The organism is Gordonia phosphorivorans, from assembly GCF_042432625.1.
GTDB classification, from domain to species: Bacteria; Actinomycetota; Actinomycetes; order Mycobacteriales; family Mycobacteriaceae; genus Gordonia; species Gordonia phosphorivorans.
Window position 1 is genome coordinate 1 of record NZ_JBHLWV010000005.1, and the last position, 57671, is coordinate 57671.

Here is a 57671-nt window from a genome sequence, read left to right on the forward strand (position 1 = left end):
GCCTTGCGGCCGTACTCCCCAGGCGGGGTACTTAATGCGTTAGCTACGGCACAGATCTCGTGAAATGAGACCCACACCTAGTACCCACCGTTTACGGCGTGGACTACCAGGGTATCTAATCCTGTTTGCTCCCCACGCTTTCGCTCCTCAGCGTCAGTTACTACCCAGAGACCCGCCTTCGCCACCGGTGTTCCTCCTGATATCTGCGCATTTCACCGCTACACCAGGAATTCCAGTCTCCCCTGTAGTACTCAAGTCTGCCCGTATCGCCTGCACGCCTACAATTGAGTTGCAGGATTTCACAGACGACGTGACAAACCGCCTACGAGCTCTTTACGCCCAGTAATTCCGGACAACGCTCGCACCCTACGTATTACCGCGGCTGCTGGCACGTAGTTGGCCGGTGCTTCTTCTCCAGGTACCGTCACTTGCGCTTCGTCCCTGGCGAAAGGAGTTTACAACCCGAAGGCCGTCATCCCCCACGCGGCGTCGCTGCATCAGGCTTGCGCCCATTGTGCAATATTCCCCACTGCTGCCTCCCGTAGGAGTCTGGGCCGTGTCTCAGTCCCAGTGTGGCCGATCACCCTCTCAGGTCGGCTACCCGTCGTCGCCTTGGTGAGCCATTACCTCACCAACAAGCTGATAGGCCGCGGGCCCATCTCACACCGCAAAAGCTTTCCACCCCCAACCATGCAGTCAGAGGTCATATCCGGTATTAGACCCAGTTTCCCAGGCTTATCCCAGAGTGCAAGGCAGATCACCCACGTGTTACTCACCCGTTCGCCACNACTTCAAAAACAAAAACAAAATTCTTGTCCAAAAATCCTTGCTACCAGTCAAAACAAAACCGGCACAAGAAAATTTCTGTTACACACTATCGAGTTCTCAAAAAACACACACCCACCAACACCACACAACAAAAACATCGTGCGAACTTCAATGAGCAGAGCTTGTCGCCTGTCTCGCAGGCAACTGTTCCAGGCTACACCCGGAACTTCTTCTCGGTCAAGTCCGTGTGCTGCACCCCACACTGGGCGGGCTGCTGGCACTCGGGCCGAGCGACTGCAATGTTATCCATTATCAGTCTTGGTTGTCAACCTCTTGGCTCGAATTTCCGGGGAAATCTTTGCGTCTTGGCGACCTGGACTAAGTTACACAGGCGCCAACGGGAACACAACTCAGCAGGTCAGCGCGATTTCTACGGCGGCACCTGGCCGACCGGACAGTGACTGCACCTGATCGGCCAGTGCCCCGACGCCCGGTACCGGACGTAACGTCGCCCTATGAACGGACTGATCGGGCCGACCACGGATGATCTCCCAGCGGGCGCTTCCTCAGCGCGCACTTGCTCAGCGGGCGCCTGCTCGGAGGCGGGCGAGTCGCACAGCCGGGATGTGGCGCGTCCCTACGGCGGGGAGCGGGACCTGGCGGTCCGGGCCGGCGCGTCCGGTTTTCGGGCCCGGTCGACGCCGGAGTCGTTGCGGCTGGAACATCCGCTCACCGCCGACACCGTGAGCGACCAGGAGATCGTCGCCGGCCTCTGCGGGCTGGTCGAGGAGGGCCTGATCGTCGGGCAGCAGGAGTTCGAGCGGGCCTTCACCGAGGTGGTGCAGACCTGTGCGCCCGATCCGGACGCGGCGTGGCGGCACTTCTACCGCAACTCCGTGCGCGAGCTGCGCAGCGTGGACGCCGACTTCAGTCCGGTGCATCGACGCGCACGCTCACTCCTGGTGGGCACCTCGGTCCTCGAGGTGGGCTCGTGCTTCGGTCTGCTCGCACTGCAATGCGCCCAGGACGGGTACCGGGTCAGTGCCTGCGACATCTGCCCGGGCGCGTTGGAACTGCTCGACGCCGCGGCCGCCGATTTCGGCGTCGCGCTCTCGACCACGCTCGCCGACGCCCGGGCGCTCCCCTACCCCTCCGATTCGTCCGACACTGTGACGTTGATCCATCTCCTCGAGCACCTCGACGGCGCCGACGTGGACGCGGCCATCGGCGAAGCGCTGCGCGTGGCCCGCCGGCGCGTGGTGATCGCGGTCCCCTACGAACAGGTGCCGAACGAGCACTTCGGACACCGACTCTCGCTCTCGGAGGACGATCTGCGGCGCTGGGCCGCACGGTGGCCGGACTACTCCGCCGCGATCTTCGACGACCACGGCGGATGGCTGGTGCTCGAGCCGCTCAGATGAGACCCCGCTTGCTCGCCACGTAGACCGCGTCGGTGCGCTTGGAGACCCCGAGCTTGCGGATCAGGTTCCGGATGTGGAATTTGACCGTCGATTCGGAGATGTACAGGCGGCGCCCGATCGCCGGGTTCGACAGCCCGTCGGCCATCAGCCGCAACACCTCGCGCTCGCGATCGGTCAGCTCCGCGCTCACGTCACGCTCCCCCGACATGGCGCGCATGACGATCATTGAACTGCGCGGATCGAAGGCGCTGCCGCCGTCGGCCAGCGCCCGGATCGCGCGGACGAGTTCGGTGGTGTCGACGTCCTTGACCACGTAACCGCGCGCGCCGGCGCGGACGGCCCGCACCACCAGCTCGTCGTCGAGGAACGTGGTGAGCACCAGGATCGACAGGTCGGGATTCCACCGGTGCAGCTCAGCGATCAGCCGCATGCCCTCGTAGTCGGTACCCGCGGTGAGTTTGAGATCGACCACCACCACGTCCGGGCGCGCATGCGCGACCTCGGCCAATGCCCCCTCGTACGTCCCGGCCTCCCCCACGACGGCGATGCCCTCGTGCCGATCGAGCAGCGCCCGCAGACCCTCGCGCAGCACGGCGTGATCGTCGACCAACACGGTGCGGATCGTCGGTGGGTGGAGCTTGTCCTGGCTTGCCTCGGCGGTCATGCCGGTCCCCTTTCGTCGAGTGGGATCTCCACGGCGATGCGAATGCCACCGGCGCGCGATCGGCGGATCCGCAGCGAACCGCCGAGTTCGGTGGCGCGCGAGGCCATGTTGGCCAGTCCGCGGCGGCGGCCGCCCGCCGTGTCGCCTGCCGAGGCCGCGCGCAGCAGGCTGCGCAGCTGGCCCGGGTCACCGTGTCCGTCGTCGTCCACGGCCAGCAGGATCCGGTCGTCGGCGTATCCCAGGCTCACCGTGACGTGACTCGCCGCGGCGTGCACCGCGGCGTTGAACAGCGACTCACCGGCGATGCGCAGCACCGCGTGCTGGATCTCGCCGGGCAGTTCCCGGGGTCGGCCGCGCACCACCACCGTGGCCTCGGTCTGGGCCGGCATGTGCAGCTCGCACAGCCGATCGAGGGCTTCGGCGATGCTCGCCGACGGATCGCTGGCGTCGTTGAGCGTGTAGATCACGTTGCGCAGCTGTGCCACCGCCTCCCGCGACAGCAGCATGGCCTTGTCCAAGTGGTCGGCCACCTCCGCGTCGACGTGGCCGCGACACAGTTCGATCTGCAGGCCGGCCGACAGCACCGACTGCCCCACCGAGTCGTGCAGCTCGCGGGCGATGCGCGAACGTTCGGCATTGAGCAGCGCGGTGCGCTGCACCGCCGACAACTCACGCTGCGTGCGTTCGAGCTCGGCGTTGCGGTCGGCCAACTCGGTGGCCCGCCGCCGGGTCTCGAAGAAGAGTTCGGAGTTGACCATGGCGACCGCCGTCTGCCGCGCCAGGATCTGCAGGACCTGCAGATCGGACTGGTCGATGAGCCGATCGGCCGGGGTCCACGCCGACAGGCCGCCCACCAGCCGCCCCCGATACTCGATCGGCACGTGCACGTGGTGGTCGTCGACGATGGGCGCGGCCAGCACGGTGCGCTCCCCGCGCAGCAGGTCGATGAGACGGTTGAGCACCTCGGGCGGCAACTCGGTCGGCGAATGCGCGACGCTGACCCCCTCGAAGGCGAGGATCCCTCGATCGGGCGCGGCGATCAGATGGCGCGGCGCGGCCTGCTCCAACTGGCCGTCGGCCAGCGCGAAGACCACCCACTGCGCCGTGAGGTGTTCGCGTACCGTCTCCACCACCTCGACGACCAGTCGTTCCGGCCCCTGATCGGTCTGCGCCAGCGCCCCCGAGATCCCCTCCAGTGCCGCCATGACCCGGTGCAGGCGCGCTTCGCTGCCCCGGAACTGGGCGTAGTGCCCGCCCTTGACGCTGGTCAGCCCGACCAGACTCGCGAGATCGTCGCGCGGCGCGGGGGACGGCGTGTTCACGGCTACAGCGCTGCCCGGTAGACGTCCAGGATCCCGTCCGCCTCCGGGCGGCGCGGGTTGGTCAGCATGCAGGAGTCGGCCAGCGCGCGTTCGGTGAGCAGTTCCAGGTCACCCGCGCGCACGCCGAGCGGGGTCAACGTCGACGGCATGCCGACGCGCTCGGCGAGACCGGCGACCTCGTCGGCCAGCCGGTCGGCGACCAGTCGGGCCCCGCCGGCCGCGGAGATGCCGATCGCGTCGGCGAGCTCGGCGAAGTCGTCGGCGCAGACCTCGGCGTTGTACCGGATCACATGCGGCAGCAGCACCGAATTGACGGTCCCGTGCGGCGCATCGCAGTAGCCGCCCACCGGATGACTCATCGCGTGCGCGGCGCCGAGGATCGCATTGGTGAACGCCATCCCCGCGCGCATCGCCGCGAGGGACATCTCCGAACCCGCGTCGGCGTCGTCGGGCGCCTGCACCAGCCGTTCCAGGTTGGTCCACACCCCGGTCAACGCCTCCACCGCGAGCGCATCGGTGAGGCGGCCGCGCGCCAGGGAGACGAAGGCCTCGACGCAGTGGGTGAGGGCGTCCATCCCGGCCTGCGCGATCACCTCCGGCGGCGCGGTGGACACCAGCTCCGGATCGACCACCGCCACGTTCGGCACCAGGGTGCGCCCGACGATGGTCACCTTGGTGCGCCGCTCGGTGTCGTTGATGATGCAGAACTGCGAGACGTCGGCGCCGCTGCCCGCCGTCGACGGGATCGCCACCAGCGGCGGCAACGACACCGCGGCCTTGTCGATCCCCTCGTACTCCAGGATGTGTCCGCCGTTGGCGGCCAGCACCGCCACGCCCTTGGCCGTGTCGATGACCGACCCGCCGCCCAGGGCCACCAGACCGTCCGCGCGATGTTCGCCGTACGCCTCGCGCCCGGCGATCACCTCGCTGGAGCGCGGGTTGGGCGTCACGTCCAGGTAGGCCGCAGGCTGCAGACCGCGGCGGCGCAGGTCGGCGAGCAGTCGTTCGAACCACGGCGTTTGCGCCAGGTTGCGGTCGGCCACCACCAGCGGACGTTCCACGCCGAGCGCGGCGACGGCATTGGCCGCCTGCCCGAGGGCCCCCGGCCCGAACAGGATCTCCGGCGTCTGGAACTTGGTCAGCCGGTGCAGCCCCTGACCGCGCGGCGGGATCGACAACATCTGCCCGGCCACCTCCTCCTAGTCACGTACCCGATCGGTCCGGCCGCACTCTCAACGCAAGGCGGCGCCCAGTTCGTCGCACCGCTGCAGGACCTCGGCCCCGTCGCGTGCGCTCACCACTGCCGCACATTGTTCCGCGTAATCGGCCAGCGCACACCCGGTCTGGGACCAATAGCGTTCCGGTTCGGGCGTGAGCCAGGCGACCCGGTACGAGCGCCGGGCCACTTCGGCGAACAGGTCCACCCGCGGATCGAACGCGTTGTGCCGGGCGTCCCCGACCACCAGCACGCTGGTGCGGGAGGTGATCAGGTCCCCGTGCTCGTCGAGCAGCTCGTGCCACATGCGGCCGTAATCGCTCGTCGCGGACAGGTCCAGACCGTCGGCGGCCAGGACGGCGGCCAACGCGCCGTCGGGCGAGGCGCTGCGCAGGGCGGGGGTCACGCGGACGGGACGGTCGACGAAGGCCACCACCTCGCAGCGATCCCCGAACTTGTGCAGGGTCTGCGCCAACCGCAGGATGAAGCCGGTCACCGGGCGCACCGAGATCGACACGTCGACCAGGACCAGCAGCCGCACCGGACCGGGGGTGGTGCGCCGCCGCCACAACTCCAGCGGCACCCCGTCGGTGGCGACGGCCGCCCGCATGGTCCGCCGGAAGTCGAGCCGACCGGCGTTGGTCAAGCGGCTCACACGCCGCGGCGCGCCCCGCATCCGCTGCACCAACCGGTGACAGGCACGGTCGATGTCGGCTTGGTCGCGGTGCACGCGGGTGGGCGGATCCTCGACCGTGCTCAGCACCGGGGTGGCGGCGAGCCGATCGGTCAGCGCCTCGACGAAGCGGGTGAGCGCCTCCTCGAGTTCGGCGAGCGCCGCCGCATCCAGACCGGCGGCGCCGTCGACGCCGTAGGCGTGACGTCCGTCGGCGGCATCGAGGGCCCGCAGCAGGGCCGCCGCATCCGCGAGCTTCAGGGTGGTGCCCTCCACCCGGGTGGCCGCCGCGGTCAGTTCGCCCACCTGGGAGGCATCCGCGTGCTCGACCTCCACGGTGTAGGTGACGCCGCCGGAGACGCTGGAGTTCTCGGTGTCGACTTGGAGTTCCTCCGCGCCCCCGGAGACCGAGAAGTCGTTCTCCTCGCGGTGCGCGCTCTGCGCGTTCCGCTCGCGGGCGTCCGGATCGTCGGCCATCAGGTCGCCGATCTCCACGGTGTGTTCGTCCGCGCCGATCATGCGACCGCCGCCGGTGAAGTCCTCGTCCCAGTCGATGTCGTCGGGCAGGCCCGCCAGCAGACCCCGCACTCGCGGGATCGCGTCGCCCTCGTCGGCGGCGTGCCGACCGAGGAAGAAGAGGGCGAACGCCTCCTCGAATCCCTCGCGCTCGTAGCCGTACTTGACGGTGACCGCGCGCAGCGCCGTCCGCAGCGCCGCCGGGTCGCCGCCGCCCACCAGGTCCAGCACGCGGCAGATCTCGATGACCTCGGCCGGCGAGGCCTGCACCGAGAACAGGCGCAGGACCCGGCCGAACTCCACGGCCAGCCGGACCAGCAGCCGATCGGCCCCGGCCGCCGGCGACTGCACGTCGTCCGCGGCGCGCATGTCAGCGCCGAACGGAGCTGCGCGCACGACCGGCGCCGAATGCGCGTTCGGTGACGGTGCTGCCGGGGCTGCTGCCGTCCACGCCCACCGCGATCCGGTCGGGGTCGTCGGCGGCGAAGGCCCGGCGCACATGGTCGACGTCGGTGCCGAACTTGACCAGCAGCGACAGCAACGCGGGGTCCTGGCCGCCGACGGTCTCGCCGGTCGGCGGACCGTCCACCCGGGCCAGCCGCGAGGCCGCCCGCGCGGCGTCGATCACCTCGGCGATGGACGGGCTCTTGCGCAGGGGCAGCTCCCGCAGGCGTCGGGCCAGGTCCACGACGTCGGCGACCACCGACTCCTCCACTTCGGGGGCACGCACCGACACGATGCGGCGCTCGCGTTCGGCGTCGGGATAGTCCACCTGGAAGTGCAGGCAGCGTCGTTTGAGGGCGGGCGACAACTCGCGGGTGTCGTTGGAGGTGAGGATCACCCAGGGCGCCGAGCGCGCGGTGAAGGTACCCAGTTCCGGCACCGTCACCTGACGTTCGGCGAGCACCTCGAGCATCACCGCCTCCATCGCCTCGTCGGTGCGGTCCACCTCGTCGACCAGCAGCACCGTCGGCGTCTCGGCGACGATGGCGGCCATCAACGGCCGCGGGACGAGGAACTCTTCGCTGTAGACGCCGACCTCGGTCCGGGCCAGTGCCGACGAGGCCTCGGCCAGCGAGTCGTAGGTGGCCAGTTCGGCGCTGATCCGGTCGCGCAGCATCTGCACGTGCAGCAGTTGGCGGGCGTAGTCCCACTCGTACAGCGCCCGCGAGTCGTCGAGACCCTCGTAGCACTGCAGCCGAATCAGTTCCCGGCCGGCGGCCGCGGCCAGGGCCTTGGCCAGTTCGGTCTTGCCGACACCCGCCGGGCCCTCCAGCAGGAGCGGCCGGTCGAGCACCGTCGCCAGGTGGACCACCGTCGCCAGGTCCTCGGAAATCAGATAGCCCTGCTCGGCGAGGGCCGCGGACAGGTCCGTAGCGGTGGCGAAGTGGGTGTCGGTCATCGTGTCCTCATCTCGGTCGGGCGGACGCCCGTGCGGATCCTTGGCGGAAACGGCGAGGACCGCCGACCCCTGCGGGGGTCAGGGATCGGCGGTCCGCACCTGGCGTGCCTGGTCAGTAGCTGTCGACCATGGCGTGGCGAACCATCGGAATCATCGACTCGACGGTGCAGGTGCGCGGGTTGCCCGGCGTGCACCAGTCACCCATCATGTGCTCGGAGATCGCCCGGATCTGGGCCTCCGAGGTGTCGACGCCTTCGCCCTTGCCGGCGTACTTGCCGGTGTTCATCCGGTTCTTGTCGTAGCTGTTGACGTTCAGCTGACCGAAGTTGTCCGGGATACCGAGGTCCTTGGAGATCCGGATGGCCTCTTCGACGGCCGCGTCGGCGGCCTGGACCGTGCTCATGCGCGAGGTGTCCACGCCGAGCAGGGCGGCGATGTCGGCGAACCGCTCGTAGCGGGCGGGCAGGTTGTACTCCCACACGCGCGGCAGCGCGATCGCGTTGTTGAGACCGTGGTGGCTGTCGTAGAACGCGCTGAACGCGTGCGAAAGCGAGTGCACCAGACCCAGACCGCCGGAGTTGAACGCCTGCGCGGCGATGTACTGCGCATGCATCATGCCGGTGCGCGCCTCGAGGTTGTGCGGCTCGTAGACGGCGGTCCGCAGGTGCTTGGCGGTCAGTTCGATCGCGTACTTCGCGTTGCCGAGCGACGGGGCGAAGTCCAGCCGCGAGACGTACGGCTCACTGCAGTGCGCCAGCACGTCGAAACCGCAGAAGGCGGTGAAGTGCTCGGGGCACGAGTAGTACAGCAACGGGTCGTCGATGGCCAGATCCACCAGGCAGGTGTCGTCGAAGGCCACCCACTTGTGCGGGTTCTCCATGTCCGAGGTGTCGGTGATGACGTAGGCCCAGGAGGTCTCCGAGCCGGTGCCTGCGGTGGTGGAGACGGCGATGTGCTTGGGGTTCTCCTTGTTGGTGGCCTTGGAGAAGCCCTCGAACTCGTTGATGTTGCGGCCGTCGTGGGCGATCACCATGCGGGCGCCCTTGGCGGCGTCGTGGCTGGAGCCGCCGCCCACGGAGATGATGCCGTCGCACTTCTCGGACTGGTAGCGGGCCGCCGCGTCCATGCAGTTGTAGTCCTTGGGGTTGGACTCCACCTCGTCGAAGAGGACGACGTCCACGCCCTGCCACTCGATCTTGCCCTTGAGCTCGTCGATGATTCCCGAGCCGCGCAGGCCGGTGGTCATCAACAGCACGCGGGTCATGCCCAGTTCCTTGGCCTCCACGCCGATCATGTCGTGCGCACCGACCCCGAGCTTGGCCTTCGGGAAGGGGTGGAACTCCTTGATCGGGAAGTCCCAGATCTGATTCAGCTCAATTGCCATCGGATGTCTCCTTGTCGAACAGTCGTGGCAGATGTCTTTCTGACATCCCCAGACTGTCGCCCAGGTCACACCCGCGACAAGGGTCCCTGACCGGCCGACGCCGCGGACGGCCTCACCGGCCAGTGCCCGCCCTGTCCGGTCGGACAGGGCTCAGCTCGGGTCGACGACCCGCTCGATGGTGCCGCCGAGACGGCGCAGATGATCCTCGAAGTGCGGGTATCCGCGGTCGATGTGCTCGATGTCGTGCACCTCGGTGACCCCGTCGGCCACCAATCCGGCCAGCACCAGGCCGGCGCCGGCCCGGATGTCGCTGGACCACACCGGGGCGCTGGAGAGCTGCTCCACCCCGCGCACCACCGCGTGGTGCCCGTCGGTGCGCGCGTCCGCACCCAGTCGCACCATCTCCTCCACGAACCGGAAGCGCGCCTCGAAGACGTTCTCGGTGATCAGCGACAGACCCTCGGAGACCGTCGCCAATCCGATCGCCATCGGCTGCAGGTCGGTGGGATAACCGGGGAACGGCAGCGTGGCGGTGTCGACGGCGCGCGGCCGGCCCTCCTGGCGCACCCGGAATCCGTCGTCGAACTTGTCCACCTCGGCGCCGGCGTCCACGAGCTTCTTGAGCACCAGGCTCAGGTGCGCGGGATCGATGCCGCGCACCGTGACGTCGCCGCGGGTCATCGCCGCCGCGATCCCCCAGGTGCCGGCCACGATCCGATCCCCCACCACGTGATGGGTGGTCGGCGACAGCTCCGACACTCCGGTGACGGTGAGGGTGCCGCTCCCGATGCCCTCGACGCGCGCACCCATCTGGTTCAGCATGGTGCACAGGTCGACGATCTCCGGCTCCCGCGCGGCGTTGTCGATGGTGGTGACGCCGTCGGCCAGCACCGCGGCCATCAGAATGTTCTCGGTGGCCCCCACCGACGGGAACTCCAGGCTGATCGCGGCGCCGGTCAGCTTCTCGGCCTCGGCCACCACGCACCCGTGCTCGATCGCACTGTGCGCACCCAGCGCCCGCAGCCCCGACTGGTGCATGTCCAGCGGACGCGAACCAATCGCGTCGCCGCCGGGCAGCGCCACCACCGCGCGTTTGCAGCGCGCCATCAGCGGACCGAGCACACAGACCGAGGCCCGAAACTGCTTCACCGCGTCGAAGTCGGCGTGGTAACTGGGTTCGGCGGGCGAATCGATCACCACGGTCTCGCCGTCGATCTGCACCTGCGCGCCGAGTCCGCGCAGCACCTCGGCCATCAACGGGACGTCCGCGATCACCGGCACATTGGTCAGGATGGTCCGCCCCTCCGCCAGCAGGGCCGCGGCCATCAGCTTGAGAACACTGTTCTTCGCGCCGACCACGATCACCTCGCCCCGCAGGCGCGCACCACCGGTCACCAAATAGCGATCATTCACGGCGCTAGCTTAGGGCATCGGGCCGACGCGGACCCGCACCCGTGACGCACCTGACGCCGCCGAGGCGCCTGGCGTACCGTCGACGCATGGCTGTGCATCTGACGAAGATCTATACCCGCACCGGAGACGACGGCACCACCGGGCTCTCCGATTTCTCCCGTGTTCCCAAGACCGACGCCCGGGTGGTCGCCTATGCCGACTGCGATGAGGCCAACGCCGCGATCGGATTGGCCCTCACCCTCGGCGGCGACGTCCCCGCCGACATCGCCGAGGTCCTCGCGACGGTCCAGAACGACCTCTTCGACGCCGGAGCGGACCTGTCCACCCCAGTGGTGGAGAATCCCGAATACCCGCCCCTGCGTATCGAGCAGGGCTACATCGACGGCCTCGAGGCCTGGTGCGACGGCTTCGGCGCCGAACTCAAGCCGTTGGACTCGTTCATCCTGCCGGGCGGCACGCAGCTGTCGGCACTCCTGCACCAGGCGCGGGTCATCACCCGCCGCGCCGAGCGTTCGGCGTGGGCCGCGGTCGCCGCGTTCCCGGACGACACCGGGGTGCTGCCCGCCAAGTATCTGAATCGGCTCTCGGACCTGCTGTTCATCCTGGGCCGCGTGGCCAACGTCCGCGCCGGCCAGACCGACGTCAAGTGGGTTCCGGGCGCCAACCGCAATCGCTGACGCCCACACACGACTCGGGGATCGGTCGATTCGGGTATCGGTCAATCGCGTGCGCCGCGGCGACGAGAACGTCGCGGCGGACGCGATTCCAACCACGACGACAGTGCCGTCACCAGGATCGGCGCCATCGCGATCTCGTAGTCCCCGCCCGAGGGTCCCGCACCGCTCACGTGCACCTGGAGCACCACCACGTCCGGATCCATGATCTCGGCCTCGGTGCCCTCCGGCGAACGCCGCGACCGGACCTCCACGAGCCCGCGCGGGAGTGCCAGCGTCGGTCCCGGCAGCAACGCACTCAGCCGGTAGTAGACCAACGCGTACTCGGTGTAGTGCACCGAGCCGTGTCGCCACCCGCGGTCGCTCTCGGCCGGCAGGGCCCGCAGGATCACCGGGGTGCCCGCACGCCGCACCTCGCGCAGCCGGTAGAGCAGTCCGGCACCCAGCAGCAGCGCACCGACGACCAGCGCCAGGACCAACCAACCCCACCACGCCATACGGTGCACCCTTCAGGTAGACGAAAACGTCACCAGCCGCCCCGCCAAGCGGGACGGCTGGTGACGTGAATCATGTCAGACTCGGACCGTCAACTCACAGCTTCGACGGCACGAATCCGCGAACGGGCCTGCAGGTACGCTGCGGTCCCCTCCTCCGCCGCCTCGAGGGCGGCGCGTTCTGCGGCCAGATCGATCTCGTCAGCGAGCTGAGCCGACTCGGCCAGCACCTTGACGTCGGTACCGGTCACGTTCAGGAACCCGCCCTGGGCCGCGACGGCCAGCTTGGTGCCGTCGGCCATGGTGACCACGACGCAGCCGCCCGGCGCGAGCTCAGAGAAGAGAGGCGCGTGGCTGGCCAGGATCCCGACCTCACCGTCCGTCGTCTGCGCCCGCAGGAACGTCGCGTCCCCGGAGTACAGCATCTGGTCGGGTGAGACCACGTCCACTCGGAAGGTCTTGTCAGCCATGGTCCGCGACTACTTTCCGGCGATCTTCGCGGCGGCAGCCTCGACGTCGTCGAGTCCACCGCAGCTGTTGAAGGCCTGCTCCGGGTAGTGGTCGAACTCGCCCTTGCACACGCGATCGAAGGCGTCGATGGTATCCGCGAGCGGCACGACCGAACCGACCTGACCGGTGAACTTCTCGGCGACGAGGAAGTTCTGGCCGAGGAACTTCTGGATACGACGGGCGCGGCCGACGGTCACCTTGTCCTCTTCGGAGAGCTCGTCCATACCCAGGATGGCGATGATGTCCTGCAGTTCCTTGTACTTCTGCAGGATCCGCTTGACCTCGTTGGCGACGCGGAAGTGCTCGTCGCCCACGATCGAGGCCTCCAGGATGCGCGAGGTCGAGGTCAGCGGGTCCACGGCCGGGTAGATACCCAGCTGCGAGATCGGACGCGAGAGCTCGGTGGTGGCATCCAGGTGGGCGAAGGTGGTCGCCGGCGCCGGGTCGGTGTAGTCGTCGGCGGGGACGTAGATCGCCTGCAGCGAGGTGATCGAACGACCCTTGGTCGAGGTGATCCGCTCCTGGAGCTCACCCATCTCGTCGGCCAGCGTCGGCTGGTAACCCACGGCCGAAGGCATACGACCCAGCAGGGTCGAGACCTCGGAACCGGCCTGGGTGAACCGGAAGATGTTGTCGATGAACAGCAGCACGTCCTGGTGCTGCACGTCGCGGAAGTACTCGGCCATGGTCAGGGCCGACAGGGCGACGCGCATACGCGTGCCTGGGGGCTCATCCATCTGGCCGAAGACGAGGGCGGTGTCCTGAAGGACGCCCATCTCTTCCATCTCCAGGTGGAGGTCGGTGCCCTCACGGGTACGCTCACCGACGCCCGCGAACACCGAGGTGCCGGAGAACTCGCGAGCGATACGGGTGATCATCTCCTGGATCAGAACGGTCTTGCCGACACCGGCACCACCGAACAGACCGATCTTGCCGCCCTTGACGTACGGGGTCAGCAGGTCGATGACCTTGATGCCGGTTTCCAGGATCTCGGTCTTACCCTCGAGCTGGTCGAAGGCCGGCGGCTTGCGGTGGATGCCCCACTGCTCGCCGTCGCGGCCGGTGCCCGGCGCGTCCAGGCAGTCGCCCAGAGCGTTGAACACGTGGCCCTTGACGACGTCGCCGACGGGCACCGAGATCGGCTTGCCGGTGTCGGTGACGGCGGCACCGCGGACGAGTCCGTCGGTGGGCTGCATGGAGACGGTGCGCACCACGTTGTCGCCGAGGTGCTGGGCGACCTCGAGGGTCAGCACCTTGGCCACGGCCGGGAGGGTGACCTCGGCGTGGAGAGCGTTGAACAGGTCCGGAACGGCGCCGCGCGGGAACTCGACGTCGACGACCGGGCCGATGACCCGGGCGACGCGACCGGCGGTCGCCGAGGCGGCGGCGGTCGGGTCGGTGACTGCTGCAGTCATGGTTTTTTCTCTTTCCTCGATATGTCTTGTCAGTGCGCGAGCGCTTCGACGCCGCCGACGATCTCGCTGATTTCCTGGGTGATCTGCGCCTGGCGGGCCGCGTTGGCCTGCCGGCTCAGGTTCTTCTCCAGCTCCGTCGCGTTGTCGGTGGCCGCCTTCATGGCGGTACGACGTGCGGCGCTCTCCGAAGCGGCCGAGTCGAGCAGCGCGGCGAAGATCCGCGCGGCCACGTACTTCGGCAGCAGTGCGTCGAGCAGCGCATTCGCGTCGTCGCCACCGAACTCGATATCGGCCTGCACCCCTTCCGAGGGTGCCTCGTCGAGCATGTCGCGGCCCAGGTTCATCTGCTGCAGCTCGAAGTCGACGTCGATGGGCGCCATACGGCGGACCACCGGCTGCTGCGACAGCATGGACACGAAACGCGTGTAGACGATGTGCAACTCGTCGACGCCCTCGATCTCCCCGCTGCCGTCGGGCAGCGGCACGTTCTCGCCGTTACCGGCCAGGAACGAGTCGACCAGGTGCTTCACCGCGGCCGCGCCGTCGGCGAAGACCGGCTGCTGCGAGAAGCCCGACCAGCTGCCGGCGATCGGACGATCGCGGAAGGTGTAGTACCCGATGCCCTTGCGGCCCATCACGTACAGCACCGGCGTCTTGCCCTCGGAGCGGAGCAGCGAGAGCAGCTCCTCGGTCTCCTTGAGCACGTTCGAGTTGTAGCCACCGCACTGGCCGCTGTCGCTGGTGACCACCAGGACGGCCGAGCGCTTGGGATCGTGCCGTGCGTTGAGCAGCGGAATCTGATCCAAGTTGGCCCGGCTGGCCAGCGAGGTGACCACCTCGGTGATCTCCTCGGAGTAGGGACGAGCGGCGGCCACTCGTGCCTGAGCCTTGGTGATACGCGAGGTCGCGATCAGCTCCTGCGCCTTCGTGATCTTCTTGGTCGACTCGATCGACCGGATCCGCGAACGCAGTTCCCGAATGGAAGCCATGACTACTTCGTCTTCTTCGTCACTCGGATCGTCTCGGGCTCGACGTCCTCAGCGGCCAACGGGTCGGCGTCGACCTCGACCACTCGCGAGCCGTCCGAGGCGATGAAGCCGGCCTTGAAGTTGTCGGTGGCCGTGGCCAGTGCGGCCTTGTCCTCCGCGCTCAGCTTCTTGCCGCCCTCGATGTTGGCGTAGACGCCCTTGGCGCTGTGGTGCAGGTCGCCCAGCAGCTCGGCCTCGAAGCGACGGATGTCGGCGACGGGCACCGAGTCCATGAAGCCTTCGCCACACAGGTACAGCGAGACGATCTGGTCCTCGACGGCGGCCGGGGTGTACTGATCCTGCTTGAGCAGTTCCACCCAGCGGGCACCGCGCTCGAGCTGAGCCTTCGACGCGGCGTCCAGGTCCGAAGCGAAGGCCGAGAAGGCTTCCAGCTCACGGAACTGGGCCAGTTCCAGACGCAGCGAACCGGAGACGTCCTTCAGACCCTTGGTCTGGGCGGCGCCACCGACACGGGAGACCGAGATACCGACGTTGATGGCCGGACGGACGCCCTTGTTGAACAGGTCCGACTCCAGGAAGACCTGGCCGTCGGTGATCGAGATGACGTTGGTCGGAATGAACGCCGAGACGTCGTTGGCCTTGGTCTCGATGATCGGCAGACCGGTCATCGAACCACCGCCGAGCTCGTCGGACAGCTTGGCGCAACGCTCCAGCAGACGCGAGTGCAGGTAGAAGACGTCACCCGGGTACGCCTCGCGGCCCGGCGGGCGACGCAGCAGCAGCGAGATGGCGCGGTAGGCCTCAGCCTGCTTCGACAGGTCGTCGAACACGATGAGGACGTGCTTGCCCTGGTACATCCAGTGCTGGCCGAGGGCCGAGCCGGTGTACGGAGCCAGCCACTTGAAGCCGGCCGAGTCGGACGCGGGGGCGGCGACGATGGTGGTGTACTCCATCGCTCCGGCCTCTTCCAGCGCGGTCTTGACACCGGCGATGGTCGAACCCTTCTGGCCGATGGCGACGTAGATGCAGCGAACCTGCTGCTCCGGGTCGCCGGTCGCCCAGTTGTCCTTCTGGTTCAGGATCGCGTCGATGCAGACCGCGGTCTTACCGGTCTTACGGTCGCCGATGATCAGCTGACGCTGGCCGCGGCCGATGGCGGTCATGGCGTCGATGGCCTTGATACCGGTGGCCAGGGACTCCTCGACCGGCTGGCGCTCGAGCACCGAGGCGGCCTGCAGTTCCAGGACGCGCTCTTCGTCGGACTCGATGGTGCCCAGGCCGTCGATCGGCTGGCCGAGCGGGTTGATGACGCGACCGAGGAAGCTGTCGCCGACCGGCACCGACAGCACGTTGCCGGTCCGCTTGACTTCCTGGCCCTCTTGGATGTTCTCGTAATCACCCAGGATGACGGCGCCGACCGCATCCAGGTCGAGGTTCAGTGCGACACCGCGGATACCACCGGGGAACTCCAGCAGTTCGTTCGCCATGGCGCCGGGCAGTCCGCTCACATGAGCGATGCCGTCGCCGGTGTCGGTGACGAGGCCGATCTCTTCACGAGTGGCCTCCCCGCGCACCTCCTCGGTGTAATTTGCGATCGCGCTCCGAATCTCATCGGAGGAGATGGTCAACTCGGCCATATTCCTGCCTGCTCTTCCTGGGCTTGCTTAAAGGGTTGGGGAATCGTTGTTGCTTGGGTGGTCACCGCAGGCCGCGGCGCAGGGCCGCGAGCTTGCCGGCGATACTGCCGTCGATACGTTCGTCGCCGACACGGACGACGACGCCGCCGAGCAGCTCCGGGTCGATCTCGACGTGCAGGGTGACCTGCGCGCCGTAGATGCCCGACAGCTTGTCGGCCAGATCGGTCCGCTGCGCAGCGGACAGTTCGCCGGCGGAGGTGACGTAGGCGACCTTGCGGCCGTTGGCGCCGGCGGCGAGCCCGGAGAGCTCGTCGATGACATCACCCGGCGCTTCGGTGCTGGTGACGACTGCCTGCACGGCCAGACGACGAGTGACCTCGTCGACCTTGCCGTCGATCAGCCGACCGAGGAGCGCTGCGCGATCGGCTTCCGGCCGCGTGCGGTCGGAGAGCGCCTGCTCGAGCTCGGTGTTCTCCTTGACGGTCCGGCCGAGCAGGAACAGCTCTTCCTCGACCGTGTCCAGGCGACCGTCGGACTTCGCCGAGGCCAGCATGGCTTCGCGGCCCAGCTCCTGCAGTGCCGAAGCCAGGTCGGTGTCTCGGGACCAGTGGCGCGCGGTGGCCGAAGCCACCGTGGTGCGCGTGACCTCGGAGACCTTGCCCGCGAGCAGGTCGCGAGCGATGTCGGCGCGGGCCGCGGTCGGCGTGGCCGAGTCGGCCAGAGCAGTACGCAGCGCACGATTGTCGGACACGGTCTGGGCGAACGAGAGCAACTCGTCACCGATGGTGACCGCCTCCGCGCTCGGAAGTCCGCGCAGGGCGGCTTCCAGCTCGACGCGGGCGCCTTCGAGGGCTTCGCGGCTTGACGCTGCGTACATCTACCTACATTCCTTCTAGTGGCATGGCACGACGGAGACGGTCGCAGGTTCGGCGAAGATCTCTCCGCCGACCTGCACCTGACTCCGTCATCATCGGAACTCTTACTTCGCGGCCTGATCGGCGACGTCGTCGAGCTCCGCGAGGAACCGATTGACGGTGCCGGCCTGCTTGGTGCCGTCGGACAGCTCGGTGGCGACCAGCTTCTCAGCGAGGTCGACCGACAGGCGGCCCACGTCGCTGCGCAGCTCGGAAACGATCTGCTGACGCTGAGCGGCCAGCTGAGCAGCGCCGTTGGCGATGATCCGATCACTTTCCGCGGTGGCCTGGGTCTTCATGTCCGCGATGATCTGCGTGCCCTGCTGGCGCGCCTCGTCACGGATACCAGCGGCTTCCTCACGGGCACCGGCCAGCTGTTCGCGGTAGGCGGCGAGCGAAGCGTTGGCTTCGGCCTGTGCGGCCTCGGCACGCTCGATGCCACCCTCGATGGTCTCTCGACGCTCATCCAGCACCTTCTGGTAACGCGGAATCACGTACTTCCAGAAGACGAAGAGGACGACGGCGAAGGCGACCAACGACCAGATGATGTCGTACCACGCCGGCAACAGCGGGTTCAGATCCTCTGTGGCTTCCTCAGCGAGGAAGTACACGTCAGTGGTGTTGATCATGTCTATGGCTCAGATCAGAAGATGAAGCCGACGACGATACCGATCAGCGCCAGTGCCTCGGAGAGTGCGATACCCAGGAACATGGTGGTGCGGATCTGGCCGGCGAGCTCGGGCTGGCGGGCGATACCTTCGATGGCCTTGCCGGCCACGATGCCCACGCCGATGCCCGGGCCGATGGCGGCCAGGCCGTAACCGATGGCACCGAAGCCGGAACCTTCGAAGGTGGTGGTGGTGTCGGCGAGAGTCTGGGCGATGTAGCTCATCTTTTCGATTCCCTTTTCTTTCTTGGTGGCTCCCCGCCCGGGCGGACGAGTGAGTCAGATCTATGGGTCAGGCGGACTGCTCGGGTTGAGCAGTCGGGGGGGTCAGTGCTGGTCCGCGTGCAGCGACTGGTCGATGTAGACCGCCGTCAGCAGCGCGAAGATGTAGGCCTGCAGGCCGATGACCAGCAGCTCGAAGAAGGTGAAGCCGACGCCCGCCAGCAGGGCGAAGGGTGCGAAGACAACGTGCCAGGTTCCGCTGAACAGGAAGTACTGGGTGGCCGCGAAGAACAGCACCAGCATGATGTGACCGGCCAGCATGTTGGCCATGAGTCGGATGGTCAGCGTGAACGGACGCAGGATGAAGGTCGAGATGAACTCGATCGGGATCAGCAGCGGCTGGATGGCCAGCGGGACGCCGGGCAGCACGATCGAGGACTTGATGAAGCCGAAGAAGCCGTACTTGGCGATACCGACCCACAGGTAGGTGATGTAGGCGACGCCGGCCATGACCAGCGGCATGCCGATACGAGCGTTCGAGGAGATGTTCAGGAACGGCACGATCGACGAGAGGTTCAGGAAGATCGTCGCGAAGAAGATCGAGGCGATGATCGCCAGGAACCGGCGGCCGTTCTCCTTGCCCAGGATCTCTTCGGCGATGTTGATCCGCACGAAGTCGATCATCGACTCGGCCACGTTCTGCACGCCGCGCGGGATCAGCTTGGCGCTGCGGAGGGCCAGCGCGAAGAAGGCTGCCACCAGAACCGAGATGACGACGCGCATGATCGTGATGCGGTTCAGCTCGAAAACGGTGCCCTCGAACAGGACCGCAGGCGGGAAGAAGTCCTTCAGGCTCGGCGTATGGAACTCTTCGGCGGCGAGGAGCAGACCGTGCTCATTGAGCTGGGTCGCAGTGGCCAGGATGACGCTCAGCGTTCTCTCCCGTGTTCGGGACCGAGGAGCCCCGTGGACTCCCGGTTCGATCGGCTATCGGTGCGGGCACAGTGCGGCGGCAGCGCCTTTCGGCGTTGCGTTCGCAGTAGTCGTGCGTGCAGAACTTTATCAAGGTGGGGGCCCCTCGAACCAATCAGGTCCCCCCGACAGGGGGGTTCCACGGCCCCACGACCTCCTACTATCTGAGGTAGTAGCAGGTCAGCACCCGGAACTATGGTACTCATCACTTCCCGGCGGGGGGTGAGTCTTCGCCGACGCCGGCCTCAGAGGATTCCGGTTCGACGTACGGGGCGTTGGTGCTCATGACGCCCCAGACCTCGGAGCCGAGCACCGCCACGATGGCACCGATGAGCATGCTGACCAGTGCGCCCTTGGAGTAGAAGTCCATATTCGCGAGCACGGCCATCACCACCAGCACCACGACCATCTTGATGAACCACGACCCCATGACCGTGGCCATGGTGATCGACGGGGACATCTTGGCGGTCGCCATGATCGAGACGACGGTCAACAGAATGAAGCTGCCGCCCACGCCGGCGCCGATGAGGACGCCCCACACCCCGGGCAGGCCGTCGAGCGGCCACCAGATGACCAGGCCGATCAGGGTGAGCGCCAACAGACCGAGGAGGCCGAAACGCAGGCCGTTCTTGAGGGGGGCCAACGAGTCGTAGACGGTTTCGGCTACGTCGTCGGAGAGGGGAAGCGGGTTCTCGGCGTTGTCGGTCACCCGCCAAGGCTAGCGAGTGGCGAGCCTGCGACTCAACCGAGGAGCGAAGGTGGCGGCCAGGGCGATCACCAGGCCGACGGCGAAGAAGGGTGCCACCGCGAGCGGCGAGAACAAGGTGCAGGCCGCCACCGAGAGGGCCAGGACGCTGACCCAGAGGTAGATCAGCAGGGCCACCCGGCGAGCGGAGTGCCCGAGTTCGAGGAGCTTGTGGTGCAGGTGCATCTTGTCCGGCGTGGCGAAGCTGACTCCGGCGCGGGTGCGGCGGATCACCGCCAGGACCATGTCCAGCAGCGGGATGAACACCACGGCGGCCACCAGGATCAGCGGCGACAGCAGCGTGAACATGTCGGCGGTGCCGTAGGCGCTCAGGGCCGGACGGCCCGACGCACTGGTCGACGCGGCCGCCAGCATCAGGCCGATCAGCATGGCGCCGGAGTCGCCCATGAAGATCCGGGCGGGCGAGAAGTTGTGCGGCAGGAAGCCCAGGCAGGCACCGGCCAGGGCGGTGGTGATGAGCGCCGGCGAGTAGTAGTTCACGTCGCCGCCCTGATCGTGCAGCAGGCCCAGCGAGAAGATGAGGATCGCGATGGACGCGATCAGCCCCAGTCCGGCGGCGAGTCCGTCCAGTCCGTCGACGAAGTTGATCGCATTGATGGTGGTGACGGTGATGACCACGGTCAACAGGCCCGCCTGCAGCGGATCGAGGACCACGGTGCCGATGTCGGCGAAGGGCACGTAGACCACGTACCAACTCACGCCCATCACCACCAGCACGCCGGCCGCGGTGATCTGGCCGACGAACTTGGTGAGCGCGTCCAGCCCCCACCGGTCGTCGATCACCCCGACCAGCACGATCACCAGCCCCGCGGTGATCACCGCGATCATGTCCGGGGTGTAGGCGAAACCGCGGTTGAGGGCGGGCAGCTGTGCGGCCAGCGCGATGGCGCAGACCACGCCGAGGTACATGCCCACTCCCCCGAGCCTCGGCGTCGGGATCGAGTGCACGTCGCGTTCGCGCGGGACGGCCACCGCCCCGGCACGGACCGCGAAGACCCGGACCAGTGCGGTGAGGAGGTAGGTGATGCCGGCGGCCGTGAGGCCGACGAGAGCGAGCTCGCGCAGCGGCACACCGGCGCCGCCCACGGAATCCAGCGCGAGCAGCCCCACGCCGCTTCCCGATCCAGTCACGCCAGCCAGGCTACTCGGCACGCAACGCCGCGAGTTCGCGCGCCACCGCGGTGTGTCGCGCGGCGTCGTCGACCGGCGCCGACAGCGCCGTGACCATCAGTTCGGCGACGGCGGGCACCTGATCGGCGCGCAGCCCCTCGGCCACCGCGGCGGCGGTGCCGAAGCGGATCGCCGAGCCCTCGGTCACCGGGGCGGTGTCGAACGGGGTGACGGCCTTGTCGACGATGATGCCGCTCGCCGCCAGCCGCGCCGTGGCCTCCCGGCCGGTCAAGCCCAGGCCGCTCACATCGAGAATGCCCAGGTGGGTGTCGGTGCCGCCGCCGACCGGGCGCAGGCCGCGTTCGGCGAGCACCCCCACCAGGTCGCGCGCCGTCGCGGCCACCCGACCCGCATAGTCGCGGAAGGCGGGCGTGGCCGTTTCGGCGAAGGCGACGGCCTTGGCGGCGACGGAGTGCATCGCCGGTGCGCCCTGCAGGAACGGGAACACCGCGCGGTTGAGGGCTTCGGCGTGCTCCGCGCGGGCCAGCAGCAGGCCGCCGCGCGGACCGCGGATCACTTTGTTGGTGGCCACCGTCACCACGTCGGCGTACGGGACCGGCGAGTCGAGCACGCCGCCCGCGGCCAGTCCGGCCAGGTGCGCGGCATCCACCCACAGGATGCACCCGGCCTCGTCGGCGATCGCCCGCAGCCGCGGCAGATCCCAGGTGCGGGTGTAGGAGGTGCCGCCGGCCACCAGCACGCGCGGGCGGTGAATCATCGCCAGGTCGTGCAGCTTGTCGTAGTCCACCTGCTCGGTGTCCGGCCGGACGCCGTAGTTCACCACGGTGAACCAGCGGCCCGACGAGTTGGCCCGCGAGCCGTGCGTCTGGTGCCCGCCGTGCCGCAGGCTCAGCGACAGCAGCGGGTCGCCGGGCTTGGCGAAGGCGGCCAGCACGGCCAGGTTGGCCAGCACCCAGGACAGCGGCTGCACGTTGACGTACTCCGCACCGAAGAGCGTGCGGGCCCGGGCACGGGCGAGCTCCTCGACCTCGTCGACCACCTCGCAGCCGCCGTGGAAACGGCGGCCCGGGTAGCCCTCGGCGTACTTGTCCGAGAGCACCGAGGCCATGGCGGCCCGCACCGCGGGGGTGGCCACCGATTCCGCGGCGAGCAGTTGCAGCCCGGCATCGCGACGCGCTTGCTCGCGGCCGATCAGCGCGGCCAGCTCCGGGTCGGCGGCGGCCAGCGCCTCGCGCGGATCGTTCACGGCCGCCTCCGCAGGTCGGCCGCATCCAGGTCGAGGGCTTCGGCGAGAGCGTCGACGGGTACCGCGCCTTCGCGCAACACCACCGGATGCTCCCCGGTCAGGTCGACGATGGTGGAGGCCACCGCGTGCTCGGCCGGTCCCCCGTCCAGGTACACCGCGACGGAGTCACCGAGTTGAGCGCGGGCCTGCTCCACCGTGGCGGCCGGGGCACTGCCGGAGACGTTGGCACTGGAGACGGCCATCGGCCCCACCTCGCGCAACACCTCGATCGCCACCGGATGCAGGGGCATGCGCAGCATCACGGTCCCGTCGGTGTCGCCCAGATCCCAGGCCAGCGACGGCGCCTGCTCCACCACCAGACTCAGCCCGCCCGGCCAGAACGACTGCACCAGCTCGCGTGCGGCCGGACTGACCCGCTGCACCAGCCCGTCGACGGTGTGCCACGAGCCGACCAGCACCGGCACCGGCATGTCCCGACCGCGGTGCTTGGCGGCCAGCAGCGCGCTGACGGCCTCGGAGTCGAAGGCATCGCAGCCGAGCCCGTACAGGGTGTCGGTGGGCAGCACCACCAGTCGTCCCGCGCGCGCCGCGCCTACCGCGGCGTGCAGGCCGGCGGCTCGTTCGTGCGGGTCACTGCAGTCGTAGACGGCGCTCACGCTGTCCATCCTTTCACGGGTGCGGCATGCGTTCGGCGCGCGGTGACATAACGCGGCCGACCGGTCAGATCCCGCTGTCCGACGATCTCGGTGAATCGGTCGGCGGCGGCGAACGCGTCGATCGTCTGCGCCGCGGTGGTGTCGTCGTGCTCCACCGCCACCACCCCGCCCGGACGCAGCCCCTGCGCGAGCAGCGGAACGAGTTCGACGATCAGATCCATGCCCGACTCACCGGAGAAGACCGCCTCGGCCGGGTCGTGCTCCACTTCCGGGGAGACCGGTGCCGCGGCCGGCACGTACGGCGGATTGCAGACGATCACGTCGGCCGCGGGCAGTGCGGCCCACACGGCCGGATCGGTCACATCGCCGGCGATCACGCGTACTCGCTCCGCGACCGCCTCCGGCTGCGCGGCGACGTTGCCGCGCAGATACTCCAGGGCCGCCGCGGAACGCTCCACCGCGACCACCTGTGCGGCGGGCACGGCGACGGCGATCGCCAGGGCGAGGGCGCCACTGCCCGAGCACAGGTCGACGACGCGGACCGCCCGACCGCCCTCGGCGGCGTCGGCGCACGCGCGCACGGCCCACTCGACGAGCAGTTCGGTCTCCGGGCGCGGCACGAAGACGCCGGGCCCCACCGCCAGCTCCACGCCGGCGAACGACGCCTGGGCGGTCAGATGCTGCAGCGGGATCCGCTCGGCGCGGCGGGCGATGAGCGCGTCGTACTCGGCCCGCTGAGCCGCGGTCGGGTCGTCGGCCAGGATCAATCGCCCGGGCTCCACCTGCAGAACGTGCGCGAGCAGCCAGGACGCGTCGGCGGCCGCCGAATCGATGCCTGCGGCCGCGAGCCGGGCCGCTCCCCCGGCGCGCAGGGCCGTGGCCGAGACGCCCGAGGGAGTCGTCACTGCTCCTCGAGGCGCGCCTGCTTGTCGGCCTCCACCAGCGCGTCGAGCAGAGCGTCCATCTCGCCGGCCAGCACCGCGTCCAGGTTGTTGGCCTTGAACCCGATGCGGTGATCGGAGATGCGGTTCTCCGGGAAGTTGTAGGTGCGGATGCGCTCGGAGCGGTCCACGGTGCGGATCTGCGCGGCGCGCCCGGCCGCGGCCTCGGCGGCCTTCTCCTCGTCCGCGGCGGCCTGCAGCCGCGCGGCGAGCACCTGCATGGCGCGGGCCTTGTTCTGGATCTGCGACCGCTCGTTTTGGCAGGTGACCACGATGCCGGTCGGCAGGTGCGTCAGGCGCACCGCCGAGTCGGTGGTGTTCACGCCCTGCCCGCCCTTGCCGGAGCTGCGGTAGACGTCCACCCGGAGATCGGAGTCGTCGATCTGGATCTCGGGGACCTCGTCGGGCTCGGGATAGATCAGCACCCCGGCCGCGGACGTGTGGATCCGGCCCTGCGACTCGGTCACCGGCACGCGCTGGACCCGGTGCACGCCGCCCTCGAACTTCAGGCGGGACCAGACCCCGTCCCGCGACGCTTCGCGCGCCTTGATCGAGATCGTGGCGTCCTTGTAGCCGCCGAGATCGGATTCGGTGACGCCCAGCACGCTGGTCTTCCAGCCGCGACGCTCGCAGTACTTCAGATACATCCGCACCAGGTCGGCGGCGAACAGGGCCGACTCCTCGCCGCCGGCACCGGACTTCACCTCCAGCACCACGTCGTCGCCGTCGTGCGGATCGCGCGGGGCCAGCAGATCGGTCAGCGTCGCATCCAGGCTCGCCACCTCCGATTCCAGCGCCGGCACCTCCGCGGCGAAGCCCGCATCGGCCTCGGCCAGTTCCTGCGCGACGGCCAGATCCTCGCGCGCCGCGGTCAGCCGGGTGTACGCGGCCATCACCGGGCCGAGCTCCGCGAAGCGCTTACCCACCCGGCGGGCGTTGTCCGGATCGTCGTGCAGCGACGGATCCGACAGCTGCGCCTCCAGTCCCGCGTATTCGGCGAGGATGTCGTCGATCGCCGTAGCCTGCCTGCTCACGTGTGCTGCGCTCCTGAACTCGGCCCTGGGGAATTCTGATGGGGGGGACTTCTGATGGGGGGACTTCTGATGGGGGGGACCCTGCGGGGAACCGGGCGGTGGACCCGGAAACGAACGACGCCCGGCCAGCGATCGCGAAGATCGTGAGCCGGGCGTCGTGGGAAAGCTACTTCTGGCGCTTGCCGTACCGCTTCTCGAAGCGGGCGACGCGGCCACCGGTGTCGAGGATCTTCTGCTTGCCGGTGTAGAACGGGTGGCACTGCGAGCAGACTTCCACGCTGATCCGACCGCCCTTGGCGGTGCTGCGGGTCTCGAAGGTGTTGCCGCAACCGCAGACGACGGTGGTCGCCTCGTACTGGGGGTGAATGTCTTGCTTCATGGGGGTCCTTAATGTTCGTGGCCGCCGGGTCATCGGTGCGAAGGCGCCGATGTGAACCGGAACCGGACTGACCGGTCGATTATTCCACAGGTGCTGGGCGCGTGCTAAATCACTGTCCGCGACGATAACGTCGCGGCCGGTCGCCGCCGATTATTCTAGTAGAGCATCCCCGTCCCTCACTCGTCCCAGGAGTCCGTCTTCGATGACCCCCACCACCGCCACCGCTGACCGTCCGGCGCGTAAGCCTCGCTGGTCACGACGTAATCCGTACGCTGCGCGGGTCATCGAGAACAATCTGCTGACGGCACCCACGAGCGGTAAGGAGGTGCACCACCTGGTGCTCGACATCTCCGATGCCGGCCTGGACTACCAGCCCGGCGATGCGGTCTCGGTGCTGCCGCGCAACGCACCCGACCTGGTCGCCGCCATCATCGACCGCCTCGGCGTCCCGGGCGACACCGAGCTCACCGACCGCAAGGGCACCCAGACGCTCACCACCGCGCTGACCCACGGTTTCGAGATCACGTCGGTCTCCCAGTACCTGCTCGACCACCTGGCCACCGCGCTCGACAACGAGGTCGCCCGCGAGCTGCTCGCCGGCGATCGCGCCGACCTGGAGGCGTGGGCGCGGGGACGCGATGTGCTCGATCTGCTCGCCCTGGAGCCGGACTGGTTCCCCACCCCGGAGGCGCTGCTGGCCGAACTGCGGCCGCTGACCGCGCGCACCTACTCGATCTCGTCGGCGCCGAGCGTGCACGACGGCACCCTGCATCTGACGCCCGCGACGATCCGCCATTTGGCCACCGAGGACTGGGGCGCGGGCCGCGACCGCGGCGGCGCCGCGTCGACCTACCTGGCCGACCGGGTCGAGCCCGGCGACACCGTCGGGATCTACCTGACGCCGAACAAGAACTTCCGCCTGCCCGAGCCGGACACCGACATCATCATGATCGGCCCGGGCACCGGCATCGCGCCGTTCCGCGGTTTCCTGCACGAGCGGGCGCAGGACGGCGGCAGCGGCCGCAACTGGCTGTTCCACGGAGCGCGGCACCGCGACCAGGACTTCCTGTACCGCGAGGAGATCTCGGCGCTGCACGCCGACGGCGTGCTGGACCGCCTGGACGTGGCCTTCTCCCGCGAGCAGGAGGAGAAGGTGTACGTCCAACACCTGATGGACGGGCACGGCACCGACATCTACCACTGGCTGCGCGACGGTGCGGTGCTGTACGTCTGCGGCGACGCGAATTCGATGGCGCAGAGCGTCGACGACGCCTTGACCGGCATCGTCGCCGCCCACGAGGATCTAGACGAAGAAGCTGCCCGTGCGCGCCTAGACGAACTACGCGCGCAGGGCCGCTACCTCCGGGATGTCTACTAGTCCTGGTCCAGCGAACCGGGTGCGGTCTTCTGCACCTGCATGAGGAATTCGACGTTGTTGCGCGTCTTCTTCAGCTGCGACAGCAGCAGGTCGATCGCCTGCTGGCTGTCCAGGCCGCTGAGCAGCCGGCGCAGCTTGTGCATGATCGCGAACTCCTCGGGCGAGAGCAGCAGCTCGTCCTTGCGCGTACCCGACGGGTTCACGTCGACGGCCGGGAAGATGCGCCGTTCGGAGATCTTGCGATCGAGCTTGAGCTCGGCGTTGCCGGTGCCCTTGAACTCCTCGAAGATCACCGTGTCACCGGTGGACCCGGTCTCGACCATCGCGGTGGCGATGATGGTGAGCGAGCCACCGTTCTCGATGTTGCGGGCGGCGCCGAGGAATCGCTTGGGCGGGTACAGCGCCGTCGAATCGACACCACCGGACAGGATGCGGCCCGACGCCGGGGAGGCGTTGTTGTAGGCGCGGCCCAGTCGGGTGATCGAGTCGAGGAGCACCACGACGTCCTTGCCCTGCTCCACCAGCCGCTTGGCGCGCTCGATGGCGAGCTCGGCGACCGTGGTGTGATCGGACGGCGGACGGTCGAAGGTCGAGGCGATGACCTCACCCTTCACCGAACGCTGCATGTCGGTCACTTCTTCGGGCCGCTCGTCCACGAGGACCACCATCAGGTGGCATTCGGGATTGTTGGTGGTGATCGCGTTGGCGATGTCCTGCAGGATCGTGGTCTTACCCGCCTTGGGCGGCGAGACGATCAGCGCGCGCTGTCCCTTGCCGATAGGCATGATCAAGTCGATCACGCGGGTCGAGATGCGATCGGGCGTGGTCTCCAGACGCAGCCGCTGGTTGGGGTACAGCGGCGTCAGCTTGTTGAAGTCCGGCCGCTTGCGCGACTGCTCCGGATCGCCGCCGTTGACCGTGTCCAGGCGCACCATCGGGTTGAACTTCTGCCGCTGGTTGCTCTGCTGGTTGTCACCGGTCTCGCGCGGCACCTTGACCGCACCGGTGATCGCATCGCCGCGGCGCAGGCCGTAGCGACGAACCATGTTCATCGACACGTAGACGTCGTTGGGGCCGGGCAGGTAGCCGGAGGTCCGGACGAACGCGTAGTTGTCCAGGACGTCGAGGATGCCGGCGACGGGTGCGACGACGTCGCCCTCGTTCAGCTGCGGCTCGGCGTGATCGCCGCCCCGTTCGCGACCGCGCCGGTTGCGCTCGCGCACGCGCCGCCCGCGGCGACGGCCGCCGCCGTCGCCGTCATCGTCGGACTGGTGATCCTGGTTGCGCTGACCGCCGCGATTGCCGGCCGCGCGATTGCCCTGGTTGCCCTGGTCCCCGGCGTTCTTGTCGCCCTGGTTCCGGTCGCCCTGGTTGCGGTCGCCCTGATTGCGGTCGCCGCTGTTCCTGTCGTTCCGGTTGCGGCGGTTGCGGCCGCCCTCGGACTGCTGCTGGTCGCCCTGCTCGCCCGACTGGCCGCCGTTGCGGGCCTGGCCCTCGGTGCGCGCCTCCCGCTGGGGAGCGTCGGTCTTGGCAGCCTCGGTCTTGGGCGCCTCGTTCTTGGCAGCCTCGTTCTTAGGCGCCTCGGCCTTCGGGGCTTCGGTCTTGGCGGCCTCGGTCTTGGGCGCCTCGGTCTTGGGCGCCTCGGTCTTGGGCGCCTCGGCCTTGGGGGCTTCGGCCTTGGGAGCGTCGGCCTTCGGGGCACGCCCGGCGCCTCCGCCCTGGTGCGTGCGGATGGCGTCGATCAGGTCGCCCTTGCGCATGCCCGAGGTGCCCTTGATGCCCAGCTCACCGGCCAGACCGCGCAACTGGGGCAGCAACATGGAGGAGAGACCACGCTTGGCGGCGTCGGGGGTGCTCAGGTCCGTATCGGTCACGGATGTCCTTTCGTTCCCTGCGGCAGATGCCGCGGGGACCACTGGAGACAGTGGTATGGAGGTTCTCAATGCTCTGCCGCGGCGAGAAGATTGCGACCTGTCCCGTACATCAACGGTTATTCCGAGAGAAAAGGACGGCCGCGTCGGTGGCTCGTGAAGAAGCGAGCGCAGAATTCTTCGCGGCGGAACGGCACCAGTGTAGCACCACCGTGGTCACGACAGGGTCGACACACCCTCGCCGATCGGCAGGCCGGTCATCACGAAACCGTGCTCGGCGGCCAGGGCCGCGTCCGCCTCGCCCAGTTCGGCGGTCCCCAGCACCAGCACCGCGGGTCCGGCGCCGGACACGGTGGCCGCATGGCCCCGGTCGCGCAGCGCCGTGACCAGGGCGTGCGTCTCCGGCAGCGCCGGGCCCCGGTAGTCCTGGTGCAGACGGTCCTCGGTGGCCGCGTACAGCAGATCCGGTTCCGCGGTGAGCGCCACCACGGCCAGGGCCGCACGGCTCACGTTGAAGACGGCGTCCCCGCGCGGCACCGCGTCGGGCAGCAGCCCGCGGGTGACCGACGTCGACGATTGGATCTCCGGCACGAAGGCGGTCGCGACCACGGCCGGGTGGGTGCTCACGCGGCGGGCGAAGTAGCCGCCGTCCTCGGTCATCCAGGTCACCACCGCACCGCCGAGCACACTGGCCGCGGCGTTGTCGGGGTGGCCTTCGAACTCGCCGGACAGCTGGACCAGCTCGTCCTCGGTGAGGCCCGGTCGTCGACCGTCGGCCTCGATCAGTGCCGACGCCGCGGCCAGACCGCCGACCACGGCGGCCGCCGACGAACCCAGTCCCCGCGAATGCGGAATCACGTTGACGCAGTTCAGGCGCAGACCCGTCGCCGACATGCCGGCGAACTCCAGTCCGCGCACCACCGCCCGCGCCACCAGGTGGCTGCCGTCCCGCGGCACCTCGTCGGCCGCCGCACCGGAGACCTCCACCACGATGTCGGCGGCGGTGGTCTCCACCGTGATCTCGTCATAGACGCCCAGCGCCAGGCCGAGGCAGTCGAAGCCCGGACCGAGATTGGCCGACGAGGCCGGGACGCGCACGGCGGTGCGCAGGCCGGTGGCCAGGCGCAGATCGGCGTCCGGCGCACCGACCCGGACCGCGGGAGAAGCACTCATCGGCGTCGACTACCCCACACCGAGGGCGTCGGCGACGGCCACCGGGTCCACCGGGATGGCCTGGACCTGCGGCATGTCCTTGAGCGCGGTGTCGGGATCCTTCAGGCCGTTGCCGGTGACGGTGCACACCACGAGCGAGCCGGGCTTGACCCAGCCCTCGGCGTGCGCGGCCAGCAGTCCGGCCACGCTGGCGGCCGAGGCCGGCTCCACGAACACGCCGACCTTGGCCGCGAGCAGCCGGTAGGCCTCCAGCAGCTTCTCGTCGGTGGCCGCGCGGAACTGACCGTTCGACTCGTCCTTGGCGGCGACCGCCTGATTCCAGCTGGCCGGCGCGCCGATGCGGATGGCGGTGGCGATGGTCTCCGGATTGGTCACCGGATGACCCAGGACCAGCGGGGCGGCGCCGGCGGCCTGCACGCCGAGCATGCGCGGCAGCGTGTCGATGATGCCGTCCGCGTGGTACTCGCGGTAGCCCTTCCAGTAGGCGGTGATGTTGCCCGCGTTGCCCACCGGCAGCGCGTGCACGTCGGGGGCGCGGCCCAGGACGTCGACGATCTCGAACGAGGCCGTCTTCTGCCCCTCGATGCGCGCCGGATTCACCGAGTTCACCAGTTCGATCTCGTTGAACTCGGAGGTCACCTTGCGGGCCAGTTCCAGGCAGTCGTCGAAGTTGCCCTGCACCTGGATCACCTTGGCGCCGTGCATCACGGCCTGGGCCAGCTTGCCCATGGCGATCTTGCCCTCGGGGATCAGCACGGCGCTGGTGATCCCGGCGCGGGTGGCGTACGCCGCGGCCGAGGCCGAGGTGTTGCCGGTGGAGGCGCACAGCACCGCGCGCTTGCCGTTGTTGACCGCCGTGGTGACGGCCATCGTCATGCCGCGGTCCTTGAACGACCCGGTCGGGTTGAGGCCCTCCACCTTCAGGTACACCTCGCACCCGGTGAGCTCACCGAGGTACGGGGCGGAGATCAGCGGGGTGCCGCCCTCGAGGAGGGTGACGATCTCCCAGTCGTCGCCGACCGGCATGCGATCGCGGTACGCCTCGATCAGTCCGGGCCAGCCGCGGTGCACGGGCGCATGAGTGTGATTAGTCATTGGTTCCCTCCAGGCGGAGCACGCTGGACACCTTGATCACGGAGTCCATCTGTTCAAGTGCGGCAACAGTTTCCGACTGTGCGCGGTCGGTGGCGCGATGCGTGACGACGATCAGGCGGGCTTCCTCGCCTGCGCCCTCCTGCCGGACGGCGGAGATGCTGACGCCCTGCTTGGCGAACTCGCCGGCGACCTGGGCGAGCACGCCCGGACGGTCGGCGACCCGCATCGACACGTAGTAGCGCGTCTGGGCCTCGTCGATCGAGGCGATCGGCAGCGACGCGTACGTCGACTCCAGCGGACCGCGGCCGCCGTTGACCCGGTTGCGCGCGGCCATCACCAGGTCGCCCATCACGGCGGCGGCGGTGGGTGCGCCACCGGCGCCCTGGCCGTAGAACATGAGGCGGCCGGCGTTCTCCGACTCCACCACCACGGCGTTGAAGGCGCCGTTGACGGTGGCCAGCGGGTGCTCGAGCGGAATCAGCGCCGGGTACACCCGCGCCGAGATCCGTTCGGCGCCGTCGGCGTCGGTCATCCGTTCGCAGATGGCGAGCAGCTTGACCGTGCAGTCGAACTTGGCGGCCGCGTCCAGGTCTGCCGGGGTGATGTCGGTGATGCCCTCGCGGTGCACGTCGTCGGCGGTCACCCGGCTGTGGAAGGCGATCGACGCGAGGATCGCGGCCTTGGCCGCGGCGTCGTAGCCTTCGACGTCCGCGGTCGGATCGGCCTCGGCGTAGCCCAGGCGACCGGCCTCGGCGAGGACGTCGTGGTAGTCGGCGCCGGTCTCGGCCATCTCCGAGAGGATGTAGTTGGTGGTGCCGTTGACGATGCCGGCCACCCGGTTCACCGAATCACCGGCCAGCGACTGCGTGAGCGGGCGGATCACCGGGATCGCACCGGCCACCGCCGCCTCGAAGTACAGGTCCACGCGATGACGCGCGGCGGCCTCGGAGAGCTCCCCGGCGTGCACCGCCATCAGCGCCTTGTTCGCGGTGATCACCGACTTCCCCGATTCCAGGGCGGCGCGGATCAGGGTGCGCGCCGGCTCGATGCCGCCGACCAGCTCCACCACGATGTCCACGTCGTCGCGGGCCACCAGGGCGGCCGCGTCGGTGGTCAGCAACGCCGGGTCGATCCCCGCACGGGTCTTCGCCGCATCGCGCACCGCCACGCCGCGCACCTGCACGGGGGCGCCGACACGGGAGCGAATGTCGTCGGCGCTCTCGGTGAGAATGCGCACCACCTCGGTGCCCACATTGCCCATTCCGAGAACAGCCACGCCGATCGGGCGTGCGCCGGTGTCACTCATTGCCTACCTCCAGGCTCAGGAAGTCCTCGACAGTCTCGCGTCGCAGAATGCGACGCGAGGTGCCCTCATTGACCGCGACCACCGCGGGTCGCGGCGCCATGTTGTACCGACTCGACATCGAATAGCAATAGGCGCCGGTGGCGCCCACCGCCAGCAGGTCGCCCGGCGCCAGATCCTCCGGCAGCCAGCAGTCCCGGATCACGATGTCGCCGCTCTCGCAGTGCTTGCCGACCACGCGGCACACCACCGCGCTGGCCGAGGATTCGCGCGAGGCGAGCCGCACGTCGTATTCGGCGTCGTAGAGCACCGTGCGGATGTTGTCGCTCATGCCGCCGTCGACGGACACGTAGCGGCGCACGGTCTTGCCGTCGAGCGCCACGTCCTTGATGGTGCCGACGCGGTACAGGGTGATTCCGGCCGGACCGGCGATCGCGCGGCCCGGCTCCACGGCGATCAGCGGCATGGGCAGCCCCAGGCGCGCCGACTCGCGCTCGACGATCGTGGCGAGCGAGTCGGCGAGGGCCTTGACCGGCGGCGGATCGTCGCTGGGGACGTAGGCGATGCCCAGTCCCCCACCGAGATCCAGCATGCGGATCTGACTGGTCTTGTCGACGCCGAACTCCTCGACCACCTCGGCGAGCAACGACAGCACGCGCTGGGCGGCCAGTTCGAACCCGTCGATCTCGAAGATCTGCGAACCGATGTGGCTGTGCAGCCCCACCAGACGCAGGTTCGCGGTGGCGAAGACGGCGCGGATGGCATTCATCGCGACGCCGCCGGCCAGCGCGAAGCCGAACTTCTGGTCCTCGTGCGCGGTGGAGATGAACTCGTGCGTGTGCGCCTCCACGCCGGGCGTCACGCGCACCAGCACCTCGGCCACCACGCCCCGTTCACCGGCCAGCCGGTCCAGGCGCTCGATCTCGATCATCGAGTCGAGAATGATGTGTCCGACGCCCGCGGCGAGGGCGGCGTCGAGTTCGGCTTCGCTCTTGTTGTTGCCGTGCAGCGCGATGCGCTCGGCCGGGAAGCCCGCGTGCAACGCGATGGCGAGTTCGTCGCCGGTGCACACGTCCAGGGAGAGCCCCTCGGACTGCACCCACTTGGCCACCTGGACCGAGAGGAACGCCTTCGAGGCGTAGTGCACGCGGCCGTACGGGCCGAAGGCGGCCTGCATGTCGGCGCAGCGCGAGCGGAAGTCGGCCTCGTCGTAGACGAACAGCGGCGTGCCGTAGTCCTGCGCGAGCCGATCGGCCGTCACACCGGCCACCTCGAGGACGCCGTCGGCGTTCCGGGAAGCGTTGCGCGGGAAGACGTTTGCGGGAATCTCGGCCATCGCTTCGGGCGAACTCGGCCGCTCCGCGAGATGCGGAGCAGCGAGGATCTCGGCGTGCCGGGGGCCTGCGGGGTGAGCCATGAGTGTTCCCTTACATCCGTTCCGGGGCGCCGATGCCGACCAGCTCGAGTCCGTTGGACAACACCTGGCGGGTGGCATCGCACAGGGCGAGACGGGCGGCGTGCACGTCGGAGGCCTCCTCGTCGCCCTGCGGAAGCACCCGGCAGTGGGCGTAGAAGCGATGGTACGAACCGGCCAGCGACTCCAGGTACCGCGGAATCCGATGCGGCTCACGCAGTTCCGCCGCGGTGGCGACCACCTCGCCGAAGTCGCCGAGCGTGCGGATCAACTCGCCCTCGGCTGGATCGGTCAGCAGGTCCAGGTGCGCCTGGTCGGCGCGCAGACCGTGCTCGGCGGCGTTGCGGGCCAGTGCGCACAGCCGCGCGTGGGCGTACTGCACGTAGTAGACGGGGTTGTCCGAGGACTGCTTGCGCAGCAGGTCGATGTCGATGTCGATGTTGACGTCGATCGACGAGCGGATCAGCGCGTAGCGGGCCGCGTCGACGCCGACGGCCTCAACGAGGTCGTCGAGGGTGATCACGGTGCCGGCGCGCTTGCTCATCCGGACCGGCTTGCCGTCGCGGACCAGGTTCACCATCTGACCGATGAGGACCTCGACGTGCTCGGCGTCGTAGCCGAGCGCGGCGGCGGCGGCCTTGAGCCGCACCACGTAGCCGTGGTGGTCGGCGCCGAGCATGTAGATCAGGTGGTTGAAGCCGCGGTCGTGCTTGTCCTTGAGGTAGGCGATGTCGCCGGCGATGTAGGCGGCGTTGCCGTCGCTCTTGAGCACCACGCGGTCCTTGTCGTCGCCGTAGTTGGTCGATCGCAGCCACCAGGCGCCGTCGGCCTCGTACAGGTTGTCGCTGGCCTTGAGCTCGGCGATCGCCGCCTCCACCAGGCCGCGGTCGAACATCGAGTTCTCGTGGGTGTAGACGTCGAACACGGTGCCGAAGTCGCTCAGCGTGCTCTTGATGTGGGTGAACATCAGGTCCACACCGATGGAGCGGAAGGTCTCCAGGCGCTCGTCCTCGGGCAGGCTCAGCACGTCCGGCACCGCCGCGACCACCTGGTCGGCGATCTCGGAGATGTAGTCCCCGGCGTACCCGTCCTCGGGGGCCGGGGCGCCGGAGGACGCGGCCTCGAGCGACCGCGCGAAGCGGGTGATCTGCTCACCGTGGTCGTTGAAGTAGTACTCGCGGGTCACCGCGGCACCGCGAGCGGCCAGCACGCGGCCCAGCGCGTCGCCGACGGCCGCCCACCGGGTGCCGCCCAGGTGGATCGGCCCAGTCGGGTTCGCCGAGACGAACTCCAGGTTCACCACGGCCGTGCTCAGTTCGTCGCCGCGGCCGTAGGCGCGGCCCTGCTCCAAGATGGTGGCGACCGTGGCGTTCTGCGCCGCCGCGGCCAGGCGCAGGTTCACAAAACCCGGTCCGGCCAGATCGGCGTCGGCGATGCCTTCGGAGGCGCGCAACTCCTCGACCAGCCAGCCGGCCAGCTCGCGCGGGTTCACCCCGGCGCGCTTGCCCACCTGAAGCGCGATGTTGGTCGCGTAGTCGCCGTGCTCGGGGTTGCGCGGACGCTCCACCACCACAGTGTCGGGCACCAGCGAAACGTCCAGGTCACGCGCGGAGAACACGGCCAGCGTCGCGGTACGGATCAAGGCAGCCAAATCGGTGGGGGTCACGGCTCCCCATCCTATTGTTTGCCCCCGGCCCGGCGATAATCGGATCAACACCCGGTGGCTGCGCTCCGGGAATAGGCGGAGGCTTCGGCGATCAGTTCCGGCGACGGCGTGATCCCGGTGTACAGCGCGAACTGCGCGGCGGCCTGGCCCGCGATCACCGCGTCGCCGCTGATCACAGGCTTGCCGGCGGTGCGCAGGCGGCGCACCAGCGGGGTGTCCGGGGGCAGGGCGACCACGTCGAAACCGGCTTTCGCGGCGTCGACGACTGCCTCCGGAAACGGCAGTTCCTCCGCGTCGGCTCCGGCCATGCCCATCGGGGTGGCGTTGACCAGAAGTTCGGGGCGGGCATCGTCGGCCAGGCCGCTGCGGTAGGTGAAGCCGTACCGACCGGCCAGATCGGTGCCGGTCTGCGCGTTGCGGGCGACCACCGTCACGTCGGTGAAGCCCGCTTCGCGCAGCGCAGCCACCAGCGCCTTGGCCATGCCACCGCTGCCGGCCACCGCCACCGACCACGCGCGGTCGAACTCGGAGACGGCGAGCAGGTCGACGACGGCCTGATAGTCGGTGTTGTAGGCGTGCAGCACCCCCGCCTCGTTGACGATGGTGTTCACCGAAGCGATCGCCGCGGCCGACGGCTCGGTCACGTCCACCAGGTCCAGGACGGTCTCCTTGTACGGCATGGACACGGCGGCACCGCGGATCGGCAGACCCCGGATCCCGGCGACGGCCGCGGCGATGTCCCGGGGAGCGAACGCCTTGTAGACGTAGTTCAGCCCGAGCGCGTTGTAGAGGTAATTGTGAAAGCGCGTGCCGATGTTCGACGGCCGCGCCGCCAAGGACACGCACAGGACGGTGTCCCGATCCAGACTGCGGGCGTGCGACGACTCCGGTGCGCTCATTCCTCGAGCCTACGAGTTGCCGTGGCATGATCGGCGCATGCGTGTGAGTGGGTTTCTGGTCGTCATGGTCGCCCTCGGGGTGGTCGGCGTGGTGTGGATGATCGCCGACATCGTCAACCTGGGCTGGGGGGACGTGCCGGGCAGCACCTACGCGTGCGGTGTCCTGGCTCTGGTGCTGATCGGTTTCGCCCTGTACCGCGAGTTCGGCGGGCAGCCCCTGATCTCCACGGTGCCCGGACACGAGTCGCAGGCGCAGCAGTTCGAGGAGCAGCAGCGCCGCGACGGGCTCCGCTGACCGATGGCCGACGCCACGATCGCCGAGCAACTGCTCGACGCGCAGGTTCGCTGGACCCTCGCCCGCCTGACCGGTGACCAGGTGCCGGGTCTGATCACCGCGCTCGTCGACGATGCCCTGGCCACCGCCGCCACGGTGACCGTCGGCGAGCTCGTGGACCCCGCGGAGGTGAAGGCACTCGCCCGCCTGTCCGCGACCCGCGTCCCGGCCAGCGCCACCGCCACCACCCTCACCGAGGCCGCCGCCCAGATCCTGTCCGACGGCCCCGCCGAGGAGTACACCCTCCGGGAGCTGGTGGACCGCGACCACGTCGAGCGCCTCTCCGAGGAGATTCTGGCGCTCACCCCGGCCCTGGAACGGGCCCTGGACGAGTTGACCACCAGTCCCCTGGTCGCTTCGCTGGCCTCTCGTTTCGTCGGCCGCATCGTCAACGACGTGCTGGCCGGCAACCGCGCGATGGCCGAGAAGATCCCCGGGGTCGGTTCGCTGATGAACCTGGGCACCTCGGTGGCCGGGAAGGCGATAGGCAAGACCGGCGAACAGTTCGAGCAGCTGTTCGGCGATACCGCGGCCAAGGGCGCCGAGTTCGCCATGGGGCGTCTGAACAAGATCATCATCGCCACGCTTGACGACCCGCAGACCCGGACCGCCGTCATGGAGGTCTTCGACCTGTACGCCGACCGACCGGCCGGGCGGGGCGAGCGGCTCCTGGCCCCCGACGACGCGCTGCGCGTGGCCGGGCTGGCACAGGACGTGGCCATCACGGCGGCGGCCAGTCCCCCGATGCTGGCGCTGCTCGATGCGTTCATCGACGGCTTCTTCGCCACCTATGCCGACCATCCCGCGGCCGTCCTGATCGAGGACATCGACCTCACCCGTGACGATCTCGTCGAGCGCGCGGTGGCGATGGGACCCACGCTGCTGGCCGCCGCCGCCGCGAGCGGCGAGTTGGAGCGCATCGTCCGCGACCACCTCGCACCGTTCTATGCCTCCCCGGAAGTCGCGGCCATTCTCGGGTCCTGACCAGCGACCCCGCGCGCGCACCTGTCGCTGCCTGGGCATCAGTGGTAAGCCGGAGGTATGACTACGAACAACACACCACCGCGCCCGAACGCCCGCTCCCCCGAGCCACCCATGACCGTCGGTCAGCGAGACGTGGAGAAGCGCTGGGGTAGTCCGTCTGCCTATCGAGGACCGCTAATGTATGTGGCCGTCGTCGTGGTGATCGCCCTCGTGCTGCTCGTCCTGTCCGGGATCCTCGACCGCATGTTCGCGTTGGCGCTGGCCGTGCCGATCGCCTTTCTGGTCGGTGGCCTGGGCGCCCTCGCCCTGGGCGTGCGGACCTACCTCCGCCACCGCTCCTGGGTCGGCTGGCAGGGTGCCGCCTGGTTCCTGTTGGCGTTGATGCTGGTGACGCTGCCGATCGCGGCCGCGGCACGCTGATCCCCGGCGTCAGATCACCCGATTCTCCGTCGAGGACGCATGATCGGACGCCTCGCCCGACTCCTCGTCGGTCTGGGTGCGCGCCCGATGCGGCGCGAACTGCTCCGGGTGGAAGACCGGGTTGACCTGCCAGGCACCGCCGCGACCGGCGGCGCGCCAGCCGACGCGGCCGGCCCGTTCCCCGCGTTCGAGGATCACCGATTCCCATTGGCCACGCTGGTCGCCCGCGCTGCGATTGTGCCTGCCGCAGGCGGCGCCCAGGGCGTCGATGTCGGTGCGCCCACCGCGCGACCAGTCGGGCATGTGATGGGCCTCGGTCCGCGCGAACGGCACCGAGCAGCCCGGGCCGGTGCAGCCGCGATCGCGCGCGAACAGCGCCAGGCGTTGGGCGGGGCCGGCGAAACGCCGTGCACGGCCCAGGTGCAGGCACTGTCCGGTGGCGCCGGAGAACACCGCCAGATAGGGCACGGTGTCGGCGGCCAGCTTCACCAGATCCGAGATCGGTAGCCGAGTACCGGTGGCCGTCCATGCGATGCCTGCCTGGCGTGCCAAGTCCTCGTCGGTCACGGTCACCACCACCTGCGACGGAATGCGCTCGGGGGCCGGTTGACCGGCCAACGCCAGGGCCCAGTCGCAGAGCGCTTCGAGAGCGTCGTGCTGGCGCTGGCCGAGGAGGCGATCGTCGCGGGCGGCCGCGGCGGCCAGGACCGCGGGGTCCAGCCCCGGTTGGTCTCCCCGCGCCGCGGGGAGACTCGGGATCGTCGGGGTTGTTCATCCCCGGGGCCGCCCGCTGGTGCAGCACCACTTCGAGCTTGGCGCGCAGCAGCGGCGTGAGCAGCGCCCGGACCTTGCTCATCATCTGCCGGTTCTGCGGCTGCACGTGAAAGCCGCGGCGCCGACGCCGATCGCGATCGTCGGTGAGGGTGCCGTCCGGATCCAGCCAGGCCAGAATGCGGTTGCCCACCGCGACCAGGTCGGATGGATGCAGTTCACGCGCCGCCGCGGCCAGCATGGATTCGGCCTTGACCCGGTCCTCCTGCGTCACGGCCGCGGGCAGCCGCCCCATCGCCTGGGCGATCACGGCCACGTGTTCGGCGCCGACGGTGCCGTCGGCCACTGCCGCGGCGCTGTCGGTCAGCGCCGGATCCAGCTTCGCGCCGGTCATCGCGGTGAATCGTCCGATCCCGGCGGCCGTGACCTTGCGACGGCGGGCTTCGCCGTCGCCGAGCCGTACCCCACGGGCGTAGAGAGAATGAACGGACACGAAGCCTGCGGTGACCTCCGCCCGTCGTTCGACGATCTCCAGATACAGCGCGGCATCGAAGACCTCGCCGCGCCGCCGGGTCCGCTCCCGCAGTTCCAGCACGTCGAGCAGGTCGGTCTCCGACTGCCCGGCCAGATTCGCGGTACTCAGCTGCCGTTCGGCCGCGTCGTGCACGGCCAGCAGTTGAGCCACGGACAGACCTGCGAGGGGCTGCGTGAGTCGGGCGTCCTCGAGCGTTCCGCGATCTTCTTCGAGGCCGTTCATCATGCACCCCCTCCCCGACTTTCTGGGATGAATCTATCGCATGCCTACGACAATTCCGGGGGTCGATATCGACCGTCGAACAAACGCAGAACACCTGTTCCGAAGACTCTTTTTCACCGATCACCGAATGGGACAGGAAGACCGGACGACTGCGCAATACCGAGACGGGACTGTGCAGACAGAAGGCCGCCAATAGATGGCTTTTACACCGGACTACCGACAATTGATTCGTGTTCGACGAGGTTATTCACAGGCACATCTTCAACGAACACTTCGGGCCGGAATGGACGTCTGACGAATACGCGGGAACCTCAGCCCGGCGCGCGGCCCGGCTCGACCTTCGCCACGTAGCCGACGATCGGACTGACCGACAGGACGACGTGCTCGTCCAGAACGAGGCCGTCTCGCACGCGCGAACTGCGGACGGTCCACTGCCGCAAGCCGTCGGGGGTATTGAGGACCACCTCGTGGCGCCACTGCCGTCGATCCAAGCCGGAATGACGTTTGGCGAAAAGCCAGTGCTGAACGAACTCCGGCAGGATGTCGCCGAACTTGCGGTCGTGCACGCTCACCACGCGGCCTGCCACCTGCTTGCGCGGCACCAGGTCGATCGCGCCAACGATCAGTTTGGCGGCACCGGATATCCCCAGAAACGCCACCACGATCACCATCATCACCACCAGACCACGCAGGGCCTGGAGTTGATCCCCCATGCCGCTGATGTCGCCGTCGCGCAGGAGACCGAGTCCGTACCAGATGAGCACGCCCGCCAGCCCCACCTGGATCACGCCGCGCAACAGCAGCCCGCCGGGTGCCCGCCCCGGCCACGGCCGCAAGGAGAGCCCGGCCTTTCTCGACCAGTGGTTGACTTTGTCCGCCGCCCCCTGTGACCCCGCACCCGACGACATCTTTGTACGACCGCCTTCCCTGAGCTGCGGCGCAGATCACCGCAGGCATCACCAACCTAGGCGATTTGTTGTCCGTTTTTCGACGGCTAGGTAGATTGCCCGTTTTCCCGGTAAGCCCGACGGGACGCACGGGCGCACATTTTCCCCTTTCCACGCTGCCGGAATCGGCCGGGTTTCACCGCGCCCCGGCCGGGGTAACCGTGAATGACTAGCTTGGCCCCCGCAATCGCCACAGAAGGGACGATGATGAAAGCCTCCGGCAAACTCCGCGGCACCACCCCTCGAGCACCGGAAAGAGACGGGGGTGGCGGCATGCCCATCGCTCCTCGCCCGCGCCGTCACGAGCCGACCCCCGGCATGGATGCCCATTCACGCGCTGAGCGGCGAACGGATCGGTTCGGTCGTCGCCGTCGTGTGCCGACGGCGGCCTCCCGCGCGCCGAAGATCCTGGGAACCGTGGGATTCATGCTCCTGCTGGCCGCGCTCGGCCTGGTGGCCGTCACTATCGTCGCCGGCGTCCTGGACTGGATGCTGTGGCCGTGGATCGTCGCGACCGTCGTCGTCGGCGGTGCGGCCCTGGTGTGTCTGTTCGCCAGTCGCCGGTCCTTGACCGCGCACGACGGTGCCGACCGCGCGCAGCACGATCCCCTACTCCCCGAGGTGACGGCCGAAGAGGCCGCCACCTACGAGCGGCACCATCCGCATTCCGGGCCGGAGAATCGCCGATGACCGTGCCCGAGGTGACGCAGAACGCCGCCCGCTCGACCGACCCGACGCTGGTCTATCAGCCTCAGGCCGACACTGCACTGCTGATCGACGCTCTCGACGAGTGCTCCCCGGCGGGCGCACGGGTCCTGGATCTCTGCACCGGTTCGGGCGCGATCGCCGCCGCCGCGGCCGCGCGCGGTGCGCTCGAGGTGGTGGCGGTGGACATGTGCCCACACGCCGTGCGAGCAGCGGCAGCGCTGGCTCCCTCCGGGGTGTCCTGGTCCGCGATACGCGCCGACGTCTCCGACTTCGTCGACGATGCGGGCTTCGACCTGGTGACCTGCAATCCACCGTACGTCCCCGCGCCCGACACCCCGGACCTCTGTCCGTCCCCGGTCGGGCCCGCCCACGCGTGGGACGCGGGCCCCGACGGGCGCGCGGTGCTCGATCGGCTCTGCGCGCGCGCCGAGGAACTCCTCCGACCGCACGGGCGGTTGCTCCTGGTGCAGTCGGCGCTCGCCGCCCCGTACCGCACCCGCGAGTTGCTGGAGGCCAGAGGCTTTCGCACCAGCGTGCTGCGCGAGCGTCGCGTGCCCTTCGGCCCGGTGTTGCGAGCGCGGCAGCGGTGGTTGATCGACCACGGACTCCTGAGCCCGCAGGACGACGCCGAAACTCTGACGGTGCTGTTGGCCGAGCGCCCCGGGCGTCAGCGGTGAACGACAATGCCCGTCGGGCCGGGTCGACGGCCCCCAGCGGCCGCATCCGGCTGGTGCGCGGTGGTCCGGTGCTGGTCGACGGCCCGATCGACATCGAGCACGACGGCGAGATCATTCACTGCGATCGCTTCCGCGTAGCGCTGTGCGCCTGCGGTCGCTCCAAGATCAAGCCGTTCTGCGACACCAGTCACCGGCGTCCGCGACGCCGGTGACCGGTGCCCATCCATCCGTCGATGACCGGTCCGCTCAGCTCCGCATGAGCGTCGTGCCGGCCCGCCACGCGCCCAGGTAGGCCGCCGCCAAGCGATCCTCCACCACGCCGAAGGCACGGATGCCCGACACGATGTCGGCCGCCGAATCCGGTGCGGCCTCCAACAGCCCGGCCACCACCTCGTGCCGCATCACTTGTTCGTGTACCGCGTCGGCCTCGACGTGCTCGCGATAGAAGCGGACGGCGGCCGCCGGTGCGCCGAGCCGTTCCAGCCCCTCCACCAGACGCGCCGACCCCGGTGAAGAGGTCACCTCGGTGGCCGCGAAGTGCCCGACCGTCGCACCGCGCCGACTACCCCGCAGACTCAGCGCGGTCATCAGGGTGACCGGGGCGATCACCGCGGCCGGTGCGGCGTCCAGGTAGCCCAGGTAGGTCGCGTCCAGGCCCGACTCGGACAGCAGCTCGGCGTACAGCCTCTGGTGGACGCGTTCGGGACGACCGCCCCCGTACTCGTCGAACTCGACCGCCACGAACGGCGCCTTGGCCGCCGACGGCAGCCGCGGGATCACCCACGCGTGCGGATCCGCCTCCTTGAGGTGGTACAGCGAGCGCCCCGCGAAATAGTCGGCGAACTGCTCTCGAGTACCGCTGGTGCGCAGATGATCGGACAGTCCGCCGGTGCCGTCGGCCCGCAGGAGCGCCTCGAATTCGGCATCGACGTCGTCGTCGGCCAGTCCTTCGGCGGCCGCAGCGCTCTCCGCCTGGACCGCGGCCAGGAAGCGATCCTCCAGCAGCCGTCGGAACCCGACGATCTCCGGCTCCCATTCCCGATCGGGCACCCCGCGGGCGAGGTCGGCGCGATAGTGCAACTCCTGGCACAGCAATAGGGCCAGTTGCAGGTCGTCGCCCCAGGGATCCGCGTCCGAGATGGCGTCCACCGGTGCCGCTAGCCGAGCGCGATCCCGGAGCGCCGTGGCGATCGATTTCGACAGTGGTCCACGCGGCCGTATGCCGCAGGCCGAGTGCACAGTTCTTCCCGTTGACGTCATAGCGAACGATTACCCCGCCGTCGCGCCCGTCAAACCGCGCGTCCCTCGGTCCGCAGCTGGGTACCGAGCAGGTCCAGCGTCTGGCGCAGGCGCCGCGAGACGTGCATCTGCGACAGACCGACCTCATCGGCGATCTCCCGCTGCGTCATGCCCTCGTAGAACCGGAGCCCCAGAATGCGGCGGTCGCGCTCGGACAACCGACGAATCGCCGCATCCAACTCCAGCGTGTTCTCGACGGCGCCGTAACCCGGATCCGGTTCGCCCAATCGCTCGGCCAGTCCCGATGCTTCGCTCTCGCTCGGGCCGGTCGCGTCCAGTGAGATCGCCGCACCGCACGCACAGTCCCCGACGGCCTGACGAATGGCAGCCGGAGAGGTCTGCAGACGGTCGGCCAACGCCTCGTCGGTGGGCTCACACTGCTGTTCCTGCGCGAGTTCCGCACGGGCGATCTTCACCTGTTCGTACAGTTCACGGGAGCGGCGTGGCACCCGGATCGTCGGTGTCCGGTCCCGGAAGTGACGCCGGACCTCGCCCATCACCGTCGGCACCGCGAAGGACAGCAGGCTCGAGCCCGCCCCCAGGTCGAATCGATCGATCGCCCGGATGAGACCGACCCGGGCCACCTGCTCCAGATCGTCGAAAGGTTCTCCCCGGCCGCTGAATCGGCGAGCGATGTGCTCGGCGAGTGGCAGGCACACGACGATCGTCTGATCGCGGAGGCGCTCGCAGTGCCGGTCGCCCAGGCCGCAGTCGGCCCGCTCCGCCAGGAGGGTCGTCGCCTCCGTGTATCGGTGCTGATCGGTGGTGCTCATCGCAGGGACTCCTTCCCCCACCGAAGCACTCGCCGAAGGCGATGGCGCTACCCGCTACTTCGACTAGAGGGACGTTCGTCGTCTCTGTCGAGGAGAGCGTCGGGCAACGGCGGGATCGGTTCGACACCGCGCGGAGCAGTCCGTCGTTGCTCGACGGTCACATCCCGCGGTATCGATCATCGCGACGACGGTGCCGTTCGTTCGGCCCTAGTCGAGTCGCCGTGACGACCGGCACAAGCTGCACCGGTATTTCCGACGCTACCGAGAGCAGATGCCGGGGGCAACCGATTCGGGGACATTCTTCCCACTCGCCGCAAGCCTCCGATCGGAGGAATTCGCGGCCACTTCCGTCCCACCGACCGCACAGACAACCCTGGCCAGGACCGAAATCGGTCCTGGCCAGCGTGTTCCTTGTGCCCCCCGCAGGATTCGAACCTGCGACCTTCTGCTCCGGAGGCAGACGCTCTATCCCCTGAGCTAGGGGGGCTCATTGGGGCGAGAGCAACATTAGCGCACGGCCGGTCGCGGCCCCAAAACCGGCCCCGAGTTGGGCGCGCGTCGCCCCTCTCAGACGGCGACGATCGTGGCGTCGTCGACGGCCGCGTAACGGTCGGGTGTGCAGGTCAGGACGATGATCTGGGCGTCGCCGGCGGCGGCGCCGAGCACCTGCGCCATCGAGGCCAACCGATCCGGGTCCGAGTATCCGAGCGCATCGTCGAGGATCACCGGCACCCCGTCGTTCTCGTCGACGATCATGGCGCACGCCAGCCGGGCGATCAGGCCGAGCTGTTCACGCGCTCCCCCGGACAGGGCCTCCACGTCGACGGTCACCCCGTCGAGGGTCCGGCTGGCGACCGTGAAGTCCTCGCCCACCTCGAACCGCACGGACTCGCCGAAGACGGGTACCGCGAGCTCCTCCAGGCGCCGCGTGAACGGCGCGATGTGTCGCGACCGGCTCTCGGCCCGGTTCCGGTGCAGCGAGGTGTACAGCAGCCGCGCACCCTCGGCCCGTTCGGTGACCCGCGCGAGCGCGTTCTCGGCCGCCTCGGCACTTGCTCGCGCCTGCGCCAGGTCGTCGAGGCGGTTCTCGGTGCGGCACAGCTCCAGCACGGTGCGCAATTGGGTCCGCTGATCCCGCAGCGCCGCGGCCCGGCCGGCGATCCGGTCCAGGCGTTGCTGCGCTTCGGCGGCCTCGGCCTGCAATCCGGCCAGGTCGAGGTGCGCGGCGGCCGCGACGGCCTCGGCAACCGCGGCGAGGGCTTCGCGGTGGGAGTCCCGCGCCGCGATCAGGGCGCCGCGCAGGGCCTCATCGCTGTGCTGCGCCCGACTCTCCAGCAGCGCGGCGCGGCGCTGCCGCGCACTGTCCGTGCTGCGTGCGACCGCCTCGTTCAGGACCTCCATGCGTGCCCGCATCTGGGCCGCCTCCGCCTGCGCGGCGGCGACCTGCCGCTCCGCGCCCGCGAGATCGGCCTCGAGTGCGGCCACGACCGCCCGCAGGTCGGCCACCGATCGCAGGCCGTGCGCCGCCGGTTCGACCGGCAGCCCCGCGAGCAGGCGGTCGCGTTCGGCGGACAACGCCTGCTCGCTGGATCCGGCCAGCACCCGCGCTCGCGCGTCGTCGACCTCGCGCAGATCCCGCTGCGCCGACGTGCGGTGTTGCGCCCGCGCAGCGACCTCCTCCAGACTCTCGACGCCGCACGCCGCGGTGAGTTCGGCGGCCTGGTCCCGCAGTTCGGTCAGACGTTGCGCCAAGACCTGCGTGTCGGCGGCGCCGCGCACCACCACGCGCACCCCGGGTGCCTGCACGACGGTCTCGCCGACCGCACTGAACGCGGTGACGCCGGCGATCGACGTGCCGTCCACCAGGACATCGGCCTCGCCGGACGGCGTCACCTCCACGGTCGCCGCGACCGCCTCCACGCGCGCTTGCGCCGCCACGATCTCCCGGTCGAGCTTGGTCGCCAGCTTCACGTGCTCGGCGGTGACCGGATTCGCCGCGATCACCTCGACGAGGCTTGCGCGCCGTACCGCCAGCTCGGCAGCGTCGGCAAGGGCCTTCTCGATGGTCGCGATCCGGGTTCGATCGACCTCGGCCTGCGCCGCACGCACCGCACCGTCCAGTTCGGTCCGCACCCGTGCCAGGTCATCGCGCACCGCGGCGGCCTGCTCGGAGGAGGCCGCCGCCCGCGTCTCCGCGGCCGCGGCCTTCGCGCCCAGTTCGCCGCTCATCGCCTCGTCGGCGGTTCGTTGCCGGTCCAGTTCGGCCAGCGCGGTTTCGGCCGACAGACGATCGCTGACGTCCCGCTCGGCGACGCCCACCGCGATCTCCCGCCGCTTGGCCCGCTCCCGGGCCTGCTCGACGACGGCCGACACCTTCTCGGCGTCGGCCACCCGTCGACCCGCCTCGGCCAGCGCGGCCCCCGCGTGCACCTCAGCGTCGGTGGCCTGCCGGTAGGCCCGCTCGACCTCCGGCAGTTCCGCCGCCGCCTCCTCGGCGCCCCGCAGTTGCCGCTCCCGCTCGTCCACCTCCGCCCGAGCCTGCTTGGCCTCGGCGACGGCCGCCGCGAGTTCGGCCGCCGGGCGACCGGTCTTGACGGTGAAGTACCGCGAGTACTCCTTGCCGACCGCGGCGATCAGCGCGGCGCCGTCAGCGTCACCGTCGCCATCGGTGTCCGCGTCGGCCACCGGGGCGGCCACGCGATCCAGTGCTCGCGCCAACGCCGACGAGTCGGTCAGTCGCCCCAGATCGGGTGCGCCGGACTGCATCAGACGCAAAGCCTGGTACAGCGAGTTGTCCAGCGACTGACCCAGGATCTGTTCCACCCGTTCGTGGGCTTCGCGTCCGGTCAGCTGTTCACGGTGCGGCGACAAGATCCTCAGCGAGGTCTCCGCACGCTTGTTGAAGCGTTTGAAGTATTCGAAATGCCACGGACCGCAACTGATCTCGGCGAAGACCTCGGAGCCGACATCGCGCCCCGAGGGCTGCACCGCCTTGACCGCCGCACGCTTGCTACTCGCCGGCATCTGCAGCAGCAGGTCCAGCGCCTCGATCATCGACGACTTGCCCGCCTCGTTGGCGCCCTCCACCACGGTGATGCCCGACGCGGCGAACTCCACCTCGCGCTCGGCGACACCGCGAAAGTCCTTCAGCCGCAACCGATGCACTCTCATGCCGACACCCCGGATCGCGACGCGCCGGACCCCGTCGCGCCCGCCAGCCGGAACAGCAACGACAGTGCGCTGTGCGCGGCGGCCGCCTGCGCGGCGTCGTCCGAACCGGCCAACCCCACCAGTTCCTCCGCCGTCGCCGCGGCGTAACCCGTCAGGCCGAGCTCGGCCACATCGGCCGGATCGGCGACGACGGTCAGATCGTGATGGCGCTCCCAGATCCACAGGGCCGCCAACCGCTCACCGAACTCGGCGAACAGGTCGTCGAACGCCGCCGCCTCGGCCACCCCGAGCGTGCCCACCAGGGCCAGCTTCACCACGGTCCGTGACTTGTCGGGCAGTGCCTGCAACCGCGCACGCAGCGTCGCGAGGTCCGCAGACCCGTTGACGTCGCTGATGATCGTGGTGAACCTCCACTTCCCTACCCGATGCGGAGCGACCGCGACGGCCGATTCCCGGCCTCGTCGCAGAGTGACCGCCAGGACCTGCCCGGAGTCGGCTTCGACGTGATCGAAGTCGGTCACCTCCGGCGCCCCCGAGTACCAGATGCGGCCGGAGTCGCCGAGGGAGGTGACCGAATGACGATCGCCGAGCGCCACGTAGTCGACGAGGCCCGTGTCGACGGCCGTCTGCAATCCGCTGGTCGAGACGATAGCCGGGTCGCCGGCCGGGCTGAACTGATCGACGCCGCCGTGGCCCACCACGATGCGCAGATCGTCGGCGGGCGCGAGGCGGCCCAACTGATCGGCCACCAGGTCCGACTCGGGGCGCTTGCTGGTCCACGGCGCGGCCACCAGACTCACGCCGTCGCGCACCCGCACCACACCGGCACGGTCGAGCACATGGACGTTGTCCGGGCAGGCCCGCACGAAGGTCTCGCTGCGGTAGATGGACGTCGAATCGAGCGGATCGTGGTTGCCGGGCAGCAGGTACACCGGCACGGAGTAGTCGCCGAGCGCGTCCAGCGTCCGCCGGACGATCCGGGAACTGACCTTCGGGTCGTCGAAGACGTCGCCGCAGACCACGACGAACTCCGCGCCGACCGTCCGCGCCAGCGCGCCGATCGCGACGACCGCGTCGGCGCGGGCCGCGTCGTACGTGTGCTGGGCCTGACCGCCCAGGAAATGACGTCCCATTCCGAGCTGCCAATCGGCGGTGTGCAGGAACGTGACCTCCCGGTCGGCCCCCGGCTCGCTCGCACGCGAGGGCGCGGGCGCGGCCTCCGCGCGGACGGCACCGCGCTCGGCGGTGCCGAGTTCGGCGGCGTCCTCGGGCAGGTCGAACAGCGGGGCGGTCATCGTCGGCCCTCTTTCCTTCTCGATCGGCTCGTCGAGTCGATCGTAGGAGCCGGTACCGACAATTCCGGTCAGGCCGGCGCCGCGGGCGCGGTCGCACCCGGGCGTGCGCGCGCCTACTGTGGACCCGAAACCGGCCGATGCCGTGATGCAGCACACCCGCCGAACGGGTATCACCGGTCGCGGTGTTGGAATGCAGTTGCGCGCTCGTCGCAGCCGAAGGCCCCATCGCCGGGTCACGTGAGAAAGGGAGCCGAACATGTTGCGTAAAAAGAAGAACGCCGTCGTAGTGCACTCGAGTACCGACGTCGTCGACGCCTCCGCCCCGCTGCCGACCCCGGCCGGCGACTCCCGCGCGGTCGGCCTGGTGGCCAAGATCCTGGAGAAGGCGCACCGCCTGCAGGAGCCCGCCGTGACCAAGTACGTCGCACGCCTGCGGGCCAAGCACCCGGACGACTCCCCCGAACAGCTCATCGGCCGCCTGGAACGCCAGTACCTCAACGCCGTCACCGTCTCCGGTGGCGCGGTGGGGGCGGCCGCCTCCATTCCGGGAATCGGCACCATCACCGCCATCTCCGCGCTGTCCGCCGACACCGCCCTGTTCATCGAGGCGTCGGCGCTGCTGGCGCTGGCCACCGCGGAGGTCCACGGCATCTCCCCGCACGAGGTGGAGCGCCGACGCGCCCTGGTGCTGTCGGTGGCGCTCGGCGAGGAAGGCATCGCCGCGCTGGGCAAGGTGGCCGGTGCCCGCGGCACCGACGCGATCGCGCGCCTGGCCGGACCGGGTGTTTCGGCGAGCCGGCTGTCCTCGCTCAATCGCATGCTGGCCGGCAAGCTCGTGAAGAAGTTCGCGCTGCGGCGCGCGCCCATCCTCGCGGGCAAGCTGATCCCGGGCGGGATCGGGGCCGCGGTGGGCGGCGCCGGCAACCGCGCACTGGGCACCCTGGTGCTCCGCAACGCCCGCGAGGCCTTCGGTCCGCCGCCGCGCTTCTGGGACATTGACGGCCACGTCGTCGACACGGTCCGGCGCCTTTGACGGGCTGGCTCGCGCAACTGGCTGCGCGCGTTCTGGTCCACCGACGGCTGGTGCTGGTCACCGCCGCGGTCACCCTCGGCGCGGTGGCCGCGGACCTGGTGACGCCGCTGCTGGCGCGCTCGGCCATCGACCATGCGACGGGCGCCACCACCGGCGGCGTGGCGCTGTCGATCCTGGTCGTCGCGCTCGTGGTGGCCGCCGTGGTCCGCTACGGCTGCCAGTTCGGCAGGCGACTCACCGCGGGCAAGCTGTCGATCGTGGTGCAGGACGGCCTGCGCCGATCCATGCTCGACACGCTGCTGCACCTCGACGGCCGCGCCCACGAACAGATCCGCACCGGCCAGGTGGTCTCGCGATCCATCTCCGACCTGCAGGTGGTGCAGAGCCTGCTCGCGATGGCGCCGCTGGCTCTCGGCGGCGCCGTGCAGGTGGTGCTGGCGATCGGCATCATGGCCTGGCTGTCGCCGCTGCTGACCGTAGTCGCCCTCACCGTGATCCCGCTGGTCGCCCTGGTCGCCTACCGCGGTCGGCGGCGCCTGTTCGCCGCCACCTGGTCGGCCCAGCAGGCGGCCGCCGACCTGGCCGGACACGTGGAGGAGACGGTCACCGGAGTGCGCGTGGTCAAGGGCTTCGGGCAGGAGGAACGCGCCACCGACGAACTCGCCGCGCTCGGGCGCACCCTCTACCGCCTGCGTCTGCGCGCCGCACGACTGGCGGCGCGGTTCACCCCGACGATGGCCGCGATCCCCCAGCTCGGCATGGTGGCCGTGATCGTCCTCGGCGGGTGGCTCGCCTACACCGGCGCGATCACCGCGGGCACCTTCCTGGCCTTCTCCACCTATCTGGCCACCATGACCGGCCTGGCCCGGATCCTGACGAACCTGGTGATCAGCGCCCAGCTGGCGGGCGCCTCGGCCTCCCGGGTGTTCGAGGTGATCGACCATCCCCGCGACGAAGCGCTCGCCAACGACGCGGTCCTGCCCGACGGCCCGCTCGGGGTGGCCCTGACCGGCGTCGGTTTCGCGCACGGCGACCGCACCGTGCTGTCCGACGTCGACCTGACCGCGGCCCCCGGCGAATGCGTGGCGGTGGTCGGCGGCCCCGGCTCGGGCAAGTCGACGCTCGCAGCGCTGCTCGGCGGCGGCTACCGCCCCGACCGCGGCTCGGTGGCCCTGGTCGACGCCTCCGGGACCGCCTACGAGGTGGGCGCGCTGGCACCGGATGCCCTGCATTCGGCCCTGTCCGTCGCCTTCGACGAGCCCTTCCTGTACTCCGACACCATCGCCGCCAATGTCGCGCTGGGCCCGCTGCCGGCGCCCGCGACGGCGACCCCGGAGCTGCGGGCCGCCACCGACCAGGCCGCCGCGACCGCCTTCATCGAGGCCCTCCCGGACGGCTTCGCCACCCGCGTCGGCGAACGCGGCCTCACCCTGTCCGGCGGTCAACGCCAGCGCATCGCCCTGGCCCGCGCCTTCTACGCCCGTCCGCGCGTCCTGGTGCTCGACGACGCGACCTCGGCGGTGGACGCGGTCACCGAGGCGCAGATCCTCGGCCACCTGCGCGAGCGCGGCACCACCATGCTGGTCTTCGCCCACCGCCGGTCCACGCTGGCCATCGCCGACCGCGTCGTCGTCCTCGACGGCGGCCGGGTCGTCGACGCGGGTACCGTCGCCGAACTCGAGGACCGCAGTCCGCGCTTCCGGGAACTCATGGCGCTGCCGGGCACCACCGAGCAGGACGAGCGGGCCGCCGCCGCGGTGGCCCGTCAACAGCAGATCGGCCTCGACGAGCTGTGGCGCCCCGAGTCGCAGCACCCTCCGACGCCGCAGGCTTCGGCTGCAGCGCGCGCCGCCGTCGCCCCGCCGCCCGCCCGGCCGGGCACCGGCCGCGGCGGCGGCAACATGTCCAGCGCCCTCGGCGCGATGGCGGCCACCCCCGAACTGACCGCCGCCGTCGCGGCCCTCCCGCCCGCCGACGAGGATCCGCACGTCGACGTGGACCTGCAGCGGCGCGAGCGCCCCGACTTCTCCCTGGGCCAGATCCTGCGTCCGGTCCGCGGACTGCTGGCCGTGGTGCTCGGCGCCGTGGTGCTGGACACCCTCATCGGTCTGGGCTTCCCGTCCCTGGCCCGCATGGTGCTCGACGCGGGCACCTCCGGGCGCACCGACGTCCTGTGGACGGCGCTCGCGATCGGTCTGGCGCTGGTGCTGGCCGGGGCGCTGGTGGGTGCGCTCAACACGTTGATCTCCGCGCGCGCCGGCGAACGCGTGCTCTACGGCCTGCGGATCCGCAGCTACGCGCACCTGCAGCGACTCGGCCTGGACTATTACGAGCGTGAACTGTCCGGTCGGATCATGACCCGGATGACCACCGACGTCGACGCCCTGTCCGGGTTCATCCAGAGCGGCCTGACCTCGGCCGCGGTCGCCGTCCTCACCGTCTTCGGCGTCTTCGGCGCGCTGCTGATCACCGACTGGCGACTCGGGCTGCTGGTTCTGCCCGTCTTCCCGATCCTCGCGGTGGCCACCGTGTGGTTCCGGCGCGTGTCCGGGCGCTCCTACACCCGCACCCGCGAGCTGATCTCGGCGGTCAACGCCGACTTCCAAGAGAACATCGCCGGCCTGGGCACCACCCGCGCCTACCGGCACACCGCCGTGGCCCGCGCCCGGTTCGACGCCCTCTGCGATCGCTGGGTGCGGGCGCGGATGACCTCGCAGCGCGCGGTCGCCGTGTACTTCCCGTTCATCATGTTCTGCGCCGACCTGGCCGCGGCCGGGGCCATCGGGCTCGGTGCGGCGCAGATCGCGTCGGGGCGGCTGTCCGCGGGCACCCTGGTGGCCTTCGTCCTCTATCTCGCCATGCTCTTCGGCCCGGTTCAGCAACTCACCAGCGTCTTCGACGCCTATCAGCAGGCCGTCGTCGGCCTGCGTCGCATCGGCGACCTGCTGGCCACCCCCAGTTCGCTGGTCGAAGCCGGCGACGCGCACGTGCCGGTCCCCGCCGGCCGCGCCGATGTGCGCCTGGAGGCCGTCGGCTTCGCCTACCCGGGTGCGGCCACCGACGCCCTGGGTCGGGTCGATCTGCAGCTGCCGCCGGGTACGTCGCTGGCCCTGGTCGGTCCGACCGGCGCGGGCAAGTCGACCATCGTCAAGCTGCTGGCCCGCTTCTACGACCCCGTCCGCGGACGCCTCACCTACAACGGCGCCGACCTGCGGCGACTGGATCTGCACCGGTACCGCGCGCGGCTGGGCGTGGTTCCGCAGGAACCGCACCTGTTCGCGGGCACCGTCGCCGAGAACATCGCCTACGGCCGACCCGACGCCGACCGCGCCGCGATCGCCGAGGCCGCGCGCCGGGTCGGGGCCGCGCGCATGATCGCCGACCTGCCCGGCGGCATGAACTTCGCGATCTCCGAACGCGGCCGCAGCCTGTCGTCGGGTCAACGCCAACTGATCGCCCTGGCCCGCGCCGAACTGGTGGAACCGGAGCTGATCCTGCTCGACGAGGCCACCGCCACCCTCGATCAAGCCACCGAGGCACAGGTGCTGGCCGCCGGCTCCGCGCTGGCGCGCCGGCGCACCAGCGTGATCGTGGCCCACCGATTGGCCACCGCCGCGCGGGCCGACCGGATCGCGGTGGTCGAGTCCGGCGCGATCGTCGAGCTCGGGACGCACGAGGAACTGTTGGCGGCTAATGGCGCATATGCCCGACTCTGGGCGGCCGGCGTCGCCCCCGAGGAGGCGCCTGTGTCCACCACCACCGGGTGATTCTGACCACTTACCTGCCGGTAGGGGACGTTGACTGGGAAGAACGGGGTGACGACGTCGCGCGAACGCGTACCATCGAAAGTTGGTCGGACCCGTCGTTACCACGTTCACGTGTCCGACCGTGACGCAGACCCACACCGGATATACCTAAGAGGCGAGACAACGCTGTGAGTAGTTCCCCATCCGACACCGACTACGGACAAAACGAGTGGCTGGTGGAGGAGATGTACCAGCGCTTCCAGACCGACCCCGACTCGGTCGATCCGAGTTGGCACGAACTGCTGAAAAACTACAAACCCGCCGACCTCAACGGTGCCGGTCAGGCACCCGCAGGTAAGTCCGCCGCCGCTCCGGCGGCCGCGCAGGCCCCGGTCACGACGCCCGCGTCCGCCAAGCCGGTGCTGACGCTGGATCAGGAGCCCGAGCGCATCGCCCCGCGCAACACCGCTCCGACCCGCGAGGCCGCCGCCACCAAGGCCGCCGCCGGTGCGAGCCGGACCGCAGCGTCGAGCAAGCCCGCCAACCAGGCCGCGACCGACGAGGCCAAGATCATCCGCGGTCCCGGCGCGACGATCGTGCGCAACATGGCGGCCTCCCTCGCGGTCCCCACCGCCACCAGCGTTCGGGCCATCCCGGTCAAGCTGATGATCGACAACCGCACCGTCATCAACAACCACCTGGCCCGCACCCGCGGCGGCAAGGTCAGCTTCACCCACATCCTCGGGTACGCCATCGTGCAGGCGATCAAGTCGTTCCCCGCGATGAACCGTCACTTCGCCGAGATCGACGGCAAGCCCAACATGATCACCCCGGCCCACACCAACCTGGGCCTGGCCATCGACCTAGTGGGCAAGGACGGCAACCGCACGCTCGTCGTCGCCGCCATCAAGCGCTGCGAGACCATGACCTTCGGCGAGTTCTGGGACGCCTACGAGGACATCGTCCGTCGCGCCCGCCAGGGCAAGCTCGGCGCGGACGACTTCGCCGGGGTCACCGTCTCGCTGACCAACCCGGGCACCATCGGCACCGTGCACTCGGTGCCCCGCCTGATGCCGGGCCAGGGCACCATCGTCGGCGCCGGCGCCATGGAATACCCCGCCGAGTTCCAGGGCGCCAGCGACGAGCAGCTCGCCGACATGGGCGTGGGCAAGCTGATGACGCTCACCTCGACCTACGATCACCGCATCATCCAGGGCGCCGAGTCCGGCGACTTCCTGCGCACGATCCACCACATGCTGCTCGACGACGCCTTCTGGGACGAGCTGTTCATCGCCCTGCACATCCCCTATGAGCCGGTTCGCTGGCGTCGGGACATGCCCGAGGGCCAGGTGGACAAGAACACCCGCGTCCTGGAGCTGATCGCCGCCTACCGCAGCCGCGGCCATCTGATGGCCGACACCGATCCGCTGATGATGGACAACGAGGCCCGGATCGCGCATCCGGACCTGGACGTGCTCACCTACGGCCTCACCCTCTGGGACCTGGACCGCTCTTTCAACGTCGGCGGCTTCCACGGCCAGGACAAGATGAAGCTGCGCGACGTCCTCGCGATCCTGCGCGACGCGTACTGCCGCCACGTCGGCGTCGAGTACACCCACATCCTGGATCCGGAGCAGCAGCACTGGCTGCAGGAACGGGTCGAGGTCAAGCACACCAAGCCGCCGGTGGCCGAGCAGAAGTACATTCTGTCCAAGCTGAACGCGGCCGAGGCCTTCGAGACCTTCCTGCAGACCAAGTACGTCGGCCAGAAGCGCTTCTCCCTCGAGGGCGCCGAGTCGGTCATCCCGATGATGGACGCGGTCATCGACCGCAGCGCCGAGCACAGCCTGCAAGAGGTCATCATCGGCATGCCGCACCGCGGCCGCCTGAACGTGCTGGCCAACATCGTCGGCAAGCCCTACTCGAAGATCTTCACCGAGTTCGAGGGCAACCTGGGCACCGCGCAGCTGCACGGCTCGGGCGACGTGAAGTACCACCTCGGCGCCGAGGGCAAGTACTACCAGATGTTCGGCGACAACGAGATCAACGTCTCGCTGACCGCCAACCCCAGCCACCTCGAGGCCGTCGACCCGGTCCTGGAGGGCATCGTCCGCGCCAAGCAGGACATGCTCGGCGAGGATCAGCAGTTCGCCATTCTGCCGCTCATGCTGCACGGCGACGCCGCCTTCGCCGGTCAGGGCGTGGTGGCCGAGACCCTGAACCTGTCGATGCTCCACGGCTACCGCACCGGCGGCACCGTGCACATCGTGGTCAACAACCAGGTCGGCTTCACCACCGCACCGGAGTACTCGCGCTCCACCGAGTACTGCACCGACATCGCCAAGATGATCAGCGCGCCGGTCTTCCACGTCAACGGCGACGACCCCGAGGCCTGTGTCTGGGCCGCGCAGCTGGCCGTGGACTACCGCGAGCGGTTCCATCGCGACGTCGTCATCGACCTGGTCTGCTACCGCCGCCGCGGCCACAACGAGGGCGACGACCCCTCGATGACGCAGCCGGCCATGTACGACGTGATCGACAACCTGCGCAGCGTCCGTAAGAGCTACACCGAATCGCTGATCGGCCGTGGTGACATCTCCACCAAGGAGGCCGAGGACGCCCTGCGCGACTACCAGGGCCAGCTCGAGCGGGTCTTCGTGGAGGTCAAGGAACTCGACCGCTTCCGCCCGGAGCCGTCGCCGCCGATCACCGAGGACCAGCAGCTGCCGGTCAAGCTGGTGACCGCGGTGCCGCAGGCCGCGCTGACCAAGATCGGCGACGCCTTCCTCAACGTGCCCGAGGGCTTCACCCCGCATCCGCGCGTCAAGCCGGTGCTAGAGCGTCGCCACGAGATGTCCACGCAGGGCGGTGTCGACTGGGCGTTCGCCGAGCTCCTCGCTCTGGGCACGCTCGTCGAGGAGGGCCTAACCGTGCGTCTGTCCGGCCAGGACTCCCGTCGCGGCACGTTCACCCAGCGCCACTCGGTGCTCATCGACCGGCAGAACGGCTCGGAGTACACCCCGCTGAACACCCTGGCGCCCAACGGCCCGGGCCGGTTCATGGTCTACGACTCCCCGCTGTCGGAGTTCGCCGTCCTCGGCTTCGAGTACGGCTACGCGATCGGCAACCCCGACGCCCTGGTGCTGTGGGAGGCGCAGTTCGGCGACTTCGTCAACGGCGCGCAGTCGATCATCGACGAGTTCATCAGCTCCGGTGAGGCCAAGTGGGGCCAGCGCAGCGACGTCGTCCTGCTGCTGCCGCACGGTCACGAGGGCCAGGGACCGGACCACACCTCCGGCCGTATCGAGCGCTTCCTGCAGTTGTGCGCCGAGGGTTCGATGACCGTCGCGCTGCCGTCCACCCCGGCCAGCTACTTCCACCTGCTGCGTCGCCACGTGCACGACGGCATCAGCCGCCCGCTGGTGGTCTTCACGCCGAAGTCCATGCTGCGCAACAAGGCCGCCGTCTCGCCGATCGAGGAGTTCACCGACGGCAAGTTCCTGTCGGTGCGCGACGATCCGCACTTCGCCGGCGACATCACCGGCGCCGGTGGCGGCGGCGACCGCAACGCCGTCAAGCGGGTGCTGCTGGTCTCCGGCAAGCTCTACTACGAACTGGCCGCCAAGCAGGCCAAGGAGGGTCGCGACGACATCGCGATCATCCGCCTGGAGCAGCTGTACCCGGTGCCCCACCGCCGCCTCGCGCGGACGCTGGAGCAGTACCCGAACGCCACGGACTTCGTCTGGGTGCAGGAGGAGCCGGCCAACCAGGGCCCGTGGCCGTTCCTGGGCCTGTGGCTGCCGGACCTGCTGCCGGAGATGCTGTCCGGGCTGCGCCGGATCTCGCGTCGGGCGATGGCCGCGCCGTCGTCCGGCTCGGCCAAGGTGCACGCCGTCGAGCAGGCCGAGATCATCGACTCGGCCTTCTCGGTGGACTGACTCCCACCGCTGACCACAGTGCCGCCCCACGTCCTCGTGGGGCGGCACTGTCGCATCCGCGGCCTCCGCCGGTATCCGCGTCGTTCAGCCACGTTGGCGTCGTTCAGCCCACGTTCGCGTCGACCGCGGACGACGCGCACATCACCAGACGACGCAAACGGGGAACCCCGGTGATCAGTCGACCAGCGACGCGGCGCCGGCCAGCGCGGGCAGCGAACCCACCAGCAGGGCGAGCACCTGCTCGCGCGTCAACTGCGGATCGGTGATCCAGCGGATCATCACGTCCTCGACGAAGGCGGTCCAGCCGCGCACCGCCGCCTGCACCGCCGCGGTCGCCTCGATCCCCAAGGCCGGCGCGTGATGGAGGATGCGACGGGTCAGGTCCGCGCGCGTGGACTCGGCCACGTTGCGCATCGCCGGGTCGGCGCTCAGCGAGCCGCGCAGCACCGCGATGAACTGGTCGCCGTTCTCGGCCACGTAGTCGATGTACGCCGACATCGAGGCGGTCAGCATGGCGACGGGATCGTCGAGGTCCGGCGGCGGCAGGGTGCGCGCCTGCATCTGCTCCGCCCACTCCTGCACCAGGGCCAGGT

General features: G+C 69.5%; 49 protein-coding genes, 1 tRNA gene, 1 rRNA gene and 1 pseudogene (1 of these 52 running past the window's edge). 12 read left to right on the top strand and 40 right to left on the bottom strand.

Translation table 11 applies throughout. From position 1 onward, the window contains the following. Positions 1-893, bottom strand: a 16S ribosomal RNA gene (locus tag ACFFJD_RS01115); the annotation flags it as partial. A 501-nt stretch (positions 894-1394) separates the two neighbouring features. Between ACFFJD_RS01115 and mftM the strand changes: the two genes are divergently transcribed. Then, positions 1395-2189: a mycofactocin oligosaccharide methyltransferase MftM gene (mftM, locus tag ACFFJD_RS01120; RefSeq protein ID WP_382359647.1), complete on the top strand. Its 795-nt coding sequence runs from the start codon at positions 1395-1397 to the stop codon at positions 2187-2189. Here mftM and ACFFJD_RS01125 read toward each other — a convergent pair. From ACFFJD_RS01125 to murA, 7 genes are all read right to left on the bottom strand, one after another. After that, positions 2182-2853, bottom strand: coding sequence for a MadR family response regulator transcription factor (locus ACFFJD_RS01125; RefSeq protein WP_382359650.1), 672 nt, complete (start codon positions 2851-2853; stop codon positions 2182-2184). The genes mftM and ACFFJD_RS01125 overlap by 8 nt on opposite strands. Further along, positions 2850-4175 (bottom strand): MadS family sensor histidine kinase, encoded by a 1326-nt coding sequence (locus tag ACFFJD_RS01130; protein ID WP_382359653.1) that lies wholly within the window; start codon positions 4173-4175, stop codon positions 2850-2852. The genes ACFFJD_RS01125 and ACFFJD_RS01130 overlap by 4 nt, the downstream gene beginning before the upstream one ends. Positions 4176-4177: 2 nt before the next feature. Continuing rightward, positions 4178-5356 carry an iron-containing alcohol dehydrogenase gene (locus tag ACFFJD_RS01135; protein ID WP_382359656.1) on the bottom strand — a complete coding sequence of 393 codons (1179 nt, stop codon included), beginning with the start codon at positions 5354-5356 and terminating at the stop codon, positions 4178-4180. A 51-nt stretch (positions 5357-5407) separates the two neighbouring features. Next, positions 5408-6949 carry a MadC family VWA domain-containing protein gene (gene madC / locus ACFFJD_RS01140; protein WP_382359865.1) on the bottom strand — a complete coding sequence of 514 codons (1542 nt, stop codon included), beginning with the start codon at positions 6947-6949 and terminating at the stop codon, positions 5408-5410. A 1-nt stretch (position 6950) separates the two neighbouring features. Continuing rightward, a complete protein-coding gene (locus tag ACFFJD_RS01145; protein WP_382359659.1) occupies positions 6951-7982 on the bottom strand; it encodes a MadB family AAA-type ATPase in 1032 nt (343 codons plus the stop codon). Between the two features lie 112 nt (positions 7983-8094). Continuing rightward, positions 8095-9366, bottom strand: a complete 1272-nt coding sequence (mdo, locus tag ACFFJD_RS01150) for an NDMA-dependent methanol dehydrogenase (RefSeq protein ID WP_382359662.1) — start codon at positions 9364-9366, stop codon at positions 8095-8097. A gap of 150 nt (positions 9367-9516) precedes the next feature. Next, a complete protein-coding gene (murA, locus tag ACFFJD_RS01155; RefSeq protein WP_382359665.1) occupies positions 9517-10779 on the bottom strand; it encodes a UDP-N-acetylglucosamine 1-carboxyvinyltransferase in 1263 nt (420 codons plus the stop codon). A gap of 86 nt (positions 10780-10865) precedes the next feature. Between murA and ACFFJD_RS01160 the strand changes: the two genes are divergently transcribed. After that, positions 10866-11456 carry a cob(I)yrinic acid a,c-diamide adenosyltransferase gene (locus ACFFJD_RS01160; protein ID WP_382359668.1) on the top strand — a complete coding sequence of 197 codons (591 nt, stop codon included), beginning with the start codon at positions 10866-10868 and terminating at the stop codon, positions 11454-11456. Positions 11457-11497: 41 nt separating this feature from the next. On the opposite strand, the gene ACFFJD_RS01165 is transcribed toward ACFFJD_RS01160, so the two are convergent. From ACFFJD_RS01165 to rpmE, 16 genes are all read right to left on the bottom strand, one after another. Then, the gene (locus ACFFJD_RS01165; protein WP_382359671.1) at positions 11498-11950 is read right to left on the bottom strand and encodes a DUF2550 domain-containing protein; all 453 of its coding nucleotides are present in this window, start codon (positions 11948-11950) and stop codon (positions 11498-11500) included. 89 nt (positions 11951-12039) lie between these two features. After that, the gene (gene atpC / locus ACFFJD_RS01170) at positions 12040-12417 is read right to left on the bottom strand and encodes an ATP synthase F1 subunit epsilon (RefSeq protein ID WP_382359674.1); all 378 of its coding nucleotides are present in this window, start codon (positions 12415-12417) and stop codon (positions 12040-12042) included. Between the two features lie 9 nt (positions 12418-12426). Next, complete coding sequence (gene atpD / locus ACFFJD_RS01175; RefSeq protein ID WP_382359677.1) at positions 12427-13872, bottom strand: F0F1 ATP synthase subunit beta; 1446 nt, start codon at positions 13870-13872, stop codon at positions 12427-12429. 29 nt (positions 13873-13901) lie between these two features. Next, complete coding sequence (locus ACFFJD_RS01180; protein ID WP_382359680.1) at positions 13902-14861, bottom strand: F0F1 ATP synthase subunit gamma; 960 nt, start codon at positions 14859-14861, stop codon at positions 13902-13904. A gap of 2 nt (positions 14862-14863) precedes the next feature. Further along, a complete protein-coding gene (atpA, locus tag ACFFJD_RS01185; RefSeq protein WP_382359683.1) occupies positions 14864-16498 on the bottom strand; it encodes a F0F1 ATP synthase subunit alpha in 1635 nt (544 codons plus the stop codon). Between the two features lie 61 nt (positions 16499-16559). After that, entirely contained in the window at positions 16560-17375 is an 816-nt protein-coding gene (locus tag ACFFJD_RS01190; protein ID WP_382359686.1) for a F0F1 ATP synthase subunit delta, read from the bottom strand. Between the two features lie 102 nt (positions 17376-17477). After that, entirely contained in the window at positions 17478-18041 is a 564-nt protein-coding gene (locus tag ACFFJD_RS01195; protein ID WP_382359689.1) for a F0F1 ATP synthase subunit B, read from the bottom strand. Positions 18042-18055: 14 nt separating this feature from the next. Beyond that, positions 18056-18304, bottom strand: coding sequence for an ATP synthase F0 subunit C (locus tag ACFFJD_RS01200; protein ID WP_005937765.1), 249 nt, complete (start codon positions 18302-18304; stop codon positions 18056-18058). A 102-nt stretch (positions 18305-18406) separates the two neighbouring features. Then, positions 18407-19234, bottom strand: a complete 828-nt coding sequence (atpB, locus tag ACFFJD_RS01205) for a F0F1 ATP synthase subunit A (protein ID WP_382359868.1) — start codon at positions 19232-19234, stop codon at positions 18407-18409. Between the two features lie 244 nt (positions 19235-19478). Next, positions 19479-19982, bottom strand: a complete 504-nt coding sequence (locus ACFFJD_RS01210; RefSeq protein WP_382359692.1) for a Cg1360 family ATP-synthase-associated protein — start codon at positions 19980-19982, stop codon at positions 19479-19481. A gap of 9 nt (positions 19983-19991) precedes the next feature. After that, positions 19992-21170 (bottom strand): glycosyltransferase family 4 protein, encoded by a 1179-nt coding sequence (locus ACFFJD_RS01215; RefSeq protein ID WP_382359695.1) that lies wholly within the window; start codon positions 21168-21170, stop codon positions 19992-19994. Between the two features lie 10 nt (positions 21171-21180). After that, positions 21181-22416, bottom strand: coding sequence for a serine hydroxymethyltransferase (gene glyA, locus ACFFJD_RS01220; RefSeq protein ID WP_382359698.1), 1236 nt, complete (start codon positions 22414-22416; stop codon positions 21181-21183). Further along, positions 22413-23072, bottom strand: coding sequence for an L-threonylcarbamoyladenylate synthase (locus tag ACFFJD_RS01225; protein ID WP_382359701.1), 660 nt, complete (start codon positions 23070-23072; stop codon positions 22413-22415). The genes glyA and ACFFJD_RS01225 overlap by 4 nt, the downstream gene beginning before the upstream one ends. Then, positions 23069-23977, bottom strand: a complete 909-nt coding sequence (gene prmC / locus ACFFJD_RS01230) for a peptide chain release factor N(5)-glutamine methyltransferase (RefSeq protein ID WP_382359704.1) — start codon at positions 23975-23977, stop codon at positions 23069-23071. Before prmC ends, ACFFJD_RS01225 begins: the two co-directional genes overlap by 4 nt. Beyond that, positions 23974-25047, bottom strand: a complete 1074-nt coding sequence (prfA, locus tag ACFFJD_RS01235; protein WP_382359707.1) for a peptide chain release factor 1 — start codon at positions 25045-25047, stop codon at positions 23974-23976. Before prfA ends, prmC begins: the two co-directional genes overlap by 4 nt. A 166-nt stretch (positions 25048-25213) precedes the next feature. Continuing rightward, positions 25214-25426: a 50S ribosomal protein L31 gene (rpmE, locus tag ACFFJD_RS01240; protein WP_382359710.1), complete on the bottom strand. Its 213-nt coding sequence runs from the start codon at positions 25424-25426 to the stop codon at positions 25214-25216. 202 nt (positions 25427-25628) lie between these two features. Between rpmE and ACFFJD_RS01245 the strand changes: the two genes are divergently transcribed. After that, positions 25629-26804: a diflavin oxidoreductase gene (locus ACFFJD_RS01245; protein WP_382359713.1), complete on the top strand. Its 1176-nt coding sequence runs from the start codon at positions 25629-25631 to the stop codon at positions 26802-26804. On the opposite strand, the gene rho is transcribed toward ACFFJD_RS01245, so the two are convergent. The 7 genes from rho to ACFFJD_RS01280 form a co-directional block, all read right to left on the bottom strand. Continuing rightward, positions 26801-28678: a transcription termination factor Rho gene (gene rho, locus ACFFJD_RS01250; RefSeq protein ID WP_382359716.1), complete on the bottom strand. Its 1878-nt coding sequence runs from the start codon at positions 28676-28678 to the stop codon at positions 26801-26803. The two genes, ACFFJD_RS01245 and rho, sit on opposite strands and share 4 nt — an antisense overlap. A 213-nt stretch (positions 28679-28891) precedes the next feature. Beyond that, positions 28892-29848, bottom strand: coding sequence for a homoserine kinase (gene thrB, locus ACFFJD_RS01255; RefSeq protein ID WP_382359719.1), 957 nt, complete (start codon positions 29846-29848; stop codon positions 28892-28894). 9 nt (positions 29849-29857) lie between these two features. Continuing rightward, complete coding sequence (thrC, locus tag ACFFJD_RS01260; RefSeq protein ID WP_382359722.1) at positions 29858-30943, bottom strand: threonine synthase; 1086 nt, start codon at positions 30941-30943, stop codon at positions 29858-29860. Then, a complete protein-coding gene (locus ACFFJD_RS01265) occupies positions 30936-32249 on the bottom strand; it encodes a homoserine dehydrogenase (RefSeq protein ID WP_382359725.1) in 1314 nt (437 codons plus the stop codon). The genes thrC and ACFFJD_RS01265 overlap by 8 nt, the downstream gene beginning before the upstream one ends. Next, entirely contained in the window at positions 32242-33663 is a 1422-nt protein-coding gene (gene lysA / locus ACFFJD_RS01270) for a diaminopimelate decarboxylase (RefSeq protein WP_382359728.1), read from the bottom strand. Before lysA ends, ACFFJD_RS01265 begins: the two co-directional genes overlap by 8 nt. Positions 33664-33673: 10 nt before the next feature. After that, complete coding sequence (argS, locus tag ACFFJD_RS01275; protein WP_382359731.1) at positions 33674-35326, bottom strand: arginine--tRNA ligase; 1653 nt, start codon at positions 35324-35326, stop codon at positions 33674-33676. Positions 35327-35370: 44 nt separating this feature from the next. Continuing rightward, the gene (locus ACFFJD_RS01280; protein WP_382359734.1) at positions 35371-36225 is read right to left on the bottom strand and encodes a shikimate 5-dehydrogenase; all 855 of its coding nucleotides are present in this window, start codon (positions 36223-36225) and stop codon (positions 35371-35373) included. A 37-nt stretch (positions 36226-36262) separates the two neighbouring features. On the opposite strand from ACFFJD_RS01280, the gene ACFFJD_RS01285 reads away from it, so the two are divergent. The 3 genes from ACFFJD_RS01285 (at position 36263) to ACFFJD_RS01295 (ending at position 37963) form a co-directional block, all read left to right on the top strand. Then, positions 36263-36520, top strand: a complete 258-nt coding sequence (locus ACFFJD_RS01285; protein WP_382359737.1) for a hypothetical protein — start codon at positions 36263-36265, stop codon at positions 36518-36520. Positions 36521-36523: 3 nt separating this feature from the next. Further along, entirely contained in the window at positions 36524-37543 is a 1020-nt protein-coding gene (locus tag ACFFJD_RS01290; protein WP_382359740.1) for a hypothetical protein, read from the top strand. 177 nt (positions 37544-37720) lie between these two features. Beyond that, complete coding sequence (locus ACFFJD_RS01295) at positions 37721-37963, top strand: hypothetical protein (protein ID WP_382359743.1); 243 nt, start codon at positions 37721-37723, stop codon at positions 37961-37963. A 9-nt stretch (positions 37964-37972) separates the two neighbouring features. On the opposite strand, the gene ACFFJD_RS01300 is transcribed toward ACFFJD_RS01295, so the two are convergent. The 3 genes and pseudogenes from ACFFJD_RS01300 to ACFFJD_RS01310 all read right to left on the bottom strand — a co-directional run bounded on the left by ACFFJD_RS01300 (position 37973) and on the right by ACFFJD_RS01310 (position 40399). Beyond that, the gene (locus ACFFJD_RS01300; RefSeq protein WP_382359871.1) at positions 37973-38722 is read right to left on the bottom strand and encodes an HNH endonuclease signature motif containing protein; all 750 of its coding nucleotides are present in this window, start codon (positions 38720-38722) and stop codon (positions 37973-37975) included. A 22-nt stretch (positions 38723-38744) separates the two neighbouring features. Next, positions 38745-39494 (bottom strand): annotated as a pseudogene (locus ACFFJD_RS01305) (DUF222 domain-containing protein); the annotation flags it as partial. Between the two features lie 308 nt (positions 39495-39802). Continuing rightward, positions 39803-40399: a hypothetical protein gene (locus ACFFJD_RS01310; RefSeq protein ID WP_382359746.1), complete on the bottom strand. Its 597-nt coding sequence runs from the start codon at positions 40397-40399 to the stop codon at positions 39803-39805. 465 nt (positions 40400-40864) lie between these two features. Between ACFFJD_RS01310 and ACFFJD_RS01315 the strand changes: the two genes are divergently transcribed. Genes ACFFJD_RS01315 through ACFFJD_RS01325 form a run of 3 tightly spaced genes read left to right on the top strand, consistent with a single transcriptional unit; the run spans position 40865 to position 42035 of the window. Beyond that, positions 40865-41128, top strand: a complete 264-nt coding sequence (locus ACFFJD_RS01315; RefSeq protein WP_382359874.1) for a hypothetical protein — start codon at positions 40865-40867, stop codon at positions 41126-41128. Then, on the top strand, positions 41125-41823 hold the full coding sequence (locus tag ACFFJD_RS01320) for a HemK2/MTQ2 family protein methyltransferase (protein WP_382359749.1): 699 nt from the start codon (positions 41125-41127) through the stop codon (positions 41821-41823). The genes ACFFJD_RS01315 and ACFFJD_RS01320 overlap by 4 nt, the downstream gene beginning before the upstream one ends. Further along, complete coding sequence (locus tag ACFFJD_RS01325) at positions 41820-42035, top strand: CDGSH iron-sulfur domain-containing protein (RefSeq protein ID WP_382359752.1); 216 nt, start codon at positions 41820-41822, stop codon at positions 42033-42035. The genes ACFFJD_RS01320 and ACFFJD_RS01325 overlap by 4 nt, the downstream gene beginning before the upstream one ends. A 34-nt stretch (positions 42036-42069) precedes the next feature. On the opposite strand, the gene ACFFJD_RS01330 is transcribed toward ACFFJD_RS01325, so the two are convergent. The 5 genes from ACFFJD_RS01330 to ACFFJD_RS01350 form a co-directional block, all read right to left on the bottom strand. Beyond that, positions 42070-42972: an iron-containing redox enzyme family protein gene (locus ACFFJD_RS01330; protein ID WP_382359755.1), complete on the bottom strand. Its 903-nt coding sequence runs from the start codon at positions 42970-42972 to the stop codon at positions 42070-42072. Positions 42973-43112: 140 nt separating this feature from the next. Further along, positions 43113-43895: a sigma-70 family RNA polymerase sigma factor gene (locus tag ACFFJD_RS01335; RefSeq protein WP_382359758.1), complete on the bottom strand. Its 783-nt coding sequence runs from the start codon at positions 43893-43895 to the stop codon at positions 43113-43115. A 414-nt stretch (positions 43896-44309) separates the two neighbouring features. Beyond that, a tRNA-Arg gene (locus ACFFJD_RS01340) sits at positions 44310-44382 on the bottom strand. 80 nt (positions 44383-44462) lie between these two features. Continuing rightward, complete coding sequence (locus ACFFJD_RS01345) at positions 44463-47066, bottom strand: AAA family ATPase (protein ID WP_382359761.1); 2604 nt, start codon at positions 47064-47066, stop codon at positions 44463-44465. After that, positions 47063-48361 (bottom strand): metallophosphoesterase family protein, encoded by a 1299-nt coding sequence (locus ACFFJD_RS01350; RefSeq protein WP_382359764.1) that lies wholly within the window; start codon positions 48359-48361, stop codon positions 47063-47065. Before ACFFJD_RS01350 ends, ACFFJD_RS01345 begins: the two co-directional genes overlap by 4 nt. A gap of 259 nt (positions 48362-48620) precedes the next feature. Between ACFFJD_RS01350 and ACFFJD_RS01355 the strand changes: the two genes are divergently transcribed. From ACFFJD_RS01355 to ACFFJD_RS01365, 3 genes are all read left to right on the top strand, one after another. Next, positions 48621-49394, top strand: a complete 774-nt coding sequence (locus tag ACFFJD_RS01355; protein WP_382359877.1) for a hypothetical protein — start codon at positions 48621-48623, stop codon at positions 49392-49394. Next, positions 49391-53161 (top strand): ABC transporter ATP-binding protein, encoded by a 3771-nt coding sequence (locus ACFFJD_RS01360; RefSeq protein ID WP_382359767.1) that lies wholly within the window; start codon positions 49391-49393, stop codon positions 53159-53161. Before ACFFJD_RS01355 ends, ACFFJD_RS01360 begins: the two co-directional genes overlap by 4 nt. Before the next feature lie 167 nt (positions 53162-53328). Beyond that, on the top strand, positions 53329-57078 hold the full coding sequence (locus tag ACFFJD_RS01365; RefSeq protein WP_382359770.1) for a multifunctional oxoglutarate decarboxylase/oxoglutarate dehydrogenase thiamine pyrophosphate-binding subunit/dihydrolipoyllysine-residue succinyltransferase subunit: 3750 nt from the start codon (positions 53329-53331) through the stop codon (positions 57076-57078). Between the two features lie 174 nt (positions 57079-57252). On the opposite strand, the gene ACFFJD_RS01370 is transcribed toward ACFFJD_RS01365, so the two are convergent. Further along, positions 57253-57671: the 3' portion of a TetR/AcrR family transcriptional regulator gene (locus ACFFJD_RS01370; protein WP_382359773.1), read on the bottom strand. It continues 211 nt past the right edge of the window; 419 of the gene's 630 nt are visible here — the last part of the coding sequence; its start codon lies off the right edge, out of view; its stop codon occupies positions 57253-57255.

Coding starts and splice junctions, on each gene's coding strand:
- ACFFJD_RS01125 (WP_382359650.1), bottom strand. CDS start 2,853: ATGACCGCCGAGGCAAGCCAGGACAAGCTCCACCCACCGACGATCCGC.
- atpA (WP_382359683.1), bottom strand. CDS start 16,498: ATGGCCGAGTTGACCATCTCCTCCGATGAGATTCGGAGCGCGATCGCA.
- thrB (WP_382359719.1), bottom strand. CDS start 29,848: ATGAGTGCTTCTCCCGCGGTCCGGGTCGGTGCGCCGGACGCCGATCTG.
- ACFFJD_RS01295 (WP_382359743.1), top strand. CDS start 37,721: ATGTATGTGGCCGTCGTCGTGGTGATCGCCCTCGTGCTGCTCGTCCTG.
- ACFFJD_RS01245 (WP_382359713.1), top strand. CDS start 25,629: ATGACCCCCACCACCGCCACCGCTGACCGTCCGGCGCGTAAGCCTCGC.
- rpmE (WP_382359710.1), bottom strand. CDS start 25,426: ATGAAGCAAGACATTCACCCCCAGTACGAGGCGACCACCGTCGTCTGC.
- ACFFJD_RS01290 (WP_382359740.1), top strand. CDS start 36,524: ATGGCCGACGCCACGATCGCCGAGCAACTGCTCGACGCGCAGGTTCGC.
- ACFFJD_RS01160 (WP_382359668.1), top strand. CDS start 10,866: ATGGCTGTGCATCTGACGAAGATCTATACCCGCACCGGAGACGACGGC.
- atpC (WP_382359674.1), bottom strand. CDS start 12,417: ATGGCTGACAAGACCTTCCGAGTGGACGTGGTCTCACCCGACCAGATG.
- ACFFJD_RS01265 (WP_382359725.1), bottom strand. CDS start 32,249: ATGAGTGACACCGGCGCACGCCCGATCGGCGTGGCTGTTCTCGGAATG.
- ACFFJD_RS01135 (WP_382359656.1), bottom strand. CDS start 5,356: ATGTTGTCGATCCCGCCGCGCGGTCAGGGGCTGCACCGGCTGACCAAG.
- ACFFJD_RS01200 (WP_005937765.1), bottom strand. CDS start 18,304: ATGAGCTACATCGCCCAGACTCTCGCCGACACCACCACCACCTTCGAA.
- ACFFJD_RS01180 (WP_382359680.1), bottom strand. CDS start 14,861: ATGGCTTCCATTCGGGAACTGCGTTCGCGGATCCGGTCGATCGAGTCG.
- mdo (WP_382359662.1), bottom strand. CDS start 9,366: ATGGCAATTGAGCTGAATCAGATCTGGGACTTCCCGATCAAGGAGTTC.
- ACFFJD_RS01345 (WP_382359761.1), bottom strand. CDS start 47,066: ATGAGAGTGCATCGGTTGCGGCTGAAGGACTTTCGCGGTGTCGCCGAG.
- atpD (WP_382359677.1), bottom strand. CDS start 13,872: ATGACTGCAGCAGTCACCGACCCGACCGCCGCCGCCTCGGCGACCGCC.
- lysA (WP_382359728.1), bottom strand. CDS start 33,663: ATGGCTCACCCCGCAGGCCCCCGGCACGCCGAGATCCTCGCTGCTCCG.
- ACFFJD_RS01310 (WP_382359746.1), bottom strand. CDS start 40,399: ATGTCGTCGGGTGCGGGGTCACAGGGGGCGGCGGACAAAGTCAACCAC.
- ACFFJD_RS01165 (WP_382359671.1), bottom strand. CDS start 11,950: ATGGCGTGGTGGGGTTGGTTGGTCCTGGCGCTGGTCGTCGGTGCGCTG.
- ACFFJD_RS01285 (WP_382359737.1), top strand. CDS start 36,263: ATGCGTGTGAGTGGGTTTCTGGTCGTCATGGTCGCCCTCGGGGTGGTC.
- madC (WP_382359865.1), bottom strand. CDS start 6,949: ATGCGCGCCGCGGACGACGTGCAGTCGCCGGCGGCCGGGGCCGATCGG.
- ACFFJD_RS01335 (WP_382359758.1), bottom strand. CDS start 43,895: ATGAGCACCACCGATCAGCACCGATACACGGAGGCGACGACCCTCCTG.
- ACFFJD_RS01190 (WP_382359686.1), bottom strand. CDS start 17,375: ATGTACGCAGCGTCAAGCCGCGAAGCCCTCGAAGGCGCCCGCGTCGAG.
- ACFFJD_RS01280 (WP_382359734.1), bottom strand. CDS start 36,225: ATGAGCGCACCGGAGTCGTCGCACGCCCGCAGTCTGGATCGGGACACC.
- ACFFJD_RS01320 (WP_382359749.1), top strand. CDS start 41,125: ATGACCGTGCCCGAGGTGACGCAGAACGCCGCCCGCTCGACCGACCCG.
- thrC (WP_382359722.1), bottom strand. CDS start 30,943: ATGACTAATCACACTCATGCGCCCGTGCACCGCGGCTGGCCCGGACTG.
- ACFFJD_RS01315 (WP_382359874.1), top strand. CDS start 40,865: ATGCTCCTGCTGGCCGCGCTCGGCCTGGTGGCCGTCACTATCGTCGCC.
- ACFFJD_RS01195 (WP_382359689.1), bottom strand. CDS start 18,041: ATGATCAACACCACTGACGTGTACTTCCTCGCTGAGGAAGCCACAGAG.
- ACFFJD_RS01350 (WP_382359764.1), bottom strand. CDS start 48,361: ATGACCGCCCCGCTGTTCGACCTGCCCGAGGACGCCGCCGAACTCGGC.
- ACFFJD_RS01145 (WP_382359659.1), bottom strand. CDS start 7,982: ATGACCGACACCCACTTCGCCACCGCTACGGACCTGTCCGCGGCCCTC.